At 62.4% G+C, this 54,825-nt stretch carries 60 protein-coding genes, 1 tRNA gene and 1 pseudogene (2 of these 62 running past the window's edge); 33 read left to right on the forward strand and 29 right to left on the reverse strand.

Features of this window, described 5'->3' with window-relative positions:
• The 4 genes from J7I86_RS05205 to J7I86_RS05220 form a co-directional block, all read left to right on the forward strand.
• Positions 1-1,711 carry the 3' portion of a pectinesterase family protein gene (locus tag J7I86_RS05205; RefSeq protein ID WP_214816428.1) on the forward strand. 278 nt of this gene lie to the left of the window's left edge, so 1,711 of the gene's 1,989 nt are visible here — the last part of the coding sequence; its start codon lies beyond the left edge, outside the window; it ends in the stop codon at positions 1,709-1,711.
• A 1-nt stretch (position 1,712) separates the two neighbouring features.
• Positions 1,713-3,176 carry a pectate lyase gene (locus J7I86_RS05210; protein WP_214816431.1) on the forward strand — a complete coding sequence of 488 codons (1,464 nt, stop codon included), beginning with the start codon at positions 1,713-1,715 and terminating at the stop codon, positions 3,174-3,176.
• A 98-nt stretch (positions 3,177-3,274) separates the two neighbouring features.
• On the forward strand, positions 3,275-4,420 hold the full coding sequence (locus J7I86_RS05215; protein ID WP_214816434.1) for a zinc-dependent alcohol dehydrogenase: 1,146 nt from the start codon (positions 3,275-3,277) through the stop codon (positions 4,418-4,420).
• Between the two features lie 32 nt (positions 4,421-4,452).
• Positions 4,453-5,034 (forward strand): hypothetical protein, encoded by a 582-nt coding sequence (locus tag J7I86_RS05220; protein ID WP_214816437.1) that lies wholly within the window; start codon positions 4,453-4,455, stop codon positions 5,032-5,034.
• A gap of 68 nt (positions 5,035-5,102) precedes the next feature.
• On the opposite strand, the gene J7I86_RS05225 is transcribed toward J7I86_RS05220, so the two are convergent.
• A complete protein-coding gene (locus J7I86_RS05225; RefSeq protein WP_214816440.1) occupies positions 5,103-5,534 on the reverse strand; it encodes a universal stress protein in 432 nt (143 codons plus the stop codon).
• A 161-nt stretch (positions 5,535-5,695) separates the two neighbouring features.
• On the opposite strand from J7I86_RS05225, the gene J7I86_RS05230 reads away from it, so the two are divergent.
• Positions 5,696-6,502 carry an SDR family oxidoreductase gene (locus tag J7I86_RS05230; protein WP_214816443.1) on the forward strand — a complete coding sequence of 269 codons (807 nt, stop codon included), beginning with the start codon at positions 5,696-5,698 and terminating at the stop codon, positions 6,500-6,502.
• Between the two features lie 112 nt (positions 6,503-6,614).
• Positions 6,615-6,824: a dodecin gene (locus J7I86_RS05235; protein ID WP_214816446.1), complete on the forward strand. Its 210-nt coding sequence runs from the start codon at positions 6,615-6,617 to the stop codon at positions 6,822-6,824.
• An 82-nt stretch (positions 6,825-6,906) separates the two neighbouring features.
• Here the strand turns inward: J7I86_RS05235 and J7I86_RS05240 are convergent, their stop codons facing one another.
• Complete coding sequence (locus tag J7I86_RS05240; RefSeq protein WP_214816476.1) at positions 6,907-7,788, reverse strand: helix-turn-helix transcriptional regulator; 882 nt, start codon at positions 7,786-7,788, stop codon at positions 6,907-6,909.
• A gap of 186 nt (positions 7,789-7,974) precedes the next feature.
• Between J7I86_RS05240 and J7I86_RS05245 the strand changes: the two genes are divergently transcribed.
• Genes J7I86_RS05245 through J7I86_RS05265 form a run of 5 tightly spaced genes read left to right on the forward strand, consistent with a single transcriptional unit; the run spans position 7,975 to position 12,732 of the window.
• Positions 7,975-8,796: an aldo/keto reductase gene (locus tag J7I86_RS05245; protein ID WP_214816492.1), complete on the forward strand. Its 822-nt coding sequence runs from the start codon at positions 7,975-7,977 to the stop codon at positions 8,794-8,796.
• A gap of 36 nt (positions 8,797-8,832) precedes the next feature.
• Positions 8,833-9,804, forward strand: a complete 972-nt coding sequence (locus J7I86_RS05250) for an aldo/keto reductase (RefSeq protein ID WP_214816495.1) — start codon at positions 8,833-8,835, stop codon at positions 9,802-9,804.
• Positions 9,801-10,853: an SDR family oxidoreductase gene (locus J7I86_RS05255; RefSeq protein WP_309476668.1), complete on the forward strand. Its 1,053-nt coding sequence runs from the start codon at positions 9,801-9,803 to the stop codon at positions 10,851-10,853. The genes J7I86_RS05250 and J7I86_RS05255 overlap by 4 nt, the downstream gene beginning before the upstream one ends.
• A complete protein-coding gene (locus tag J7I86_RS05260; protein ID WP_214816510.1) occupies positions 10,850-11,680 on the forward strand; it encodes an aldo/keto reductase in 831 nt (276 codons plus the stop codon). The genes J7I86_RS05255 and J7I86_RS05260 overlap by 4 nt, the downstream gene beginning before the upstream one ends.
• Positions 11,681-11,709: 29 nt before the next feature.
• Positions 11,710-12,732, forward strand: coding sequence for a beta-propeller fold lactonase family protein (locus J7I86_RS05265; RefSeq protein WP_214817017.1), 1,023 nt, complete (start codon positions 11,710-11,712; stop codon positions 12,730-12,732).
• A gap of 74 nt (positions 12,733-12,806) precedes the next feature.
• On the opposite strand, the gene J7I86_RS05270 is transcribed toward J7I86_RS05265, so the two are convergent.
• From J7I86_RS05270 to J7I86_RS05285, 4 genes are all read right to left on the reverse strand, one after another.
• A complete protein-coding gene (locus J7I86_RS05270) occupies positions 12,807-13,037 on the reverse strand; it encodes a hypothetical protein (protein WP_214816513.1) in 231 nt (76 codons plus the stop codon).
• Positions 13,034-13,231: a hypothetical protein gene (locus J7I86_RS05275; RefSeq protein WP_024819058.1), complete on the reverse strand. Its 198-nt coding sequence runs from the start codon at positions 13,229-13,231 to the stop codon at positions 13,034-13,036. Before J7I86_RS05275 ends, J7I86_RS05270 begins: the two co-directional genes overlap by 4 nt.
• 218 nt (positions 13,232-13,449) lie before the next feature.
• Complete coding sequence (locus J7I86_RS05280) at positions 13,450-14,496, reverse strand: hypothetical protein (RefSeq protein WP_214816516.1); 1,047 nt, start codon at positions 14,494-14,496, stop codon at positions 13,450-13,452.
• Between the two features lie 4 nt (positions 14,497-14,500).
• On the reverse strand, positions 14,501-15,010 hold the full coding sequence (locus J7I86_RS05285; protein WP_214816519.1) for an RNA polymerase sigma factor: 510 nt from the start codon (positions 15,008-15,010) through the stop codon (positions 14,501-14,503).
• Between the two features lie 149 nt (positions 15,011-15,159).
• Between J7I86_RS05285 and J7I86_RS05290 the strand changes: the two genes are divergently transcribed.
• Entirely contained in the window at positions 15,160-16,137 is a 978-nt protein-coding gene (locus J7I86_RS05290; protein WP_214816522.1) for a serine hydrolase, read from the forward strand.
• A gap of 46 nt (positions 16,138-16,183) precedes the next feature.
• Here the strand turns inward: J7I86_RS05290 and J7I86_RS05295 are convergent, their stop codons facing one another.
• The 8 genes from J7I86_RS05295 to J7I86_RS05330 all read right to left on the reverse strand — a co-directional run bounded on the left by J7I86_RS05295 (position 16,184) and on the right by J7I86_RS05330 (position 22,478).
• On the reverse strand, positions 16,184-17,233 hold the full coding sequence (locus J7I86_RS05295; RefSeq protein ID WP_214816525.1) for a HoxN/HupN/NixA family nickel/cobalt transporter: 1,050 nt from the start codon (positions 17,231-17,233) through the stop codon (positions 16,184-16,186).
• Positions 17,233-18,102 (reverse strand): urease accessory protein UreD, encoded by an 870-nt coding sequence (locus J7I86_RS05300; RefSeq protein WP_214816539.1) that lies wholly within the window; start codon positions 18,100-18,102, stop codon positions 17,233-17,235. Before J7I86_RS05300 ends, J7I86_RS05295 begins: the two co-directional genes overlap by 1 nt.
• A 50-nt stretch (positions 18,103-18,152) precedes the next feature.
• Positions 18,153-18,770 carry an urease accessory protein UreG gene (gene ureG, locus J7I86_RS05305; protein WP_214816553.1) on the reverse strand — a complete coding sequence of 206 codons (618 nt, stop codon included), beginning with the start codon at positions 18,768-18,770 and terminating at the stop codon, positions 18,153-18,155.
• 21 nt (positions 18,771-18,791) lie between these two features.
• Complete coding sequence (locus J7I86_RS05310; protein ID WP_214816556.1) at positions 18,792-19,463, reverse strand: urease accessory protein UreF; 672 nt, start codon at positions 19,461-19,463, stop codon at positions 18,792-18,794.
• Positions 19,464-19,604: 141 nt separating this feature from the next.
• Entirely contained in the window at positions 19,605-20,078 is a 474-nt protein-coding gene (gene ureE, locus J7I86_RS05315; protein WP_214816559.1) for an urease accessory protein UreE, read from the reverse strand.
• Positions 20,079-20,086: 8 nt separating this feature from the next.
• The gene (ureC, locus tag J7I86_RS05320) at positions 20,087-21,817 is read right to left on the reverse strand and encodes an urease subunit alpha (RefSeq protein ID WP_214816562.1); all 1,731 of its coding nucleotides are present in this window, start codon (positions 21,815-21,817) and stop codon (positions 20,087-20,089) included.
• Positions 21,814-22,167: an urease subunit beta gene (locus J7I86_RS05325; RefSeq protein ID WP_214816575.1), complete on the reverse strand. Its 354-nt coding sequence runs from the start codon at positions 22,165-22,167 to the stop codon at positions 21,814-21,816. The genes ureC and J7I86_RS05325 overlap by 4 nt, the downstream gene beginning before the upstream one ends.
• 8 nt (positions 22,168-22,175) lie before the next feature.
• On the reverse strand, positions 22,176-22,478 hold the full coding sequence (locus J7I86_RS05330; protein WP_211711008.1) for an urease subunit gamma: 303 nt from the start codon (positions 22,476-22,478) through the stop codon (positions 22,176-22,178).
• 197 nt (positions 22,479-22,675) lie between these two features.
• On the opposite strand from J7I86_RS05330, the gene J7I86_RS05335 reads away from it, so the two are divergent.
• Complete coding sequence (locus tag J7I86_RS05335; protein ID WP_214816578.1) at positions 22,676-23,203, forward strand: flavin reductase family protein; 528 nt, start codon at positions 22,676-22,678, stop codon at positions 23,201-23,203.
• Between the two features lie 52 nt (positions 23,204-23,255).
• On the opposite strand, the gene J7I86_RS05340 is transcribed toward J7I86_RS05335, so the two are convergent.
• On the reverse strand, positions 23,256-23,834 hold the full coding sequence (locus J7I86_RS05340; protein ID WP_214816581.1) for a TetR/AcrR family transcriptional regulator: 579 nt from the start codon (positions 23,832-23,834) through the stop codon (positions 23,256-23,258).
• Between the two features lie 55 nt (positions 23,835-23,889).
• Here J7I86_RS05340 and J7I86_RS05345 point away from each other — a divergent pair, with 55 nt between their 5' ends.
• Positions 23,890-25,068: an MFS transporter gene (locus J7I86_RS05345; protein WP_214816584.1), complete on the forward strand. Its 1,179-nt coding sequence runs from the start codon at positions 23,890-23,892 to the stop codon at positions 25,066-25,068.
• Here J7I86_RS05345 and J7I86_RS05350 read toward each other — a convergent pair.
• From J7I86_RS05350 to J7I86_RS05360, 3 genes and pseudogenes are all read right to left on the reverse strand, one after another.
• A complete protein-coding gene (locus tag J7I86_RS05350; RefSeq protein WP_214816586.1) occupies positions 25,001-26,101 on the reverse strand; it encodes a D-TA family PLP-dependent enzyme in 1,101 nt (366 codons plus the stop codon). The two genes, J7I86_RS05345 and J7I86_RS05350, sit on opposite strands and share 68 nt — an antisense overlap.
• 33 nt (positions 26,102-26,134) lie before the next feature.
• A complete protein-coding gene (locus J7I86_RS05355; protein ID WP_214816589.1) occupies positions 26,135-27,139 on the reverse strand; it encodes a LacI family DNA-binding transcriptional regulator in 1,005 nt (334 codons plus the stop codon).
• 60 nt (positions 27,140-27,199) lie between these two features.
• A pseudogene (locus J7I86_RS05360) lies at positions 27,200-27,316 on the reverse strand (RidA family protein); the annotation flags it as partial.
• Positions 27,317-27,520: 204 nt separating this feature from the next.
• Here J7I86_RS05360 and J7I86_RS05365 point away from each other — a divergent pair.
• Complete coding sequence (locus J7I86_RS05365) at positions 27,521-28,291, forward strand: ANTAR domain-containing response regulator (protein ID WP_214816592.1); 771 nt, start codon at positions 27,521-27,523, stop codon at positions 28,289-28,291.
• A 115-nt stretch (positions 28,292-28,406) separates the two neighbouring features.
• A complete protein-coding gene (locus J7I86_RS05370) occupies positions 28,407-28,781 on the forward strand; it encodes a hypothetical protein (RefSeq protein ID WP_214816595.1) in 375 nt (124 codons plus the stop codon).
• Here J7I86_RS05370 and J7I86_RS05375 read toward each other — a convergent pair.
• On the reverse strand, positions 28,778-30,304 hold the full coding sequence (locus tag J7I86_RS05375; protein WP_214816598.1) for an alpha-N-arabinofuranosidase: 1,527 nt from the start codon (positions 30,302-30,304) through the stop codon (positions 28,778-28,780). The genes J7I86_RS05370 and J7I86_RS05375 overlap by 4 nt on opposite strands.
• A 199-nt stretch (positions 30,305-30,503) precedes the next feature.
• Between J7I86_RS05375 and J7I86_RS05380 the strand changes: the two genes are divergently transcribed.
• On the forward strand, positions 30,504-31,109 hold the full coding sequence (locus J7I86_RS05380; protein WP_214816601.1) for a class I SAM-dependent methyltransferase: 606 nt from the start codon (positions 30,504-30,506) through the stop codon (positions 31,107-31,109).
• Positions 31,110-31,238: 129 nt separating this feature from the next.
• Here the strand turns inward: J7I86_RS05380 and J7I86_RS05385 are convergent.
• Positions 31,239-31,311 (reverse strand) — tRNA-Lys (locus J7I86_RS05385).
• A gap of 241 nt (positions 31,312-31,552) precedes the next feature.
• Between J7I86_RS05385 and J7I86_RS05390 the strand changes: the two genes are divergently transcribed.
• Positions 31,553-32,212, forward strand: coding sequence for a hypothetical protein (locus J7I86_RS05390; RefSeq protein WP_214816604.1), 660 nt, complete (start codon positions 31,553-31,555; stop codon positions 32,210-32,212).
• Positions 32,213-32,445: 233 nt separating this feature from the next.
• Here the strand turns inward: J7I86_RS05390 and J7I86_RS05395 are convergent, their stop codons facing one another.
• Positions 32,446-33,183, reverse strand: a complete 738-nt coding sequence (locus J7I86_RS05395; protein ID WP_214816607.1) for a hypothetical protein — start codon at positions 33,181-33,183, stop codon at positions 32,446-32,448.
• A gap of 193 nt (positions 33,184-33,376) precedes the next feature.
• Here J7I86_RS05395 and J7I86_RS05400 point away from each other — a divergent pair, with 193 nt between their 5' ends.
• Together J7I86_RS05400 and J7I86_RS05405 are read left to right on the forward strand one after the other, a co-directional pair.
• Positions 33,377-33,994, forward strand: coding sequence for a DUF47 domain-containing protein (locus J7I86_RS05400; protein ID WP_043469600.1), 618 nt, complete (start codon positions 33,377-33,379; stop codon positions 33,992-33,994).
• Between the two features lies 1 nt (position 33,995).
• Positions 33,996-35,012: an inorganic phosphate transporter gene (locus tag J7I86_RS05405; protein ID WP_214816610.1), complete on the forward strand. Its 1,017-nt coding sequence runs from the start codon at positions 33,996-33,998 to the stop codon at positions 35,010-35,012.
• A gap of 97 nt (positions 35,013-35,109) precedes the next feature.
• Here the strand turns inward: J7I86_RS05405 and pstB are convergent, their stop codons facing one another.
• The 4 genes from pstB to pstS all read right to left on the reverse strand — a co-directional run bounded on the left by pstB (position 35,110) and on the right by pstS (position 39,242).
• Positions 35,110-35,889 (reverse strand): phosphate ABC transporter ATP-binding protein PstB, encoded by a 780-nt coding sequence (gene pstB, locus J7I86_RS05410; protein ID WP_011772968.1) that lies wholly within the window; start codon positions 35,887-35,889, stop codon positions 35,110-35,112.
• Positions 35,890-35,958: 69 nt separating this feature from the next.
• Positions 35,959-37,062, reverse strand: coding sequence for a phosphate ABC transporter permease PstA (pstA, locus tag J7I86_RS05415; protein ID WP_214816613.1), 1,104 nt, complete (start codon positions 37,060-37,062; stop codon positions 35,959-35,961).
• Complete coding sequence (gene pstC / locus J7I86_RS05420; RefSeq protein WP_214816616.1) at positions 37,063-37,995, reverse strand: phosphate ABC transporter permease subunit PstC; 933 nt, start codon at positions 37,993-37,995, stop codon at positions 37,063-37,065.
• 125 nt (positions 37,996-38,120) lie between these two features.
• Complete coding sequence (gene pstS, locus J7I86_RS05425) at positions 38,121-39,242, reverse strand: phosphate ABC transporter substrate-binding protein PstS (protein WP_214816619.1); 1,122 nt, start codon at positions 39,240-39,242, stop codon at positions 38,121-38,123.
• Positions 39,243-39,479: 237 nt separating this feature from the next.
• Between pstS and J7I86_RS05430 the strand changes: the two genes are divergently transcribed.
• The 4 genes from J7I86_RS05430 (at position 39,480) to disA (ending at position 44,074) form a co-directional block, all read left to right on the forward strand.
• Positions 39,480-40,607 carry an aromatic acid exporter family protein gene (locus J7I86_RS05430; protein ID WP_214816622.1) on the forward strand — a complete coding sequence of 376 codons (1,128 nt, stop codon included), beginning with the start codon at positions 39,480-39,482 and terminating at the stop codon, positions 40,605-40,607.
• 39 nt (positions 40,608-40,646) lie between these two features.
• The gene (radA, locus tag J7I86_RS05435) at positions 40,647-42,023 is read left to right on the forward strand and encodes a DNA repair protein RadA (protein WP_214816636.1); all 1,377 of its coding nucleotides are present in this window, start codon (positions 40,647-40,649) and stop codon (positions 42,021-42,023) included.
• Positions 42,024-42,076: 53 nt separating this feature from the next.
• A complete protein-coding gene (locus tag J7I86_RS05440; protein WP_214816639.1) occupies positions 42,077-42,700 on the forward strand; it encodes a Pr6Pr family membrane protein in 624 nt (207 codons plus the stop codon).
• A gap of 297 nt (positions 42,701-42,997) precedes the next feature.
• Positions 42,998-44,074 carry a DNA integrity scanning diadenylate cyclase DisA gene (gene disA / locus J7I86_RS05445; protein ID WP_024819020.1) on the forward strand — a complete coding sequence of 359 codons (1,077 nt, stop codon included), beginning with the start codon at positions 42,998-43,000 and terminating at the stop codon, positions 44,072-44,074.
• Between the two features lie 37 nt (positions 44,075-44,111).
• On the opposite strand, the gene J7I86_RS05450 is transcribed toward disA, so the two are convergent.
• Positions 44,112-44,801 (reverse strand): hypothetical protein, encoded by a 690-nt coding sequence (locus tag J7I86_RS05450; RefSeq protein WP_214816642.1) that lies wholly within the window; start codon positions 44,799-44,801, stop codon positions 44,112-44,114.
• 150 nt (positions 44,802-44,951) lie between these two features.
• On the reverse strand, positions 44,952-45,728 hold the full coding sequence (locus J7I86_RS05455; RefSeq protein WP_214816646.1) for an SDR family NAD(P)-dependent oxidoreductase: 777 nt from the start codon (positions 45,726-45,728) through the stop codon (positions 44,952-44,954).
• 260 nt (positions 45,729-45,988) lie between these two features.
• Here J7I86_RS05455 and J7I86_RS05460 point away from each other — a divergent pair, with 260 nt between their 5' ends.
• From J7I86_RS05460 to J7I86_RS05495, 8 genes are all read left to right on the forward strand, one after another.
• Entirely contained in the window at positions 45,989-47,326 is a 1,338-nt protein-coding gene (locus J7I86_RS05460; protein WP_214816650.1) for an MFS transporter, read from the forward strand.
• A 73-nt stretch (positions 47,327-47,399) separates the two neighbouring features.
• Positions 47,400-48,317 (forward strand): transketolase, encoded by a 918-nt coding sequence (locus J7I86_RS05465; RefSeq protein ID WP_214816654.1) that lies wholly within the window; start codon positions 47,400-47,402, stop codon positions 48,315-48,317.
• Entirely contained in the window at positions 48,314-49,342 is a 1,029-nt protein-coding gene (locus tag J7I86_RS05470; protein ID WP_214816657.1) for a transketolase family protein, read from the forward strand. Before J7I86_RS05465 ends, J7I86_RS05470 begins: the two co-directional genes overlap by 4 nt.
• Positions 49,343-49,458: 116 nt before the next feature.
• Entirely contained in the window at positions 49,459-50,121 is a 663-nt protein-coding gene (locus J7I86_RS05475; protein WP_214816660.1) for a GntR family transcriptional regulator, read from the forward strand.
• A gap of 141 nt (positions 50,122-50,262) precedes the next feature.
• Positions 50,263-51,213 (forward strand): A/G-specific adenine glycosylase, encoded by a 951-nt coding sequence (locus tag J7I86_RS05480; RefSeq protein WP_286179319.1) that lies wholly within the window; start codon positions 50,263-50,265, stop codon positions 51,211-51,213.
• 113 nt (positions 51,214-51,326) lie between these two features.
• Complete coding sequence (locus J7I86_RS05485) at positions 51,327-51,809, forward strand: hypothetical protein (protein ID WP_214816663.1); 483 nt, start codon at positions 51,327-51,329, stop codon at positions 51,807-51,809.
• A 46-nt stretch (positions 51,810-51,855) separates the two neighbouring features.
• A complete protein-coding gene (locus tag J7I86_RS05490; RefSeq protein WP_214816666.1) occupies positions 51,856-52,338 on the forward strand; it encodes a MepB family protein in 483 nt (160 codons plus the stop codon).
• Positions 52,339-52,372: 34 nt separating this feature from the next.
• Positions 52,373-53,170, forward strand: coding sequence for an SDR family oxidoreductase (locus J7I86_RS05495; protein ID WP_214816683.1), 798 nt, complete (start codon positions 52,373-52,375; stop codon positions 53,168-53,170).
• Here J7I86_RS05495 and J7I86_RS05500 read toward each other — a convergent pair.
• Complete coding sequence (locus J7I86_RS05500; RefSeq protein WP_214816686.1) at positions 53,167-53,979, reverse strand: helix-turn-helix domain-containing protein; 813 nt, start codon at positions 53,977-53,979, stop codon at positions 53,167-53,169. The two genes, J7I86_RS05495 and J7I86_RS05500, sit on opposite strands and share 4 nt — an antisense overlap.
• 80 nt (positions 53,980-54,059) lie before the next feature.
• On the opposite strand from J7I86_RS05500, the gene J7I86_RS05505 reads away from it, so the two are divergent.
• On the forward strand, positions 54,060-54,572 hold the full coding sequence (locus J7I86_RS05505) for a glyoxalase/bleomycin resistance/extradiol dioxygenase family protein (protein WP_214816689.1): 513 nt from the start codon (positions 54,060-54,062) through the stop codon (positions 54,570-54,572).
• A 41-nt stretch (positions 54,573-54,613) separates the two neighbouring features.
• On the opposite strand, the gene J7I86_RS05510 is transcribed toward J7I86_RS05505, so the two are convergent.
• Positions 54,614-54,825, reverse strand: the 3' portion of a protein-coding gene (locus J7I86_RS05510; RefSeq protein ID WP_214816692.1) for a VOC family protein. 148 nt of this gene lie beyond the right edge of the window; 212 of the gene's 360 nt are visible here — the last part of the coding sequence; the start codon falls outside the window, past its right edge; it ends in the stop codon at positions 54,614-54,616.

A 54,825-nucleotide genomic window follows, 5' to 3' on the forward strand; every position in this document is an offset into this window, starting at 1 on the left:
CACCATCACCGCCCAGGATTACGTCAAGATCCCCGTGACCTCGAACAAGAGTTTCATCGGTACCGGAGCCGGGGTGGAACTGGTCAATGCCGGCTTCAAACTCATCAACGTTTCCAACGTGATCTTCAGGAACTTCACTGTGCGCGATTCCTATATTCCGGGCGACTGGGACGGGAAGCGCCCGGACAACGACCGCGACGGCATCCAGCTTGATACCTCGCACCACGTCTGGGTGGACCACATGAAGTTTGAGCGCATGGGCGACGGCATGATCGATACCCGCAAGGACTCGGACTACTTGACGTACTCATGGAACGTCTTCGCGGACAACAACAAAGCACTGGGCGTCGGCTGGACCGCTAACGCCATAACCCGTATGACCATTCACCACAACTGGATCAGGAACACTACCCAGCGGAACTTCAGCCTGGACAACACCGCCGCCGCGCACGTTTACAACAACTACCTGCAGGACATCGGCCAGTACGGCATGATGGGCCGTAACGCAGCCAAGGTGGTTCTGGAGGATAACTACTTCACCGCTGTTGCCGATCCTGTGGTGGCCAAGGACCCCGCTACTGAAATCGTCAACCGTGGCAACATCTTCGATTCCACCCGTGGACGCAAGGATAACGTGGGCAGCGCCTTCGACCCCACGCAGTTCTACGCCTACTCCAAGGACAACGCCGCCACCGTGCCCGGCTTGGTCTCTTCCAGCGCCGGGCCGCGTGGCAGCCATGGAAACACAGCACCGAACACGACGGCGGAGGTCACGGTCGCGCTGGACGGCACCGGCGACTTCGCCAGCGTGCAGGCCGCCCTCGGCTCGATTCCGGTGGGCAACACCAAGCCCCGAACCATCACCATCAAACCCGGCTTCTACAGGGAAGCGGTGAACATCTGGGCTGATCGGCCCAACGTGACGCTGCGGGGAGCGACAGGTAACCCGGCCGACGTCGTGATTTCCTATGACACCCCGGCAAATGGCGCCAAATTTTTTGGCGGCACATGGGGCGCAGCCGGCAGTGCCACGCTCAACGTCCTGGCCGAACAAACCACCATCCGTAACCTCACAGTGGAGAATGCCTACGACGAAGCTGCGAATGGCGGGAGCCAGGCCCTCGCAGTACGCACCGTGGCGGACAAGGTACTTTTCGAGAACACCAGATTCCTGGGAAACCAGGACACCTACCTCGCAGACACCACGGGCCGCGACGCGACTGCCCGCACCTTTCTGAAGAACTGCTACATCGAGGGTGACGTGGACTTCCTCTACGGCCGTGGCACCGCGGTTTTTGACGGCTGCACCATCCACTCCCTGGACCGCGGCAGCGATACCAACAACGGTTACATCGTGGCGCCCAGCACCAAAAACTCCAACCCGTACGGCTTGCTGATCGTGAACAGCAACCTCACCTCCGACGCCGCCCCCGGAACGGTCAGCTTGGGACGCCCTTGGTTTGCCAGCAGCGACCCTGACGCTCACCCCATGGCTGTCATCCGCGATTCGAACCTGGGCAGTCACATCGCCGTGCAGGGCTGGTCGGACATGAGCGGACATGCGTGGACTGAAGGACGCTTCGCTGAGTACAACAACACTGGGCCCGGCGCGCACATCAACGAGTTCCACCCACAGCTCACTCCCCAGGAGGCCCCGAAGTTCACCAAGGAGACCTTCCTCGGTGACTGGACTCCGGCGGCGGGTGCTTGAGATGGCGGACGCACAAGAAATGAACATTCGACGCCGGACCCTCCTTTCCGCTGGACTCGCTGCCGGAACCTTGGCCTCCGCCGTCCTGCTCGGCCCTGCAAACCCAGCGGTTGCAGCAAAAGGTGCGCCATCCGGCGTCGACTCCAACGGATTCAGGGAAGCCGGGCTGCCAATTAGCCGCGGGCGCGCCGGCGCCTGGACGGAGACACCGGTGGGATTCGCCGGCGTCGCATCCCAGGGTCGCGCCGGCACCACAGGTGGGACCGGGGGCAGGCTGGTCCATGCCAGCACACCGGAGGAGCTCCGTGTGTTCGCGAAGAGCCCCGAACCGCTGGTAGTGATCCTGCACGGCGAGTTGGTGTTCGCGGAGTACGAGAAATTGACTGTGACCTCCAACAAGTCCTTACTCGGCGCAGGCGAAGGGGCCGCAGTAGTCAATGCGGGATTCAAACTGGTCAATGTCGCCAACGTCGTGTTCCGAAACTTCACGGTCCGGGACTCCTACATCCCCGGGGACTTCGTGGGGAAACGCCCTGACAATGACAGGGACGGAATCCAGATGGACACCAGCACTCACGTCTGGGTGGACCATTTGCACTTCACCCGGTTGGGCGACGGCCTGGTGGATATCCGGAAAGACTGCGACAACGTCACGCTGTCCTGGAACGTCTTTTCAGACCACAACAAGGCCCTCGGAGAGGGCTGGACCCAGAACGTAGTCACCCGGCTGACACTGCACCACAACTGGATCCGGAACACGCACCAGCGCAACGCCAGCCTGGACAACACGGCGGCATCGCATGTCTACAACAACTACCTGGAGAACATCTCCAGCTACGGCATGCTCGGGCGGAACGCTGCCCTGCTGCTGGTGGAAGGAAACTACTTCCGGGACGTTCGGAACCCGCTTCATCATCAAGGGCCCGGCGGTGCGCTGGTGGCCCGAAATAATTTATTCGAGAAGTGCACCGGGAACACCGGCCAGGAACGGGGCATAGCGTTCGACGTCCCCTACTCCTATGACCTGACGCCCACCAAGGCAGTTCCGGCGCTGGTGCGTGCTTTCGGTGGACCTTTGGGCGGGACGGAACCCGCGCTCCGGGAGGTCATCACCGTGGCACTCGACGGAACCGGTGATTTCGCCAGGAACCGCGCCGCCGTCGGTGCAATCCCTACGAATAATCCAACGGCTGTCACCGTGCTGCTGCAACCCGGCGTCTATCACGAGCCATCGGTCATTTGGGGTGACCGCCGGAACATCACCCTGGCCGGGGCAACGGGAAATGCAGGGGACGTGGTTCTGTCCAACAGCGAAGGTGTCACGCTTCTGGTGGCGGCGGACGGCTCGGTGCTGAGGGATCTCACCGTCACATCCGATGTCCCGCAGTCCGGCCATGTCCTCCTCATCACCGGAAGGGGCGTGACGCGCTCCAACGTAACAGTGCTCAACGGCACGGCAGGGTAAGGAGGAAGTCCGGATAAAAGGGAAGTCTGGACTTTAATACTAAGGAGACTTAGCATTTTTAGCGTGTAACGACAGCTAGCTGTTGGAGGCGGCGAGAAATGCGAGCGATGGTGTACCGCGGCCCTTACAAAATCAGGGTCGAAGAGAAAGATATCCCCCCGATTGAGCATCCCAATGACGCGATTGTCCGGGTGACCAGCGCGGCCATCTGCGGCTCAGACCTTCACCTGTATCACGGCATGATGCCGGACACCCGGGTGGGGATGACCTTCGGGCATGAATTCGTGGGAGAGGTCCACGAGGTCGGCTCATCGGTGGAAAACCTGAAAGTGGGCGACCGCGTCATGGTGCCCTTCAATATCTACTGCGGATCCTGCTACTTCTGCGCCCGCGGCCTGTATTCCAACTGCCACAACGTCAACCCGAACGCGACGGCGGTGGGCGGCATTTACGGTTACTCCCACACCGCCGGTGGTTACGACGGCGGCCAGGCGGAGTTTGTGCGCGTGCCGTTCGCCGACGTCGGACCCACCAAAATACCCGAGTGGATGGATCAGGAAGACGCGGTGATGCTCACCGATGCTCTCCCCACCGGCTACTTCGGGGCACAACTGGGCGACATAGAGCAGGGTGACACTGTGGTGGTTTTCGGGGCCGGGCCTGTGGGTCTCTACGCAGCGAAGTCGTCATGGTTGATGGGCGCGGGACGCGTGATCGTGATCGACCATCTTGAGTATCGGCTGAAGAAGGCCCGGGAGTTTGCCCATGCGGAAACGTACAACTTCACTGAATACGACGACATTGTGGTGGAGATGAAGAAGGCCACGGACCACCTCGGCGCGGACGTGGTGATTGACGCCGTCGGAGCTGAAGCCGACGGCAACCTGACCCAACACATCACGTCCTCCAAGTTCAAACTGCAGGGCGGCTCTCCTGTTGCCTTGAACTGGGGCATCGATTCCGTGCGCAAAGGCGGGACTGTATCGGTGGTGGGCGCTTACGGTCCGATGTTCAGCGCCGTGAAATTTGGCGACGCCATGAACAAGGGGTTGACGCTGCGGATGAACCAGTGCCCTGTGAAGCGACAATGGCCCCGGCTCTTTGAACACGTCCGGAACGGCTATCTGAAGCCCAGCGACATCATCACCCACCGGATTCCGCTGGAACACATCGCCGAGGGGTATCACATCTTCTCGGCCAAGCTGGATGACTGCATCAAGCCGATCGTGACCACCGCCGCCTAGACGGCCGGACCGGGCTTAAAGGGAGAAATATCATGCCGTACACAGCAGAAAGGCCGCAACCGCGGCCGACGCCCGAGGAGCTCCGGGCCAAGATCCCGGGCTGGGGCGTAGACCTGGACCCCAAGGACCGGCCGGCTTTCCCCCGCGAGCAGCGCGGAATTCCCACCGGAGCGCATTGGGACTTTCCGGAGCGCCAGGAGGAAAAGTGGCCCCGGGAACGCTCCATTGAGCACAAGTTCCTGACACCTGTTTTTGGAACGTCCACCCCACCAAAGGGTGTCTCAGGCGCCATACGGAAGTACGCCTACAAGTACAGCGAAGGTCGGGCCGCGCACTGGCTGCTCCTGATCGGAGCGGACCGAGTGGATGCGTGGGAGAACCACCTGCGATCGTTCGTCACGCTCCGCCCGGACAACCCGATCACCGAAAGCGGGGTGCTGAGTGAGTTCAAGAACCACGGCATGGCGTCGCGGTGGGGAAGGAAGCGGGCGGACACCAAGCACCAGTGGATGGACCCGATCATTGTTGCGGGTCCATGGCTCTTAACAGGTACCGGCGTGGTTCTGGCGCTCAAAGGCATCACCAAAGCAGTTCGAAAAGCCCGCCGCCGCTAACCCAACCAAGTAGCAGCAGAGGCCGGATTGAGCTTCCAACACGGCCTCTGCTGCTACCTAATGGTGGGTTACGCCTCGACGTCCGTGTTCACGATGTACACGTCGCAGGGAGCACCGTGCGCCACGCTGTTGGCGATGCTGCCCAGGACGCGGCCAAGGCCCTTCATGCGCTTGTTGCCTACAACGATCAGTGAGGCGCTGTTGGTCTCGGCGTAGTTGATGAGGGCGTTGGCCGGAGTTCCGCGGGCTGCGAAGTACTTGATGTTGCCGGCGGGGACGTCCAGCTCTTCGGAGACTTTGCGGGCCACGTATTCCGCGGAGTCGGCCGAGGAAACGGTGATGCGGTCGCTGCCGCTGCCGAATTCTTCGATGCGGTCATCGGAGAAGCCGCTGATCACGTGCAGTTCGGCGCCGAGTGCGGTGGCGAACTTCGCTGCTGCCACTGCTGCGCGTTTAGCCGTCTCGCTGCTGTCAACGCCGACCACAATAACTTCTGACATGAGTACTCCTGGTTGGTGGGGATTCACTAGGTGCTGCTGCAAGAAATCTACACTCGATCACCCTGCGCCGGGATGACCCTTTTGCACCGGGAGTGTTTACGTCCGGAATCGCTGGGTAGGGATAAATCATCGGAACGATTACCCGACCGAAAGGCAAGACCATGAGCGACGACCCATTTTCCCCGCAGACCGCCATCGTCACAGGATCGGATTCCGGCATCGGAAAGGCCACTGCGGTGGCGTTGGCCAAAGCGGGCATGGACGTAGGAATCACCTGGCACTCGGACCAGCAGGGCGCTGAGGAAACCGCGGAGGAAGTCCGCGGCCTGGGACGGAGAGCAGTGGTCCATCAACTGGACACTACGGATGTCCGGGGAACGGCTGCGGCCATCGACCAACTGGCTGAGGAACTTGGCGGTGTGGACGTCTTCGTCAATAACTCCGGAACCGGCGACGGCACCAAGTTCCTGGAGCTGGACTACGACACGTGGATGTCCACCTTGGATACCAACCTCAACGGCGCGTTTGTGGCAATGCAGACGGCGGCCAAGCGCATGGTCAAAGCCGGCCGCGGCGGGCGCATCATCGCGGTCACCAGCGTCCACGAGTTCCAGCCAAGGGTTGGGGCCTCCGCTTATGACGCGTCCAAGCATGGCCTGGGTGGCCTCATCAAAACCATGGCCCTGGAACTCGCTGAACACGGCATCACTGCCAACAACGTGGCGCCGGGTGAGATCGCCACCCCCATGACGGGCCAGGAAGACGAGGATCCCACGCAGAAGGAACGGCCGGGAGTTCCGCTGGGCCGACCCGGCGATGCCCGGGAAATCGCCGCCGTCATCGCTTTCCTGGCCTCCCCGGCTTCCAGCTATGTCAACGGCGCTTCGTGGCCGGTGGATGGCGGAATGCTGCAGATGGGACCGCAGGCAGGCTCGCACATTACCAGCAACGACTGGCGTGAAAGCTGAGCCACTGCAGCTCTGGCCGCACGGTGATCCGTGGGCTAGTCTGCATGGACGGCCTGCCTGACGGGCCTGATTTTCTTTTCCAGAGATTCGTAAGACGTTGATGAGGAGCACCATGTCTGGCCACACATATAGCGTTTCCGAAATTGTAGGAACTTCCACCGAAGGCGTTGACGACGCGATCAAGAACGGCATCGCAACGGCCTCCGAAACCCTGCGGAACCTGGACTGGTTTGAGGTCAAGGAAATCCGCGGCCACCTCGAGGACGGCGCAATTGCCGACTGGCAGGTCACCATCAAGCTCGGTTTCCGACTGGAGCGCTGAGATCACCCCAGTGCGCTGATCACCCCTTTGCCCACCCCGCGAGATGGCAGTTGATGACAGTTTCCGGAGCTTCGGATTGTCATTAAGTGCCATCTCGCCGGGCGGGTTCGGGTGCGTTGACGGGCTTGGCGCCCACGTCGCCAAAGTTCAGCAATGTCAAAGCGTCCGACGACGGCGAGCCGGCCTTCGCGGAATAGATCCGCAGCATCTGGTCGGGGTCGTCCGGGAGACTTAGAGTTTCAAAGTTCAGTTCCAGGTCGCCCACAATCGGGTGGTGCAGCCGGACCGTGCCCGCAGATCTGGACGCCACCCTATGGCCCGCCCACCACTGCCGGAAATGCTCGCTATGCACGGCGAGCTCTCCCACCAGTTGATTGGTTTGGGGATCATTGGGGTGCCGGCCCACGTCCATGCGCAGGGCACCCACAGCTTCAGCGGCCACGGTCTTCCAGTCCCTGAACAGCGCACCGGCCAAGGGGTCCAGGATGATCCAGCGTGTCAGGTTCCGCTCCGGGGCGGAAAGCGATGAGAAGTCGGTGAACAGTAAGTGGGCCATCCGGTTTCCGGCCAGCACGTCCGCACGCCGCCCCAACACCATGGCCGGAACATCACCTACGGCGTCCAGCAACTGCCGGAGTGCGGGCCTTACTTTTTGAACCGGGCCGGGGTTGCCGGCGGAACTTGCGCAGTGCTCCAACAGGTCCATCATGTGTGCCTGCTCCCCCGCGTCCAGGCGCAGCGCGCGGGCCACGGAGTCCAGGACCGCCTTGGACGGGTGGATGTTGCGGCCTTGCTCCAGGCGCGTGTAGTAGTCGGTGCTGACTCCGGAAAGCCGGGCAACCTCTTCGCGGCGGAGTCCGGGCACCCTGCGGGCACTGCTGGACTCTTGTGCTCCGGCGTCCTCGGGTGAGAGGCGGGCACGCATGACTTTGAGGAATTTACCGAACTCGGCGCTTTGACCCATTGGTCCATTCTGCCGTTCGCAGCGTGTGAAAGGCCACCATTGTGGGTAGGACTACCAGACCTAGGAAAAACAGGATCAGGTTGGATTGCTGACTCTGACGCCAAAAGTGAATAGGCTCGGTACAGAGCCTCCGAAAACGCTTTCTGGAGTGTCACCGCCATAACCACCCCGTCGAAGGAGACCGTCATGCCAGAGCTGACATTGAACAACGGCGTCACCATTCCCCAGCTTGGATTCGGTGTTTTCCAAGTACCTGCCGAGGAAACGCAGAAGGTAGTGGAAGACGCTTTGGAAGCCGGCTACCGCCACATCGACACCGCGGCTGCCTACCGTAACGAGGCTGGCGTCGGCGCAGCTGTGGCCGCCTCCGGTATTCCCCGGGAGGAACTTTTCATCACCACCAAGCTCCGCAACGGCGAGCAGGGCGAGGCTTACGACGCCTTCCAACGCAGCCGCGATGCCTTGGGCCTTGAGGTCATTGACCTGTACCTGATCCACTGGCCCGTCCCCTCACAGGGTCTCTACACGCAGGCATGGAAGGAGATGGAGAAGCTGTACCAGGACAAGCAGATACGGGCCATCGGCATTTCCAACTTCCTCTCCGAGCACGTGGACACACTACTCAAAGAGGCCGAGGTGGTTCCGGCCGTCAACCAGATCGAAGTCCACCCCACATACCAGCAGGGCGAGCTGGCCAACAAGTGCCGGGACCTCAGCATCGCCGTGGAGGCATACAGCCCGCTGGGCCAGGGCAAGGACCTGAACGCCGAGCAGGTGGCCCTGGTGGCCGCTGCCCACGGAACTTCTCCTGCACAGGTGATCCTGGCTTGGCACCTCGCCCAGGGGACCATCGTGATCCCCAAGTCCGCGGACTCCAAGAGGATGCGCGAGAACTTCGGCGCAGCGGACCTGACTCTCACCGAATCAGAGCTGGCAGCCATTACGGCACTGGAGGCGGGCGCCCGCATCGGCTCCGATCCCGCCGTCGCGGCTTTCACCCAGCTGTAGACCCCCGCGAACAAGACAAATAAAGGACCCAACACCATGCAGTACACCCATCTGGGCCGTTCCGGCCTGAAAGTTTCACGTCTCTGCCTGGGCACCATGAACTTCGGTCCGCAGACGGACGAAGCAACAGCCCACTCGATCATGGACTCAGCACTGGATTCGGGCATCAACTTCTTCGACACCGCCAATGTATACGGCGGTGTGGAACACCGCGGCTGGACGGAGGAAATCATCGGCCGCTGGTTCGCGAAGGGCGGCGAGCGCCGCGAACGCACTGTTCTTGCCACCAAGTTGTACGGCACCATGACGGACCGTCCCAACGAGTCCAAGTTATCGGCACTCAATATCCGCCGGGCACTGGATGCGAGCCTGAAGCGGCTGCAGACGGACTACATTGACATCTACCAGTTCCACCACATCGATCGGGATACGCCGTGGGATGAGATTTGGCAGGCAGTCGAGGTTGGCGTCCAGCAGGGGAAGATCCTCTACTCCGGCAGCAGCAACTTTGCCGGTTGGCACATTGCGCAAGCGCAGGAAGCCGCCCGGAGGCGGAACTACACGGGCCTTGTGAGCGAGCAGTCCATCTACAACCTGTTCCGGCGTGAAGTTGAGCTTGAAGTCATTCCGGCCGCGCAGAACTATGGCTTGGGCTTGATCCCTTGGTCTCCGCTTCAGGGTGGGTTGCTTGGCGGGGTGCTGAAGAAGGAAGAGCAGGGCGTTCGCCGCACTGAGGGCAGGGCGCTGGAGACCCTCAAAAAGCATGAGGAGCAGATCCGCCGGTACGAGGATTTTGCGGACGAACTGGGTCATGCACCGGGAGATGTAGCGCTGGCTTGGTTGCTTCATCAGCCGGCCGTGACGGCTCCGATCGTTGGTCCCCGAACCCAGGACCAGCTTGATGCGGCGATCCGCGCCCTGGACGTCGCGTTGGACGAGGACGCCCTCAAGCGGCTGGATGACATCTTCCCGGGCCACCGCACCGCGCCCGAGGATTACGCCTGGTGAGCACCCTCCCCCACAGCGTTCTCCCTGACCCCCTCGGGTTGGCGGCGGACACGGTCGCACCGCGAAACATCCTGTTCATCGGCGGGACGGGAGTCATCAGTTCGGCTGCGGCAGAACGCGCCGTCGCACTGGGCCACCGGCTGACCATTCTCAACAGGGGACGGTCAGCCGGCAGGCCGGTTCCCGCGGGTGCGGAGGTCCTCCACGCGGACGTCCGGGACGCTGCCGCCGTGCGTGAGGTACTTCAAGGAAGAGAGTTCGACGCCGTTGCGGACTTTATCTCTTACACCCCGGATCAGGCGCGGGCCGGCTTGGAATTGTTCCGCGGGCGGACGGGTCAGTACGTCTTCATCAGTTCAGCGTCGGCGTACCAGAAGCCGCCCACAACACTCCCTATCCGGGAATCGACACCGCTGAAGAACCCGTTCTGGCAGTACTCGCGGGACAAGATTGCCTGCGAGGAGTTGTTGTTCGAGGCTTACCGTGAGTTGGACTTCCCGTTGACCGTGATACGGCCTTCCCATACCTACGATCGGACCAAGATCGCGATGGTGGGCGGGTGGACGGACATTCACCGGATGCGGGCAGGAATGCCCATCATGGTGCATGGTGACGGGACCTCGTTGTGGACGCTGACTCACAGCCGGGACTTTGCCAAGGCCTTTGTCGCTCTTCTGGGCAGGCCTCAGGCTGTTGGTGAGAGCTACACCATCACCTCGGACGAGTTCCTGCCTTGGAACCAGATCTACCGGCTGTTCGCGCGGGCGGCCGGAGTGGACGAGCCGGAACTGTTCCACGTTTCTTCGAAGACCATCGCAGCCCACAGCCCTGAGCTCGGCCCCAACCTGCTGGGCGACCGCTCGCATTCCGTGGTGTTCGATAACTCCAAAATCAAGGCGCTCGTCCCTGATTACAGGGCCACGATTCCGTTCGCGGACGGTGCGCGGGAGATCGTGGCATGGCATGATCAGCATCCTGAGCTCCAGGTGGTTCACGAGGACTATATGGAGCTATGCGATCGGCTTTACGAAAGGAATGTGCGCGCATGACATTTGCCCCGCTCATTGAACTCAACGATGGCAACAAGATCCCACAACTGGGACTTGGTACCTGGCCGTTGAATGATGCCCAGGTTGCCGATGCCGTGGTGGAGGCGGTGTCGCATGGTTACCGGCACGTGGACACTGCAAAGAAGTACGGCAATGAGAAGGGCGTGGGCAACGGCATCCGTTCTTGCGGGGTGAATCGCGAGGAGCTCTTCATCACCACCAAACTGGACGGTGAATTCCAAGGCTCAGATAAGGCCGTTGCCGGACTGGAGGGCTGTTTGGAACGTTTGGGGCTGGAATACATTGACCTGCTGCTGATCCACTGGCCGCTCCCCCGCCGCGGTGAGTTTGTGTCCACGTGGAAGACCTTTGAGGAACTGCAGGCCTCGGGCAAGGCGCGCTCAATCGGGGTCTCCAATTTCAAACCTGCCCACCTGGACAAACTTTTCCGCGAAACGGACGTGGTGCCCGCGGTCAATCAGATCCAGGTCAGCCCGTCCATCCCGCGGCCTGCTGCCCGGGCTTTCAACGAGTCGCACGGCATCATCACTGAGTCCTACAGTCCGTTGGGTGCCAGCAGCGACCTCTTGAATGCTCCTGTACTGGAAGCTGTTGGCGGGAAGTACGGGAAAACGCCGGGGCAGATCGTGCTGCGTTGGCACGTTCAGCAGGGCTTGGTGGCCATACCCAAAACCGCGAATCCGCAACGCATGAAGGAGAATCTGGATATTTTCGATTTCGAACTGGACCACGACGACCTCACCAGACTGCAAACGCTCGACGCCGGTCCGGACGCCGGTGTGGACTCGGACGTACAGGGGCACTGACCATGGGAACACAGGAAACGGCAACACTGATGTGGGTTGGTTCTTACACGGCAGACAGGAACGGGAAGGGCGAGGGCATCGCGGCCCTCTCAGCCGGCGACGACGGCCAGCTGGCGTCCCGCGGCTTGGCGATCACCGCCAACTCACCGTCGTTCCTTGCACTGCACCCGACGCTCCCGGTGGTCTACGCCGTCGCCGAGGAAGGCAAAACCGTGCGGGCGTATCGCCGGACGGGCGACGCTGAGTTGGAGACCTTCGGTGATCCCTGGCCGGCCGGCGAAGCGACTTGCCACGTGGCGGCCGATCCTCAGGGACTCTTCATAGTGGCCACTTGTTGGGGCGACGGTCAGGTCATCCTTTACGAACTGGACGACGACGGCGCCATCACCTCGCGCACCAGTGCGGCAGCCGCCGTCGACCCCCACACTGCAACGTCCACGGACGAGCAGCGGCCCAGCCGCGCGCACTCCAGCCTCCTGCTGCCGGACGGCCGCGTCATGACCACGGACCTGGGGCACGACCTGGTGCGGGTGTGGCAGTACACGCCGGGTGAAGGCCTGCAGCCCGCTCATCAGGTGATCCTGCCGAAGGGTTCCGGGCCGCGGCACATGGCCCGCCATCACAGCGGAACTGTCTTTGTAGACACCGAATACTCGGTGGAAGTAGCAGCGGTTCGGATGGAACCGGACGGCACCTATGAGCTGGCAACCGTGGTTCCGGCGAGTGCCACCGGCGCTAACGACGGCGACGCCGGAGCGGAAATTGCGTTGTCGCCGGACGGCCGTTTCGCGTATGTGGGCGTACGCGGTTCCAACCGCATTTGTGTGCTGAAGGTGACCAACGGCGGGGCTGGGCTGGAGCCCGTGGCCGAGGTGCCGTGCGGCGGCGAGTGGCCGCGCCATCACCTGGTCCGCGAAGGCTGGCTGTACGTCGCCAACGAAGGCTCGGACGACGTCGTGAGCTTCAAACTGGACCCGGCAACCGGGCTTCCGGACGGTCCTGTGAGCCGGGTGGAGACAGGCTCACCCAGCATGCTGGTTTCCGCCGTCTAACTACCGCCGAGGTGGCATTTAATACGTATGATCCGCTCAGACATTGGTATCAGATGCCACCTCGGCGAGTCTTTTTAGGCGGTCCAGACCTCGACGTCGTCCGTTCCGCAGATCAGTCGGCGGCCCGTAGGTTCCAGGATTACCCAGAGCAGTTCCTGGTGCTTGGAAACGTCATCAACGCGGCCAGTGCCAGCGCCCCATGCGACGTCGTAGATCCACACCGGATCTCCTGCGCTCAGTTCGGTCCACTCCGCGGCCGGTACATGGCGGTAGTCGGCGGGCCGGTTCAGGATGGTGCTGGTCATGCCGACACTTCAGCGGCAGTGCGGCGCCGCCAGACGGTGGGCACACCCTCGTGGGCCGGCAGGACATGGCCTTCGGCGAAAACCTGGACGGCATCAGGATCGGTGTCCGGGCTCCACAGGCCCGACGCCGGGCAGTGGGAACCCGTAGGCATGACGCGGGTGGCTCGTTCGCGCAGGAGGGCGATGCTCTTCATCGTTGAAACTCATCCTTGGGTAGATCGGACTTGATGGATCAGGGCGCTGTGTGAAGCAGATCTCTTCAACCCTATTCAAGTCCTACCCGATTGGTTATGGACAGTTGCATAGCGTTCAACGATGTGGCTATGCAAGACAACAGTGGGCAAACCCAGGTAGGTAACAGCAAACGTCGTTCTGAAGTGTCAGAGCGACGTTTGCTGTTACTCAGAGGGGACTACTTGTAGCTCAGGCTCAGGAGCATGGACTTCAGCTGGGCGTACTGCGTGCTGCCCATCCAGGCCTTGGCTGCTTCCGGGGTAGCAAATGCAGGGTTTTTGTTGATATCAAACATCACGTAGGCGCTCATGATTCCGTTGGGAACGCGGACCTGGTTGGTCCCGGAGGAGCTGACTCCCGCCTGGAGCTGCGAGGTGGTTCGCACATCCATGATGTACGTCGGAGGACCTTCGACAGGTCCCGATCGGGGTGAGGGCATTCCCTCATAGGGGGGCCCGTCGTAGGGAATGTACTGCGCCTGGTCGGAAGAGAAACCGAATTCCACCAACTCACCCGAATTATCCCGAACACCGGGAACCACAGCCCTGTCGAGGATGGTTCGGTCTACAGTACCTGCCGTACCATCCGCGTAGTATCCATTGAACACGCGGGCTACCTCTGCCCCAGTCGCGTCGAAGACAGTCACAATGCGCGAGGCTTCTGCAGTCCCGGGCGGATCGAATGGCCCTTGTTCCGCCCGGATACTCCAGCCCACCGGATAGGTGAAGGACAAATGCCCGTCCGGGAAGGTGAACGTCTGTGACGTCGCCACCGGAACCGGCGGCTGCGTTGGAGCAAGTGTTGGCGCCACCGCCGGCACTGTAGGAACCACGGGCGGGGTGGTAACCGGTGCGGCCACTGTGGGCGTTGCCGTCGGGGTGACCGACGGCGTCGGAGTGGGCGTTGGAGTGACAGAAACGGTTGGCGTGGGAGTGGAGGTTGGGATTGTCACCGCGGGCATTGGATTGGAGCTGATCGTCTCGAAGCTCGAGGCAACGAGGATGCCTGCCGTGACAGCCGCAGCTCCCAACAACAATCCTCCGGCGACTTGTGCTTTGCGGCGCCTCCGCTGTTCCAGGGACGTCACTGCCGCGAGCGGGCGACTGTCGCTGAACACCGTGGTGCCGGACAGGATTTTGTGGAGCGCTTCTTCGCCGTTGGGTTCCGCCACTGGATCGATAGTGAGCGGGTCAATCGCTGATATCTGGTTCTTGATCGGATCCATGTCTTCAGACCCCCATCTTGTGTGTAGTCGATTCGGCCCCTGAAGGCAGATGTTTCCGGAATGCCGCACGGGCCCGGTGAAGGCGGACTTTGGCCGCCGATTCGCTGCATTGCAGCACCTTGGCAATATCAGCGGTCCCTAAACCGTCCCAGTACGCCATTTGAAGGATGTCGCGGTCCTTCTCCCGCAGACGTTCCATCGCATCCTGTACCGCCACGTTCTCGGAGTCGTCACCAAACCGCTGGACCGCCGTCGTCCGCAGCTTTTCCTGCAGCGCCAGGCGCCTGTCGCGGCTTCGGTACGCATTTCCCACCAGATTCCTTGCAACCGTCAGGAGGTACGGAAGGTCCGGGCGGGAATCGTCGGTCCATTTTTGCCAGACGATGCGGTAGACGTCGGCCGCGATCTCCTCAGCTACGTCCGCTGATTCAACACGTCTGCAGACGAACTTGAAAACGGATGGGTAGCTGTCTTTGTGAATGGCGATGAACGCCAATTCGCGCTCTGAAAGCACGATTGTTCCCCCTGATAATTAGAGCCCTGAACTGCAGGATACTTGTATAGTTTCCGGCCGGGCGGCCAGGGTTACACAGGGTGGGGAAGTTTCTTTACGGCACGCGATAGATTCGACGTAAAGACCCCGAGCGAAGGCGTGAAACAAACATGGTGGAAACAGGACCCGCTGCAGACTGGGCCCGCAAGCAGGTAGAGCTCAACCGGGTGCCGGTTGCGGTGCTGGGCATCGCGACGAGCCACGGCATTGAGGACATTGTGGCGTTCGGGTCCGACGCCGGCAGGCAGGCAGCCACGGATGACCACTTTGCGCTGTTCTCAGTTACCAAACCGATCAGCGCCCTCACGGTGATGCGGCAGGTTGAACGGGGGAAACTCTCCTTGGGAGCCTCGCTCGCTGACGCACTCCCGGGCTTTGGTGCCGGCCGCACAGACACCGTGACCCTTGAGCAGCTGCTCAGCCACCGCTCAGGGATCGCCGATCCAGCGCTCGACGACGGCACTCCCCTCCGTGAGGCCCTGACCTCGGCGGGGCAAGCCTTCTACGCCGGCTCCCTGGTCCAGTACTGCAACATTGCTTTTGAAGGTGCGGCGGCAATGGCCGAGTGGTCCGGCGGGGCTCCCTTCGAAGACCAGCTACTTGCCCTGGCAGCCGACACCGGGGCTCACGGCCTCACGTTCAACACGGAGTCCAACCCGCACACCGTCCACGGCACCGACGTCGCAGGCCTTGATGTCCAAGCCATGTATAAGAACAGGCACCCGGGTGCGGGGCTGTTCGGCACGGCCACGGACCTCCTCAACCTGGGTTCCGAGCTCCTGCGGAATTCCGGAAAAGCCGTCCGGCCCGCGACGCTTGCCGCCATGCGCCGCCCCCGGACCAACGGAGTTTCGCACATCACTACCCGACCCGAGCCGATCCGCCACACCGGGCTGGGATTCCAGATGCCGGCCAACGAGTCAGAGCTGTTCGCGCAGGGTATCTACGGGCACCCGGGCTGGTCCGGAACGGAGTGGTGGATGCTCCCGGAGCAGGACCGCTGCGTCGTGTTCCTCACCAACGTGCTGGATGCCCCGGAGTATGGCGTGGACACGAACCAACTCTTCAACGCAGTGGCGGTTTCCTAACCCAAGTAGGTAGCAGTTGAGCGCGTTTTGAGGCTTCTAAACGCGCTCAACTGCGACTCAGATGGGCTGAGCGGCCACGCCACGCTGATACGGCCCAGACGATCACGAACAGAGCCACCAGGATCAGGCCGGCGTCGCCGAGGTCGATGCTGCCCAGCCACAGGGTCAGTGGGTCCTCGAGTTCAAATGCGGAATTCACGAAGCTCCCCAGCGTGATCACGGCGATGAACAACGCCGAGACCGCCGAGATTCCGGTGATGACGGCGTTGAAGCCGAGTTTGCGCTTGGGGTTTTGGATGGCCGATCTGTACATCTTCATCATGGCCACGCCATTAACGGAATCGCACAGGGTCATGGCGGCGGTGAACGCAAGTGGCAACGCCATTAAGGCGAGCGGGGAAACACCGGCGAGTGACGCCGTCGTGGTGATGACCAGCAGCCCAATGGTGGTGGCGGTATCGAATCCAAGCCCGAACAGGAAACCGATCACGTAGATGTTCCGCGGCCGGTCCACCTTCCTTAGCGGTTTGGCGAGCAGCCGGGCAACAAAGCCTTTCGCTTCAAGGTCTTCCGGACGCACTTCCCCGCCGGCCCGCACGTTCCGGTAGGCGTGTGTGGCACGAACGAACGCCGAGCCGTTGAACAAGCCCATGGCCAGCAGGAACAGCCCGGACACTCCGCTGCCGATCAGGCCCAGGACCTTGTTGCCGGTGGTCCCATCCTCCATGAACTGCCCAATCAGCGTGGCACCCGCCACCACCAGCAGCCCGGCCAGAATCACCACGGAGCTGTGGCCCAAACTGAAGGCAAAGCCGACGCTCACAGGATCCTTGTGCTGTGCCACGAATTTGCGGGTGGAGTTATCGATCGCGGCGATGTGATCCCAGTCGTAACTGTGCTTAATTCCGGCCATGTAGGCGGTGATCACCAGCCCCAAGGCCAGCGGCTGCGCCCCACCGCTTGTCCCAACAAGCAACAGTACGACGGCGGCAAGGTGCAAAGCGGTCACGGCACCGAACGTGAACAGCAGCCGGGTCCGCAGGGACAACGATTCCCGGTCCCGGTACATGGTGGCGAACTCGGTCAGCGCAGTCATCAGTACTTCCTCAGGTTCAAGGGCGCCTGCCCATACCAACGTTCCCGCAGGACGCCGGTGCAGGCACCCAGCAAATTGTTGAGCTCCTCAGTGCTGTTGGACAACGATCGCAGCACAAGCCCCGGGCTCCCGGCAAGAGTCCCCGTTAAAGACACTCCGGTATAGGCGTTAAAGTCCTTGGCTATCTGGTCCAGCTCGTCAGCAAGACTCTGATCCACTCGCGGGTCCACCACCACCACCGATCCCAGGTGACTGAAGCCCTCCATGAACCCCATCCCGGTCACGTTGTTGGCAGGCGGTCGGATCAGAAGGTTGTCCAGCGCCAACAGTTTTGCGCCGTTGGTACCCTCTATCCAGATCTCGTTCCGCAGCCGCACCTCTAGGTACTTGAACACCGCGCCGTCCGGGGACCACCCCGGTGTGATCACCTCAGCCATGACGAGGCTCGACGTCGGGTGGAGCCTTATTCGGGAATTCTGCTGGTAGCTCGCCTCGCGGTACGCAATCAATTGGTCGGGCATCAGCTCCAACCGCGAGCCCTCCCCCAGTTTGATGGTCATCCGCTGCTCAGCAAACGACCCCGGAGTCCGATACACCTTGGTGGCCGACTGCGTGGTCAACAACAGATCCGCCCCCGCCTCAACCTCAACGTCTATAACAAACAGGTCAGCCCCGAGATACGCCCCGCCCGGATTTACCATGACATAACAAACCTGCCCGCTCGCATCCAAGTAGTGCGGCCTGAGCACCCTCAACGCGCCCTCGTGAAACTGCCGCGAACCAACAGACCGCCCCCCGCGCACACTAATGCCCAGCTCAAGCCGCCCCCGCACCTCCCCTTCCGAGGAAGCCAACGTGGAGTTGGGCATTGGCCCCGCTCCAGGGCCCCTTATCCCCGTCGAAGCGGTGACGGCCGTCCTCATTGCGCCAAGTCGAGCATTAGGACGTCGCGCCGGATCCAGTTGAGGACGGCATCCAAACCTTCGTCGGTTTTGAGGTTCGTGAAGCAGAACGGTTTGTTGCCGCGGAACTCCCTGGAATCCCTCTCCATGATGGCGAGGTCCGCTCCGACGTGAGGTGCGAGGTCGGTTTTGTTGATGATGAAGAGGTCGGATTTGATCATGCCTTGGCCGGCTTTGCGGGGGATTTTTTCGCCTTGGGCGACATCGATGATGTAGATGGAGAAGTCGACGAGTTCGGGGCTGAAGGTGGCAGAGAGGTTGTCTCCTCCGGATTCGACAAAGATGACTTGGAGGTCGGGGTGCCTGGTTTTGAGTTCTTCAATGGCCGCGGTGTTCATGGAGGTGTCTTCGCGGATGGCGGTGTGGGGGCAGCCGCCGGTTTCGACGCCGATGATGCGGTTTTCGGGGAGGATGCCGTTGGCGGCGAGGATTTTTGCGTCTTCGATCGTGTAGATGTCGTTGGTGATGGCGGCCATGGAGATGCTTCCGCTCATGTGCCGGGTGATGCGTTCCACGAGTTGGGTTTTGCCTGCTCCGACGGGTCCGCCGATGCCGATTTTGATGGGTTCTGTCATGTTTTCTGTCCTTTGCACTAGCTAGCTCATGAACATGCGGGCGCGTTGCCGTTCGTGCCGCATTTGTGAAATCTCGAGGCCTGGGCTGACGGCCCCGAAGTCGTCCCAGCACAGCTGTGCTACATCGTCGACGGCGGCAGCAACGGCGTCGTGTGCTTGCCGAAGTACCCGCTGCCCGGCATTCTGCCCGAGCGGAATGGCCCGCACGGCGTTCTGGGTCAGCGAAGTCAGGGTGGCGAATAGATACGCAGAGAGCGCCGCCTCAAAAGGAACGCCTAATGACCGCGCGATCACCCCAAAAGCCAAAGGCTGATGCCCCCCAGCCAACCCCGCACGAACAAGCCCCCGATAGGCCTCCAACTCCGCCGACGGAAACACTTCCCCGCCGATCTCCAACAACCGCCCACCCATTTTGAGTGAAGCCTCCCGAACCTCCCGAGCCAACAACTGCGCAGAAAGAACAGAGTCCAAAAACCCCAATTCCACCCCCTCGTAAAGAAAGCGAACGGCCAACCCATCCGAATAGGTCAGTTGCTGGGCAATGAAGGCATGAAGCCAACTGCCGAAAGACCCCTCATCACCCACAAGCTCACGCTCGATGTAGCTCTCAAACCCCAAAGAATGAGCAAACGCCCCCGTAGGCAACGCAGAGTCGGTCAACTGTTGAAGAGCAAGCTGATATTCGGCGCTCAAAGCGCACTGCCGGAGGTGAGGACTGCGCGTTGGTGCGGAGCTGGGAAGGGGGCCGCGGCGTGGCGGGCATCGCGGAGCGGGCACGGCCCCCTTCCCAGCGGAGCGCGAGCGCGCGCACCCAACCTGACGCGCAGCACAGCTTCAGTGCGAATGCCCGGCATGGCGGAATGGCACCGGCATGACCCGCTCTTGCCTGTCGTAGGGGACGCCGACGCTCTTCAGATAATCTTCGACCGTGTGGTCATACTGACAAACCATGACGTCGGCCCCGTATTCAGATGATGCGTCAAAGAATTGTGCCTGCAAATGCCGGTTGCCGAGCGAATGTGCCACGACCCCCATTTCGTGGATGGTTCGCGGCCCTATCACCAGGACGTCGGTGGGGAGCACGGAGATGATGATGACGTTGTGGTCGTCAACGGCCAGGATGTCGCCGTCGCGGAGGTCGCCGGTTCCGGTGGGGAGGCGGATGCCGAGTTCTTTGCCGTGGTCGGTGGTGACGCGTTGGATGCGTTTGACGAGCATTGCGCTGGGCAGGACTACTTTTTCCTTGTGGCGGCCGGCATAGTCGTTGGGTTGTTCGTGGAGGTTGCCCAGGATTTTTTCGATGATCACAGTGGCTCCTAGAAGAGGAAGTAGCGCTGGGCCATGGGCAGCACGTCGGAGGGCTGGGAGGTGACTTCAACGCCGTCGACCGTAACCTTGTAGCTTTCGGGGTCGACGGCGATGTCCGGGGTTTCGCCGTTGTATTTGAGGTCCGCTTTGGTGAGGTTGCGGATGCCGCTGACGGGTTTGATGATGCGTTCGAGGCCGAGTTCGGCGGGCACTCCGGCGTCGATGGCTGCTTTGGACAGGAACGTGATGGACGTTTGCTGCAGTGCTTTGCCGTACGTGGCGAACATGGGCCGCATGGTGCGTGGTTGCGGTGTGGGGATGGAAGCGTTGGCGTCTCCCATGAGGGCGTAGGCGATCTGGCCGCCTTTGATGACGAGCTCGGGTTTTACGCCGAAGAACGCGGGGTCCCAGAGCACGAGGTCCGCGAATTTGCCTTCCTCCACGGAGCCGATGACGTTGGCCATGCCTTGGGCTATGGCGGCGTTGATGGTGTATTTGGCGACGTAGCGTTTGAGCCGGAAATTGTCGGATTCTGCGGATCCGTGCGTGGCGCCGGAGGGATCGTGGAGGACACCGCGTTGCCGTTTCATGGCGTCGGCAACCTGCCAGGTGCGGGTGACTACTTCGCCCACGCGGCCCATGGCTTGGGAGTCGGAGGAGGTGATGGCGAAGATGCCGAGGTCGTGCAGGACGTCTTCGGCTGCGATGGTTTCGGCACGGATGCGCGAGTCTGCGAAGGCCACGTCTTCCGGGATGTCCGGGTTGAGATGGTGGCAGACCATGAGCATGTCCAGGTGCTCTTCGATGGTGTTCTTGGTGTAGGGCAGCGTGGGGTTGGTGGAGGCCGGAAGCACGTTGGGCAGCCCCGCGATCTTGATGATGTCCGGGGCGTGGCCACCGCCTGCGCCTTCGGTGTGGAAGGTGTGAATCACGCGCCCGTCGATCGCCCGAATGGTGTCTTCAACAAAGCCGCACTCGTTGAGGGTGTCGGTGTGAATGGCCACTTGGACGTCGTATTCGTCGGCAACCCGCAGGGACATGTCGATGGACGAGGTTGTGGAGCCCCAGTCCTCATGGACTTTGAGTCCGACGGCACCGGCGCGGATCTGCTCGGCGAGGGGCTCGACGGCGGATGCGTGGCCTTTCCCGAACAGGCCGATGTTAACGGGGAGCCCTTCGGCAGCCTGCAGCATCCGGGAGATGTGCCAGGCGCCGGGTGTGACGGTGGTGGCTTTGGTTCCTTCGGCCGGGCCCGTGCCGCCGCCCACCATGGTGGTGATGCCGTTGCACAGGGCCGCGGGGACCTGTTCCGGGGAGATGAAGTGGATGTGGGTATCGACGCCACCGGCGGTGAGAATTTTGCGTTCACCGGCAATGATTTCCGTGCTGGCGCCGATCACGATGTCCACGCCGTCGGTGATCTGCGGGTTGCCTGCCCTGCCGATCTTGAAGATGTGGCCATCCTTTAAGGCAATGTCAGCCTTGTAGATGCCACTGTAGTCGAGCACAATCGCGTTGGTGATCACGGTGTCCGGGATGTCTTCCGAACGAGTAAGTTGGCCGTTCTGGCCCATGCCGTCGCGGATCACTTTGCCGCCGCCGAACACCACTTCTTCGCCGTAGACCGTGTAGTCCTTCTCGATTTCGAGGAACAGCTCGGTGTCTGCCAGGCGGATGGCGTCACCGGTGGTGGGGCCGTACAGTTCGGAGTACTGCTTGCGGGGAATTTCGAAGCTCACTTGACGTCTCCTTCCGAAGCAGACCCGCTGAGGTGAGTGCCGCCGTCGAGCGTTCCATTGACAGCGTTACTGAGCCCGAAAACTTCACGCGCGCCGGCAATTTCGATCAACTGGACGGTTCTCCGGTCGCCTGGCTCGAAGCGCGCGGCCGTGCCGGCGGGGATGTCCAGGCGTCGGCCGTAGGCGGCTTCCCGGTCGAATTCCAAGGCACTGTTGGCCTCGGCAAAATGATAGTGCGAACCGATCTGCACGGGCCGGTCGCCGCGGTTCACCACCTCGACGGCGGTTGCCTCACGGCCGCTGTTGCACGCGATGGATCCGGGCTGGAGCCTGTATTCACCGGGGATCATGGGAGCTCCTAGCGGATGGGGTTGTGGACGGTGACGAGCTTGGTGCCGTCAGGGAAAGTGGCTTCGATCTGGACGTCGTGGATCATCTCCGGCACGCCTTCCATCACGTCTTCGCGGCGGAGCAGGGTGGTTCCGTAGCTCATGAGTTGGGCCACTGTCCTACCGTCGCGGGCACCTTCAATGAGCTCGTAACTGATGATCGCCACGGCTTCGGGGTAGTTCAGTTTGAGCCCCCGCCCTTGACGGCGCCGTGCGAGGTCGGCGGCCACCACGATCATGAGTTTCTCCTGCTCACGGGGCAAAAGATGCATGGTTACTCCTTGGACGCCGTGCACTTGGATAGATTGTGTTCAGCGTAAGGAGCGGAAGTTTCGGCTACGTTTCCAAATCGTCTCAGTCGGGGGTCGGTTTCTCAGGAATTGACCTCAACCATTGTTGAGGTTCTAGCATCAGTGAGGTGTGCGCCCGCAAAGCCGCCGTCCCTGACCAGCCCCATGAAAGTGCATTAATGACCCACCCCAAGCCCGTGCCATCCGAACCAGTCGGTGAACTTTTCAGGGCCGCATTTCGCGCTCATCCGGCAGGAGTCTCGATTATCACCGCAGTGGGGCCGGACGGAGCAGTAGGACTGACGGCGTCCTCGGTGGCATCGGTGGCAGTGGATCCACCCACGCTCGCGTTTTCTGTCACCAGCGGCCGCTCGGCTTCACACATCGCTGCCGCGCAAACAATCGTGGTCCACCTGGTCGGCGCTGACCAGCTGGATCTTGCGCGGACCTTCGCGGACCCATCAGCCCCGCGCTTCACGGACTCCATGGAGTGGGAGGTACTGCCCACGGGAGAGCCCCTGCTCAGGGATGCCGTCTGGGCGTTGCGGTGCGAAGTCGTCCACCGGGCACCGCTGGGCGGCTCTGTGTTGCTGGCAGCAAGGGTTCTGGAGGTCAGGTCTAATCCGGCCGGTTCGGCTCCGCTGGTCTACCACGATCGGGAGTTCCACACGCTGCTTGAAGGCGTGCCGGCGCTGAGCGGCCGGTAGAAGACTGCCGCTGCATGACCGCGGGCCTGTGTGCAGACGTCCCGCGCCTGTACTAGCTCGTTTGGGCCCGGACTGTCGATCGGGCCACTTCCCGGCCGAGGGGTATGGGATCCACGGGGCTGCCACGTAACAGGCTGGCAAGGGTTCCGTTGTAGATGAGCAAAATCGCAGCAGCCAGTTTGCCCGCTCCCGCGCCGACTATCTGACCGGAGAGGTGCAGGAGCCGATCGTTGAGCAGGGCAGTGTCTGCCTTGATGAGGTCGGCCGCGGAGTGACTTGGACTGTTGATTTCGACGGCGGCGGACAGGAAAGCACACCAACGGGCACTGTGCTGATTGTCGCGGTAGAGCGTCAGCGCGTCAAAAAGCGCCAACAACCGGTCCTCATCCGATTCCGCGGCGGCAATCGCCGCATCCCAATACACCTGCCATGTCTCCAGACGTCGTTCAAGACTTGCCCGAAGCAGCCCATCCTTGCTTCCAAACTTGGCGTAGAGGGTAGCAACGGAGACTTCGGCTCGGACCAGGACGTCATCAACCCCGGTATGAGTAATGCCGTTCAGGGAGAAAAGCTCGTCCGCTGCGTCCAGGAGCCGATCCCTTGCCGATCGTTTTCCGGATTGCGTTTCCATAGCCACAACTATAACGTCTGTTCTACTATAACAGTCGTTCTACATTGGAGGAGAGATGCGCCCTCACGTTGGATTCGTTGTGGCAGCCACAGCTCTTATTGCAGCCACCTATGGCCTCAGCCGTTTTGGTTTTGGTCTATTCGTGCCCGCGATAGAGCGTTCAATCAGTCTGGGTCCCGCAATGACTGGTGCCATCTCCAGCGCAAGCTTCTTCTCATACTGCATCGCCGCGGCATGTGCGTACCGTTTGGCCAGGGCGCCACGCGTAACCGTCCTGCTCGCCGGAGTGCTGGCAACTCTCGGTAGTATCGGCGTGGCCTTATCGGGTTCCGCACTGGTTCTTGCCGTATGCATTCTTGTCGCAGGTGCAGGCGCGGGATTTGCTTCGCCCGGTTTGGTCGCCTTGATCCAACGGAATCTAGACCCTGCAGCCGAGTCTCGGGCGCAGGCAGTAGTTAACTCAGGGACCGGGTTTGGGGTTATATGTGCCGGCCCCCTAGCGCTGGTCCTCGCCGACCAGTGGCGCGTCGCATGGTGGATTATTGCTGGCCTCAACGCGGCGGCAACCATTGCGGTACTCGGCAAAAGCAAACGAAGCCAACCAGAGTCGGCCTCAATAGAGCCAGGCACATTTCGTTTGAGTAACCTGTTGCCGCTGCGTTGGGCTGCTGCCGCTGCCCTGCTCGCCGGCGTGGCCAGCGCAGCGGTGTGGACCTTCAGTAAATCGATCGTCACCGCCGAAGGCCGGATTAGCGATGCCGAAGCGACCATTTTCTGGGTCTGCCTTGGTTCGGCCGGGATAGCAGGAGCATTCTCGGGCGACTTGGTCACGAGGCTCGGGTTGCGGACCAGCGGGACTACCACCGCAGCACTCATGGGGCTTTCCACGCTGCTTGTAGGGCTATGGCCTTCCAGCCTTGTTGCCGTCTATGCCGGCGGCGCCCTGTTCGGTGCCAGCTACGTTGCCTTCAGCGGTATCCTCATCGCCTGGGTCATTTCCGTGCTCCCCGAACATGCCGCAGCCGGTACCGCCGCCCTTTTCATCACCCTGGCCCTTGGACAAGCCACCGGATCACTGCTCATGGGTGTTCTCTTGGGGGCTACAAGTCCGGCGGCTGCGTTCGCCATAGCCGCTGGCATTGCTTTCTCCAGTTTCATCCCGCTGGCTAGTTGTTCCGGCCCCGGGCCGCAACGGTCCACTGCTCCACCACTTTCCCGGCACGAACAACGGTGACCTCATCCACCAGGTTCATCGTCAGGCATACATGGTTGGGGATGACTCGGAGCCGCGTACCCAAGGGCGGCAGTTCCGAGGATTCCGGCCACACAACAGTGGCGTGGTGCTCGGACAGCGCAGTCACCTTGGCTTCGGGGTACTCAGGAAGCCGTCCGTATCCGGTGGCCCAGTCCGGGCGGTCGCTGCCCAGGATCTTGCTGCCGGCGTCCACCACAACCCGGCGCACGTTCCCGCCGCGGGATTCGTGCCTGCTGACCACGGTGGCCGCGACCGTCAGCGCGATGTCATCCCACGTGCACCGCTCGAGTTCCAGTTGCTGGGCATCACCGAACACGTATACGCCGGGGCGCAGTTCGGTTGCCAAAGACTTACCGGAGAGCAGGGCCGTGGGCGTTGATCCCCCGCTGATGGTCTTCACGTCAAAACCCGCCTCGGTCAGCGCTGTCGCGGCCAGTCCCAGTGCCTCGTTCTCGTTGCTCGCTGCTCCAGTGGGCATTCCGGGCCTGTAGCTGTGCCCCGGGAACGTAAAGACTCCCGCCACCGTCAACCCGGCAGAGGCGGCAGCTCGCGCAACCTTCACCACCTCGTCCGGGAGAACGCCGCTGCGGTGATGGCCGCTGTCCACTTCAATCAGTACCTCAACGCTTCCGGCATCCGCGCCGAGTTGGCCGCCCATCGCCGTCGCACTTTCCACCGAATCCACACCGACGGCAAGGCGACACTGTGCTGCCAAGGCGCGAAGCCGTTCCGCGTGCGGCGCTTCAACCCAGAGCGGGTAGGCGATGAAGATGTCCCTCACGCCGTCCGCCGCGAAAACCTCGGCCTCGCCGATCGTAGCCACAGTGATGCCAACGGCTCCCGCGGCGAGTTGCTTGCGGGCAATTTCCAGCGTCTTGTGCGTCTTCACGTGCGGACGGAGCCCCAGCCCACGCCCGCGCATGCTCGCCGCCATCCGTCCGACGTTCCGGTCCAGGACATCGACGTCGATCATGACGGCAGGTGTGATAACTGCAGATGGGATCACGTTCATTCCTCAAATCCTATCGGCCGGGGCACTGACGCCCTACGGAGCTGACTGCCGGACTTTCATTGCGAACGCCGCCTTGGGTTGCTGGACCGAATGCACGGCATCTTTGCTTTCAATCCTCTCGATCAGGAGTTCGACAGCACGCTCCGCAATTTCCGCCCGCCCGGGCGCCACGGTAGTCAACGACGGCGACGCGAACCGCGACTCGTCAAGGTCATCGAACCCAGCCACCGCTATCTCTTCCGGCACCTTCCGGCCGCGGAGCAGGAGCTCGTGCAGCGCCCCCAACGCCAGGGCATCGTTGAGCCCAAAAACAGCGTCGAATTCCACGCCGCTGTCCAGCAACCTCGCGGTGGCGTCAGCACCGCCGTCGCGCCTCCAGCCGCACGGGACCACCAGCTCCGGGTCATGCTCCACACCAGCGGCAGCGAGCGCAGCCCGGTATCCGCGGAGACGGAGGCCGTTGCTGCCGGCTTCGTCGCCGTCGTGCGCGCCCAAAACGGCTATACGACGGCGGCCACCGGCCAGCAGGTGAGCGGTAACGGCCGCGGCAGCCTCCTGGTTTTGGATCAGGACCATGTCCAGGCGGGGGTCCTGCACGAATTCCCCCAAGAGGACCAGCGGTTTCTTGCCGGCAGCAGTGATGATCTGTTCGGCGTCCAGTGCCAGCGGGATGAAGAGGAGACCGTCGGTCAGGCTCCGGAACTGGCCCTGGAGCGCAGCTTTTTCATGCTCTGCCTCGTTGCCGGACTGTTCCACCAAAACACGGTAACCGCGAGCCCATGCGGCCTTCATAATGTCCGAGGCCAACTCGGCGTAGTACGGGATGGAGAGATCCGCCAGGACCAACCCGAGCATGCTGGTCTTCCCGGACCGGAGGCTGCGGGCCGTCAGGTTGGTTTCGTAGCCGAGCTCACTGATCGCGTCAAGGACGCGCTGCTTGGTGGCCGGCCGGATGAACTCGTAATCGTTGATGACGTTGGAGACCGTCTTCAAGGACACTCCCGCGGCGCGTGCGACATCGTTCATGGTGACCCCCATGCGGCGGCTCCTTCTTTTGGTTCACTTCGGCTCGGTATACATCGTTGCAGATGTGCCGGCTTAGGCAGGGTCCATCACGGCGGCGACAGCCTCGATTTCCACCAGCTGATGGTCGTATCCGAGGACTGTGACGCCCATGAGGGTGCTGGGTACATCGTGATCGCCAAAGGCCCCGCGTTTGGAAACTGGACTGTGTTGTCCACATTCCATCACGTCTGGCGGCTGGCCCTGTCTTGTTGATTGGCAACGGGGTAGTGTCAGACGTAGGAGATTTCGGGTGCTGACGGGACCGGGGTTGACATTCGGGTTTTGCGCGAATACGAGCGCACTGCCGCCCAGCCGGAGATGCGTGGACTCCGGCATTGCTGGAATTGAGGCCGCATGGCCCAGCACAACCAAGCTCCGACAGCTCCAGAACAATCCGAAGTGGACCTGACAGACTTCCTGCTGCGACTTCAGGATCTTTTGGTGGACAACGCGGATATTCGCGCGTTTCTTGAAGACTTCGCTTGCATGACCGCAACCAAGCTGACCAAGACCGGAAATACCATCGCGTGCGGCGTGACGGTCATCCGGCAGAAGAAACCGGTGGCCGTGGCGGAAAGCGATACCCTCGCCCGGAGGCTCGACGGAATTCAGAACAGTTTCGGCGATGGACCGTGCCTCGCGACCCTCCGGACCCGAAGCATCTCCCACGTGCCTGACGTTCAGACGGAACAACGCTGGCCGGAGTACATGAAAGCCGCCGCTGCAACCAATGTCGGCTCAATTTTGGCCCTCCCAATGGAACTGAACAGCACCGCTGAGGCCGTGGTGAACCTCTACTCCACGCGCCCGCACGGCTTCTCGCAAGACGACATCATGGCAGCGAAGCGGCTTACAGCCACGGGAGCCAAGGCGCTTCACCTCGCCGTGAAGATGGCGCAACTGCGGGACACCCGGGATAATCTCACGGCAGCGTTGGAGTCCCGCGCGACGATCGATACCGCCGTCGGTATCATCATGGCTCAGAACAGGTGCTGCCGTGACGAGGCCTTCCAAATCCTCGCCAGGGCATCGAGCCACCGGAACATCAAGCTCAGGACCGTGGCGGCGGGCATAATTGCGAAAGTGGCGGGGGACCAAAGGATCTCAGCGAACTTCGAGGAATGACTTTTTAGCTTCTTTCGCGCCCGACACACACCGCTCATTTTCCTGCAACGCGCCCGCAACATACATGCGGAAAGCTGGGTCTCATGGATGACGCATCCAGCGGAGGGGAGCAGAAATGAGCATTGCTAACAGGGATCTTTTCCAGGCGCTGAAGACCCAGGCCAGCTTGGCGCAGGCGTTCGGCACTCTGCCGGGCAGCCAGGAAGAGCCACACGCACTGAAGCCAGGCGAGTCCATCGAGGCATGGCACAACGGCCGCCTCTACCACCGGGGCACCGTAGTCAAAACAGTGGCGGGGACAGACCTCTTCTGGCTTCAGGACGAAACCGGCAGCCGACGTCTACTGGACATGGACTCCATGGAAATCGTTACCAGCGACGAGCCGGCTCCGGCACCCGCAACGCAGGCACCGGAGCCCACCCGGACAGCAACGGTCACACCAATCTCAGCGTATCCGCTCTTCACTGACGGCTCACAGGCGATCGCCTAGGAGTTCAGTTCCAGGCGGATCATGCTCCAGCTCACGGCCGGAAGTTCGGCGGTGAGGCGGCCGCCGTCGAGCTTCACGCTGACATTTTCGGACGGCAGGACCGACGTCGAATCGTCAGCCGTTGCCTGCCAGTACGGGTCTTTGTTCGTGTAGGTAACAGCTTCAATGACTTTGCTTGCGTTGAGGCTTCCGACGGCGGCATCCAGCGTCAGCGCGTCCGTCGCCGAGCGGTTCACGGCAAAGACCACGGCCTGGTTTGCTTCGGCGTCGAACGTTGCCACCGTTGAGAGCGAGGTGAAGCCCGACGTCGTCTTGGTCTCCAGCAGCGGGGACTCGACGGCGAGATTCAGCACGGTGCCTGAGGCGTGCTGTGAGGTGAGCGCGAAGGGGTGGAAAGTAGTCTGCTTCCAAGCCCGGCCGCCCGGTTCCGTCATGATCGGCGCAATGACGTTGACCAGCTGCGCGAGGCTCGCGGAGTGGACGCGGTCCGTGTTCCGCAGCAGCGTGATGAGGAGATCGCCCACCACCACGGCGTCCGCAACCGTGTAGCGGTCCTCAAGCAGCACGGGGGCCACGGGCCAATCGTCGCCGGTTGGTGCCTTGGATTCGTCGCGGGACATGTGCCACACGTTCCACTCGTCGAACGAGATATTGACCTGTTTTTCGGACTTATTGGCTGACTTCACGTGATCGATGTGTGACACCAGGTCCTTGATGAACGCTTCCATGCGGTGCCCCGCGGACAGGTGCTCCTGCAAGTCCCCGAAGTCCTCAAAGTACTGGTGCGCAGAAATCAGATCCACCAGCTCGTACGTCTCGTTGAGGACCACGCGCTCCCATTCGCCGAACGTGGGCATGGTAGGTCCGGAACTTCCACAAGCCACCAGTTCCAGGTCCGGATTGACCATGCGCATTGCCCGCGCGGTTTCGGCAGCGACCCGCGCGTACTCGTCGGCCTTCTTGTGGCCGATCTGCCAGAAGCCGTCCATCTCGTTCCCGAGGCACCACATCTTGATGTTATGAGGCTTGACGGCGCCATTCGCCTTGCGCTGTTCGGACAGAGCCGTTCCACCCTTGATGTTGGAGTACTCCAGCAGATCCAGAGCTTCCTGCGTGCCCCTGGTGCCCAGATTCACGGCCATCATTGGTTCAACACCGGCTTTCTCCGACCATTTGGCGAACTCGTCCACACCCACCAGGTTGGGATCGCTGGAGTGCCATGCGAGGTCGAGGCGGGTGGGGCGGCCTTCCTTTGGCCCGACTCCGTCTTCCCAGCGGTAGCCCGAAACGAAGTTGCCGCCCGGATACCGGACCGTGGAGACGCCCAATTCCTTGGTGAGTTCCAGGACGTCGGTGCGGAATCCGTCCTCATCGGCTTTGGGGTGCTCAGGCTCGAAGATGCCCGTGTACACACACCGGCCCAAGTGCTCAACGAACGCGCCGAAGGTCTTCCTCCGGACAGGGCCGATCACAAATGCGGGGTCAACGGTGATTTTGGCAGTGCGGTTCTCTGGGTTTCCCAAGGGGTGGGTCCTTTTCTGGTTTGCTTGGCTTTTGCGGGTTTCTACAACGTTATAGAAACCATGCTGACGGCGCTGAGGGGTGTGAGTCAAGAGATTTCTTGCGGTAGCCGGCAAGTCCCGCACGTGTTCGCTGGCCACGCCGTTGTGCGGCGGGAGATTCGAACGAGTGCAAGTTTCGGCGCCACGTAGGCTGAGTCCCATGTCATTGGGAGTTGTGAGAGCGGCCTACTCTGCACGTGCCGAGGAATACACCGCGCTCTTCGGGACCATCAGCAGCACCCACCCCGCCGACCAGCGGCTCGTTCTGTCATGGGCCCAGGGGCTGTCAGGGAAAGTCATCGACGCCGGCTGCGGACCCGGGCAGTGGACTGAGTTCCTGTGCTCCGCCGGGGTGGACGTCCAAGGCGTGGATCTGGTGCCGGAGTTCATTGAAACGGCAAGGCAGAACTACCCGGACATTGACTTCGCCGTCGGATCGCTTGGACGGTTGCCTACGCCGGATCAATCCCTGGCGGGGATCCTCGCCTGGTACTCACTGATTCATACTCCCCCGGCTGGGATCAGCCGGGTTTTGGGCGAGTTTGCGCGGTGCCTCCCACCCGGCGGCGGGCTCCTGCTCGGTTTCTTCGAAGGTCCCATCCTGGAAGCTTTCCCCCACGCAGTGACTCCCGCCTACTTCTGGCCTGTGGAGGAAATGTCGGCCCGGCTTCTGAAGGCAGGCTTCACGGTGGTAGGCACGTACGCTCGGGTCGACCCCGGAGCCCGCCCTCACGCAGCAATCGTTGCCCGCCGGGCGCAACTCTGACGCTCATACCCGCCCTTGTTCCTTGCCCTCAACGTAGTGCGGCGGGGGACGCGGATATGCCCGGGATCCAAGCGCGCAGGAACAAAAAAACAGGCCGGAGACGCAATGTCTCCGGCCTGTCTTGGAGGGTGGGCCCTGTGGGGATCGAACCCACGACCCACGGATTAAAAGTCCGATGCTCTACCAACTGAGCTAAAGGCCCCTCCAGCTGTTGAAACAGCCATGAATACTGTACCCCAAGGTCAAGGCCACTGTAGAACTCAAGGTGACGTGCGCCGTCGTCACCTTCTTTGGAAGAAAGTTCGACGGCGACGCGCGGCCGGCAGCGGCGTGTCGCGGCGAGTGCGGCGGCAAAGTGGGTGGTGGCCGTACGCCCCCAACAACGCCACCAGCCCGGGCAACCGTTACTCGACCCCACCAGAGCACAGGAGTACGGTGAACTCATGAGCGAACAGCCAGGATCACGTGCGTACGGCGGAGCAAACAGGCACCACAAGCCCAAGCCCTTCGCGCCCATCGATTTCGAACCGTTCGCAGGTGGCGCCGACCCCGCGCGGGTCTCGGAGGCAGCCCACCTCGCGGCCCAGGCGCTGGTAAGACGCGGCCGCGACAGCGATGACCCCACGGTCACCAGCCGCCTGGTGAAGCTGGCTGATGAACAGGGCCTCGAAGCCATCGCGGAGATGTGGGCAGAAAGTCCTGCACGTTCCCTGCCCGGCGCCCTCTGGAGGCTCTACGCACTCCGCGCCGCCACCATCCAGAATCCCGAACGGATCTCCGTCTACTTCAGGGCCGGTCGCGATACCGCGCAGGTTTCCAATGTGGTGGCAGGTGCAGCTGAGCCGCCGGGAGCCGACGAAATGAAGACCATGGCTGATGCCATCTTGTCCGGCGCTTTCGACGGCGAGTTCGACGTCGCGCTGGAACGTTCCGCCGCTTTCTGCCGCGTGGTGGCGCTCGGCCAGGTGACCCTTGCGGACGGCGCAGAGCACAGCAATGAAGGCCATGCCAGCAAGCTCACGCGCAATTCGCACCAGCTGGTTAAGACCGCGGAAGACCTTGAGCACGCAGCCAACGCGTGGCGCCTGGGAGAGCTCGACTAGCGGGCAAAAGGGCGAAACGTACCCACGTCGGGTCCGGCCTGTCAATGTTGACTTAGCCCGCCTGACGGTGAAAACTAAAACTGGTGTCGAACCGCGAAACCCCCGGGCTTCAACATATAGCCGCTTCGAGCGGCCTACCGCCGAGAGGCGTATCCGGTTCGGCACCATTTTTATGCCCAAACGCAGTTTGCCCGGGCCCGCACTGAAGCGGACCCGGGCAAACACGCTCACCACTACTTCAATGTGACCGTGGTGTCAGCTGTTTCCTTCTTGTCGTGATCGAGGTCGCCGTTGGCACCCTGAGGCGTCATGGTCACCTTGATTTCGGTTTCCTTCCCGGCGGTGTAGGCGAAGTTCTCCGCGATGTTGAAGGACTCACCGGGCTTCAGCACGAACGGGTCCTTCTCCTTCAGCTTGACGCCTGAGCTGGAAAGGCCGTGCTTCTTGTAGCCGTCGCTGCTGGAGTCCGACGGCATCCCGCCGAGGTACTTCCAGTCCGGGTACTTTGCGTTGGGAGTGATCAGCGAGTGGCTCAGGGGGATCTCGGCTGATGAGGTGTTGGTGACCACGTAGTTCAGGTACACCACGGGGTCACCCTTCTTGAGCAGGTTTTCCTTGGTCTCCTTGTCCACGAACATGCTGTCCTTGGACGCAACATCGGTTGCCACTTGGTAGATGTCCACGCTGAAGCTGTCGCCCATGATGGTGCCCAGCTTGTCCCCGGCCTCGGAGATCGGCAGAGCCCAGGCAGCGGCCTTGTACGAGCCGGACGAAGTGCCGGCGCCCTCTGACGAGGTGGTGGCCAAGGCGGACGCCGAGGCTGACGGTGAAGCGGGCGCTGACGCCGAGGAGGACGACGACGGCTCGGAACCACCCGGCGTCGGGCCCGCCGTTGCTCCGCCACAGGCGGTTAGGGCCAGCAGGCCGGCAGCGGCGATGCCGGAAATTTTCATGACATGGTTGAGTCGCATGGTTCCCCCATTGAGTGGATTTATTCGGTGCTTCTACAGTGTCGCACGGTTGCTGAGGCGCAGCGATGGGGAGAAGTGCCCGCCACACTCCCGGGCTTCGCGACCGCCACCACTGGACCGGTAAAGTTGGGACCGAAACGGGCTGCGTCAAGTCAAACTGCCCGTGCCCATCCGTCCCCGGCCCGGAAGCGAAATGAAGCTGCGCCTTTTTCCCCAGGAACCTGCCGGGCTCGTGCTGCTCGCGCAGATGGCCGGCGTCATTGTAGCCGCGACTGGAACGCTCTCCGAGATACTCGGAGCTCCGGCCAGTGAACACCAGCGCCTCGCTGAAGAGCTGCACGAGCACGAATCCAAATCCTTGGACCTGCATTTCGCGCTGCTGACGCATATGCGGACCAGCTTTGTGAACCCGCTCCCCCGCGAGGACATGTACACGCTTTCCCGCCACCTTAATGAGGCCATGGAGAAGCTCGACGCCGCCGGAGACCTCGTGGCGCTCTACAAACTGGATCGCCTCCCCAAACGCGCTGCAGACCAGTTGGAGATCATCAGCAGGCAGGCCGAGCTCACCGTGGACGCGATGCGGAAGCTCGAGGACCTGGACGAGCTCGAGGACTACTGGATCGAAATCCTTCGGCTGGCCAAGCGTGCAGAACGCTCACACCGGATTTGGGTTGCCGAGATGCTCAAGGACATGAAGTCCACGCAGTACGCAAGGCACCGGGACATCGCCAACCAGCTGGTTGAAGTTACCAAGGACATGCGGAAGGTCGCCACCCAGGTAGGCAGCATCATCGTCAAGGAATCATGACGTGACCATCGCCTTCCTGGTCCTCGTAGTTGCTTTGGCCTCCGGGTTCGCGTTCCTCAACGGTTTCCGCGATGTCTCCAACGCCGTCGCACTCTCAACGCGGACCCGCGCCCTCACGCCGTCCATTGCAGTGCTGCTCGCGGCCGTCTTCAACTTTGTCGGTGCCATGCTCAGTGGCACCTTCATCCTCGCCTTCACGCAGTCCTGGATCACCCTGCCCAGCGGGACCGGCGGCCTCACCATGCTGGCCTCCGCGCTCACCGCAGCCATCCTGTGGGGCATCTACGCGTGGTGGCGCGGCATCCCCTTGTCCTCCACAAACTCGCTGGTTGGCGGCCTGATCGGGGCCGGCACCGCGAGCGTCCTTGTGGGCGGAAATGCAGTGGACGGCATAGACAACGTCTTGCTCACCCAGGTGGCACTGCCGTTGGTGCTGTCCCCCGTGATCGCGTTAGTGGCTGCGTACCTGCTGGTGTGGCCGGTGACGTGGGCAGCGCGATACTCGCAACCCAATGTGGTGAACCGCCGGTTCCGCCGGGCACAGGCCGTCTCCGCTGCCGCGGTGGCGTTCGGTCACGGGCTCCAGGATGGTCAGCGCACTGCCGCCGTGATGGTGTTGGCCATGGTTGCTGCCGGGTTATCCGGCGGCAGCGACGTGCCGCTCTGGATCCTGCTGCTCACTGCCATCATGCTCACTGCCGGCACCATGTTCGGCGGCTGGCGGATCTCCCACACCCTTGGTTACAAACTCATTCGGGTGGATCCGCTGCGCGGTTTCGTGGCGCAAACCTTGACGTCCGTGATGTTGTTCATCGGCGCAATCGGTTTTCACCTGCCGCTCTCAACCACCCATACGCTGACAGCGTCGGTGCTGGGTGCGGGCGTGAACCAGCGGTTCCACACTGTTAACAGGCGCCTGGTCCGGAGAATTCTGTTGTTCTGGGTGGCCACTCCGCTGATCACGGCCGCGGTGGCGTTCGTTCTGGAGCTGGCGTTCTCGCCGCTCGCGGATTTGTAGACCCAAGTATGAAAAAACGACGGCGGCCGTACCCCCAAGGCGACGGCCGCCGTCGTTCTGTGCCGACTCCCCCTAGAAGCCGGAACCTGCAGAACCCTTATCCGAAGCGGCCGGAGACGTAGTCTTCCGTTGCCTTCTGGCCGGGGTTGTTGAAGATGCTGGTGGTGTCGGCGAACTCAATCAGCTTGCCGGGCTTGCCGGTGCCGGCGATGTTGAAGAACGCGGTCTTGTCGGACACACGCGCGGCCTGCTGCATGTTGTGGGTCACGATCACCACGGTGTACTGGTCCTTGAGCTCGTTGATGAGGTCCTCAACGGCCAGCGTGGAGATGGGGTCCAGGGCGGAGCAAGGCTCGTCCATGAGGATCACCTGGGGCTCCACGGCGATGGCGCGGGCGATGCAGAGGCGTTGCTGCTGGCCACCGGAAAGGCCGGAGCCGGGCTTGTCCAGGCGGTCCTTGACCTCGTTCCAGAGGTTTGCGCCCACCAGGGATTTCTCCACAAGAGCATCGGCTGCGCCCTTGGAGATCTTCTTGTTGTTCAGCTTCACGCCGGCCAGCACGTTGTCGCGGATGGACATGGTGGGGAACGGGTTGGGCCGCTGGAAGACCATGCCCACCTGGGTGCGGACGGTTACGGGGTCCACGCCGGGGCCGTACAAGTTGTCGCCGTCCAGGAGGACCTCGCCTTCAACGCGGGCGCCGGGAAGGACCTCGTGCATCCTGTTCAGTGTGCGCAGGAAGGTGGACTTGCCGCAGCCGGACGGGCCGATGAAGGCCGTGACGGACTTGGCCTGGATGTTGATGTTGACGTCCTCGACGGCCAGGAAGTTGCCGTAGTAGACATTCAGGTCTTTGACGTCGATGCGCTTGGACATGGTGTTCCTTTGTTCCTTGGGGTGTGGAAGTTTGAAGGTGTCGCCGCAATTAACCGGCGGCCGGCCCGGCTAGCGTCCCGTTTTGGGTGCGAACAGCCGGGCTATGAGGCGGGCTCCAAGGTTCAGGAGCATCACCAGGATGATCAGCACCAGCGCCGCGCCCCATGCACGCTGATCCGAAGGTTCAGGATTGGACGGCGAGGTGGGGTTGAGGATCTGCGTATAAATGAACGTGGGCAGCGAGGCCATCCAGCCGCCGAAAACGTTGTTGTTGATGGTGGTGGCGAAGCCTGCGGTCACCAGGATCGGCGCGGTTTCGCCGATGACCCGGGCGATCGCCAAGGTGACGCCGGACGCGATGCCGGAGATCGCCGTCGGAATAACCACCTTGGTGATGGTGCGCCATTTACGGACGCCCAGCGCGTAAGAGGCCTCGCGGAGCTCGTTGGGGACGATCTTGAGCATTTCCTCGCTGGAGCGAACAACAACAGGGATCATCAGGACTGAAAGCGCGACGGCGGCTACCGCACCGGTCTTGGTGCCGGGGCCCACAATGGCGAAGAAGAACGCTGCCGCGAAGAGGCCGGCCACGATCGACGGGATGCCGGTCATGACATCCACAAAGAACGTGATGGCGCGGGCCAGCGGGCGGTCGTTGCCGTATTCCACCAGGTAGATGGAGGTGAGGAGGCCAACGGGTACGGAGATGACCGTGGCGAGGAGCGTGATCTGAATGGTGCCCAGCAGTGCGTGGTAGATGCCGCCGAGGACCGGAGCGCCTTCCTCCACTGCCTTGTTGTCGAACGCGCCGGTGACGCCGTTCATGGAGGTGCCCAGGAAGCCGGGAGTGATGAGACCGGGGATGCCGTTGACCAGCACCGTGAAGATCACGGAGATCAGGGGTAGGAGTGCAATCAGGAACGAGCCCACCACCAAGCATGTGGCGAGCTTGTCCTTGGCCCTCCGCGAGCCTTCAACAGCCGCACTCCAGGACACCAGGCCCACAGCAAACAGGACGGCGAACACGATGCCCCACCCGAAGGCGTTGAAGCCGATGAGCGCCATGATGGCCGCGCCTACAATGAGCGCGATGGCCAGGACAATGTAGGGCGCGAACTTGGGCAGCTGGCCCTTGGTGAGCGCTGAGCGCTTGCGGACTACTGTGGCGGACATTTAGTTGGCTCCCGAGAATTCTTTGTGCCGGGTGATGATCCAGCGGGCGATCATGTTCACGCCCAAAGTGATGACGAACAACACCAGGCCGGCGGCGATCAACGTGTTGACCTTAATACCGCTGGCTTCGGGGAAGTTCAAGGCAATTTCCGCCGCGATCGTCTGGTTGCCGGACTGGATGAGGCTCGCAGTGAGAATGCCGGAGGAGAGGACCAGAGCAACGGCCATGGTCTCGCCGAGTGCCCGGCCGAGGCCCAGCATGATGGCACTGATAATGCCCGGGCGGCCGAAGGGCAGCACGGCCATTTTGATCATTTCCCAGCGGGTGGCTCCGAGTGCGAGCGCTGCTTCCTCGTGCAGCTTGGGGGTCTGCAGGAAGATTTCGCGGGACAGGGAGGTAATGATGGGCAGGACCATGACGGACAGGACGATGCCGGCGGTCAGGATGGTCTTGCCGGTGGCGGATGCCGGTCCTTCGAAGATGGGGATCCAGCCGAGGTAGGTGGCCAGCCAGTCGTAGGCAGGCGAGATTTCCTTGGCCAGGAAAGCCGCACCCCAGGCGCCGTAAACAACGGAGGGGATGGCTGCGAGAAGGTCCACCACATAACCCAGGCCGGCAGCGAGGCGGCGGGGAGCGTAGTGCGAGATGAACAGTGCAACGCCGATTGCCACGGGGGTGGCGATGACGAGGGCGATCACGGCGGCAATCAGGGTGCCCACCACGATGGGAGCGATGTAGGCGAAGAAGCCGTTGCCGCCCTGGATGTCCTCAGCCGGGGCGGTGAGTGCAGGGATCGCCTGCACCACAAGGAACAGCGCGACTCCGAAGAGGACTGCGAGAATCAGGCACCCTGCGGCCATGGCGGCCCCGGAGAAAACCTTGTCCCCGGCGCGTCCTGCGCCTTGAGAGGTGGTCAGGGAGTTGGTGGTCACTTCACGATCCTTCAGTCTGGAGTGAACTGGTCTTACATGGCTAAGTTCCCTGCCCCGCTCCAGCGGCACTGTGGCCACCGGGCGCGGGACAGGGAACTTCAGTGTTCAGCCGGGTTCAGGAAACCTTAGGCCTTGGCCTTGATGGTTTCTATAGCGGCCTTGGCCTTGTCCTGCAGCGTCTTGGAGAGCGGTGCGGACTTCGCGGCGTCGGCTGCGGTCTTCTGCCCATCGTCGGAAACGACGTAGGTTTCGAAGCCCTTGACCAGGTCAGCAACTTCCTTGGTCTCGTAGGTGGTGCAGACAACGTGGTACGAGACGAGGACTACGGGGTAGGCGCCCGATGCGGTGGTCTTGCGGTCCAGCTTGATGGCTACATCGTTGGCGGCGCGTCCGTCAACGGGCTTGCCGGCTTCAACGGCCTTGGCTGCGGCTTCTGCGGAGATCTTGACGAACTCGTCGCCCACCTTGATGGAGGCGGTGCCCAGCTTGCCGGAAACGGCGGAGTCATCAGCGTAGGTCACGGCGCCGGGGGTGTCGGTGACGGTCTTGACCACACCGGAGGTGCCCTTGGCGTTCTCGCCGGCCAGGGTTGCGGGCCAGATGCCGGCAGACTTGTCCGTCCACACCTCGGGTGCAGCAGCTGCGAGGTAGTCGGTGAAGTTGGTGGTGGTGCCGGAGTCGTCGGAGCGGTTCACCGGGGTGACCTTGAGGTCCGGGAGGGTGACGCCTTCGTTGAGGGCGGCGATTGCGGGATCGTTCCAGTTGGCGATTTCACCGCGGAAGATCTTGGCGACGGTCACGGCGTCGAGCTTCAGGTCGGTGACGCCGGGAACGTTGAAGGCTACTGCGATCGGGGAGATGTACACCGGGATGTTGATGGCGCCGTCGGGGCCGCACTTGGCCTTGGAGCTCTCGAGCTCTTCGTCCTTCAGGTAGGCGTCGGAGCCGGCGAACTGTGCCGAGCCGTCGATGATGGCCTTGCGGCCTGCGCCGGAACCGTCCGGGGAGTACTGGACGGTTGCGCCGGAGTTCGCAGCGGAGAAGCCGGCCTTCCAGGCGTCCATGGCTGCGCCGGTAGAAGAGGCGCCGATTCCGGTCAGCGTACCGGTGACCTTGGGGCCGGAGGCTGCCGACTGGGTGCCGCCAGTGGTGCCCGTTGCGTTGTCTGAACCGCAAGCAGTGAGCGCGAGAGCGCCGGCTGCGATGACCGCGATTGCCGCGTTGCGGCCGAAGTGAGTTGCCTTCACTTGGATGTGCCCCTTCCAGGGATTCTTCGATGCGGGCCGAACGGAGATTTCGGCGTGCGCGAGCTGTGGACCAATTTGTTCCTTTACTGAAGGTAAGGAGTGCAGGTAACGGGATCTGCGGTGCAAGGTGAACGGAAGATGAACGACGGCGGACCATTGGGTTATGTGGCGCGTGCCACCTTGAGGGGTAGCTGGCTTGAGGTAGTTGGGAGGTGTTGGGCAAATAGACTGGAAGGCATGGCTGCCGTAAAGGGATTTTCTGCAAGCAAGAGGTTCCTGCGCGCCAGAGTCCGGACGGGCCTGGTCCGCAGCCGGAATTCGTTGACCCCGGCTATTCAGATGACCGTGTGCGCCGTGGGTGCCTACGCGTTCGCTGAATATGTGCTGGGCCATCAGGGGCCGCTGTTCGCGGCTACTTCGTCCTTGATTGCCCTGGGCTTCTCCCGTGATCCGCGCCTGCGTCGCGTTATAGAGGTGGGACTTGGCTGCACCTTGGGAATCGTTGTTGGTGACCTGCTGCTCCATTGGCTGGGGGCGGGAATTTGGCAGGCCGCCGTCGTGCTTCTTTTCTCCATCCTGCTGGCCAGGTTCCTGGACAGCGGCACGATCTTCACCACTCAACTGGGGTTGCAGTCGTTGCTGGTGGTGCTGCTTCCGGCTCCGGCCGGCGGGCCGTTCACACGCAGCCTTGATGCCGTGGTTGGTGGTGTGTTCGCACTGCTGGTGACCATTTTGGTGCCGAAGGATCCGCGGCGTGAACCGCGGAAGGATGTGCAGAAGATCCTTCATGAGCTCGCGGAAGTGCTGCGTGAGTGCGCCAAAGCCATGATTGACAGCGACTCCACCACGGCTTGGCACGCTCTGATCCGTGGCCGCAATTGCCAGCCTTTGGTGGATCGGATGCGGCAGACTTTGCGGGCTTCCGGTGAAGTTGCCACCCTGGCGCCGGCACATCGCAGGCATCGGGACGAGCTCGCCGGCTTGGAGCATTCGCTGGAATACATCGATCTTGCGCTCCGTAACAGCCGGGTGTTTGCGCGGCGGCTCACCAGCGCGATCAACCATGCTGCGTTGTCCGACGAAGCGATCGACAGCATCTCCGAAGTCCTGCAGGAAACCGCCGATGCAATCGACGAGATGACCATTGGATTGTCCGAGCAGAGCGAAGGAACTCGACGGGTTCACTTGCGGCGTGCCCGTAACGAACTTTCCGACATCGCTGCGCGCCTGCACCCCAAGATGCTGGACGTGCAACGGCTCGAGGGCGAAACCGTGGTCATGCTGTTCCGGCCGCTCATGGTGGACCTGCTGGAAGCGAGCGGAATGGAACCGGAGGAGGCCCGCGCGGTGCTCCCGGCGCTGTAGCGGCTAATACTGTCGGTCCCCGCCACTACGCTTGAACCCATGGCTTCCAAGACGTCCCGCGCATCCAAAACACCCGCCTACAAGTGTGCCGAATGCGGCTGGACCGCCATCAAGTGGGTGGGCCGGTGCGGTGAATGCCAGGCGTGGGGAACCGTTGAGGAGTATGGCGCCACGGTAGCGCGTACGACGGCGGCGGCGGCAACCGTTTTGGAGCCGGCCCGCCGTATCGCTGAGGTGGATGGGACCACGGCGGCATTCCTGCCCACTGGCGTGGACGAACTCGACCGCGTCCTCGGAGGAGGTCTCGTCCCAGGTGCCGTCATCCTGCTGGCTGGGGAACCCGGCGTCGGGAAGTCCACGCTCCTGTTGGATGTTGCCGCGAAGTTCGCGCGCACCGGGCAGGACGTCCTGTACATCACAGGCGAGGAGTCTGCGGCACAGGTGAAGCTGCGCGCCGAGCGAATCGACGCCGTCGCCCATACTCTTTATCTGTCCGCCGAAACCGACTTGGGGCAGGCCCTGGGCCAAGTGGAGAAGCTTGAGCCCAAACTGCTGATTGTGGACTCCGTGCAGACCCTGAGCAGTGCCGACGTCGAAGGCAGTGCCGGCGGGGTGTCCCAAGTGCGTGAGGTTGCCGCCTCCATCATCTCTGCGGCCAAGCGGCGCAACATGACCACGCTGCTGGTGGGCCACGTGACCAAGGAAGGCACCATCGCAGGGCCTCGCCTGCTGGAACACCTGGTGGATGTTGTGTGCCAGTTCGAAGGCGAGCGCCACTCCCGTCTGCGCCTGCTAAGGGCTGTGAAAAACCGCTATGGTGCCACGGACGACGTCGGGTGCTTTGACCTCAATGAGACCGGCATCGAGGGGTTGGCTGATCCTAGCGGGTTGTTCGTTTCACGGACCCGTGAGCCTGTTTCGGGCACCTGCATCACGGTGACCATGGAGGGTCGCAGGCCGCTGCTGGCCGAGGTTCAGTCCCTTCTCGCTGAGAGCGCTAATTCCCAGCCCCGCCGTGCCACCAGCGGGTTGGAAAGCTCGAGGGTTGCCATGCTGCTGGCAGTGCTGCAGCAGCGTGCCGGCTGCATGCTTCACAAGGACGACTCCTACGTGGCAACCGTGGGCGGCGTGAAGCTGACGGAACCGGCCACGGACCTGGCAGTGGCGCTGGCCGTAGCGTCGGCGAAGTCCCGGAAGGCACTCCCCCAACGGCTCATCGCGTTCGGCGAGGTGGGCCTGGCTGGCGAAGTACGTCCGGTCCCGGGGATCAACCAGCGCATCCAGGAAGCCCACCGTCTCGGCTTCACGCACGCCATTGTTCCGGCAAGTCCGGCAGGCGCGGGCGTCATCCCGGACGGCTTCTCGGTCCGCGAAGTAGGCCACCTGGCAGAGGCACTGGAACTGCTGATCACTTAACCCTTACGGGGTGTCGAAGGCCTGCTCAGGTGCAGGTTGGGCAAGATTGGCCCATGACCAAACGGAATGTGCTTATCGGGGGACGCTTTTTCTTTGGCCTCTTGACCTTGGTGGCGGTGGGAACGCAGCTGACAGTTCATCTGGGCCTGGGCTATGACCTGTGGAACTTCTTTAGCTACTTCACCAACCTGTCCAATATCTTCGCCGCGTTGGTGCTTCTTATCAGCGGCTACAGGGTGCTGATCCGGAAGCGTCCCAGCGAGATCGATGACGTCACTCGAGGCACTGCCACCATTGCCATGGCCGTGGTGGGGCTGGTGTTTGGCGCGCTGCTGGCCGGCGAGGACCTTGGTTCGCTGCTCCCGTGGGTCAACTTTGTGGTTCACTACTTGATCCCCGTGGCGATGGTGGCTGACTGGCTGTTCCAACCGCCCAGGGCCGCCCTGCGTTCCAAGCACATTTGGTATTGGTTGCTCTACCCCGTTGGCTACCTGGTCTACAGCCTCATCCGGGGTGCATTCGTCAACTGGTACCCGTACTGGTTCATTGACCCCGCCCGGGCAGGTGGCTGGGGCGGTGTGGTGGTGTTTGCCGTGGCCATTTCCGTGGGCTTCCTGCTGGTGAGCCTGGCCATGCTTTGGCTGGGGAACAAGTTGAAGCGGCAGGTGGATTACTAGGCACTTGTCCTTGACGCCTCCCTGGCGCGGGTGAATTAACTACAGCAACTGGCCATATCCCCCGCGTTAGCTGACATGCTTCCGCAAAGTGCACTTGTGGGCCACGCCGGGAAATGCACCTTCAAGGCAGCACCGAACATAACGAAATGACCCACTTTGGGGCTTGCTGGTGCGGTTAACGGTGTCCGGAAGCCCTATCATTGTGCTTGTCGTCATGTGGGCATTTTCCGTAGTGCGCACTGACGCCGGATTCAGCTTGTCTGTGAGCCATGGCTTGCACCTTCGAAGGGAAACCCTATGGCCCGGAGCCCGGAAGAGTCGCTCAAGGCGACCCTTGCCAGAGTCGCACCCGGAACTCCTTTGCGTGACGGCCTGGAACGCATTCTCCGTGGCCGCACCGGTGCCTTGATTGTGCTGGGGTACGACCGCACCATCGACTCCATCTGTTCCGGTGGGTTCGACATCGGTATCGACTTCTCGCCAACGCGTCTCCGTGAACTGGCCAAGATGGACGGCGCCATCATCTGTGACAAGGATGCCAGCAACATCGTGCGTGCTGCCGTCCAGCTTGTGCCCGATTCAAGCATTGAGACCCAGGAATCAGGCACGAGGCACCGCACCGCAGAGCGCGTGGCTATCCAGACAGGCGTCCCGGTTATTTCCGTCAGCCAGTCCATGCAGATCATCGCGCTTTATGTGAACGGCTTGCGCCACGTCCTGGAGGGCTCCGAGAAGGTTCTGGCCCGCGCCAACCAGGCCTTGGCAACTTTGGAACGGTACAGCGCCAGACTGGACCAGGTCACCAGTTCCCTTTCCGCCCTTGAGATCGAGGCTCTGGTGACGGTCAGGGATGTTGCCGTGACCCTGCAGCGCCAGGAAATGGTTCGCCGCATTTCCGAGGAGATCGCCCAGTATGTGCTGGAACTCGGTGAAGACGGCCGCCTGCTCTCACTCCAGGTGGAGGAACTCACCATGGGTCGCGGACCGGGCAGCGATGTCATCATCCGCGACTACTCCGATCCGGACGCGACGCCCGAGGAAATCGAGGAAGCCGTCCAAGCACTCCTCAACCTGGGCCCCACGGAACTGATTGACCTCAGCCGTATCGCCCACATCATCGGCTTCGCCGGCGGGGTGGAGCAGCTGGACGCTGTGGTGCAGCCGCGCGGATATCGCCTGCTTTCCGGCCTCAAGTCCGTTCCCAAGGCAGTGGCCGACCGCTTGGTGGACTACTTCGGTGGGCTTCAGAACCTCATGGCTGCCACTATTGATGACCTCATGACCGTGGACGGGATCGGCGATCAGCGAGCCCGCACAGTCCGCGAAGGCTTGAGCCGCATGGCCGAGGCAAGCCTGCTGGACCGTTTCCTCTAAAGCCGACCACCGTCGTCGGGCTCTAAATCAGACGAAACTAGTTCAGCTGGAAGGCAACCTTGGGGCTCGCCTTGTTCCCGAGGCGCGCTTCGAACGTGTAGTAGGCCCCACCCGCGCCTGGCATGGCGGCGATGCTCGCACAGCCTTCCAGCGTCCGGTTGCGCTGCCACGGAAAGTTTGCGGTCTCGCTCTTGCCGGGCTGGATGGTCTTGATGAGATCCTCGCCGCCTGTCTGGCAGTCCTTTGAGGAGAAGATGCGGTCCGAGCCGCTCATCAGCAGGTACTCCATTTGGGAGGTGCCCACGTTGACCTCACAGGGGGCTGTGCCGCCATTGGTGATGGTCATGGTCAGGAGCGGCTTTTCCTCCGGACCGTAGGCGGGCTTATCGGTCTTGGCGGCTACGGTCATCAGGTTGAAGTCGCACACGGGTGTAGGCGAGGCCGACGGCGATGCCTCGGCTGTCCCGCTGGGCGCACTCCCCTGCGACGGCGCCGATGAAGCCCCGGGCGTGCTGACGGCCTGAGGCTCCGGGCTTCCGGCCAATGCCCCGGTGAGGGCCACCACACCGCCGATCGCCAGTGCGATGACCAACAGCAGGGCACCAAAAACCACCTGCCGACGACGGCGGTACACGGCAGGGCTCGGCCGTCGCTTTTTGCTCGGGGCAGCACCCTTCGCCGGCGCTGATGTGCGCGCGGTCGAATCCTGCTTACCCTTGTTGGCCATGGTTCTAGGCTAGGCGCGCAGCCGCATGGGCACCTAACCTCCACGCCGCAGGGGCCCAATCCCGGCCTGTGTGACGTCGGCCATGGGTTCTACATATCGAGTGAGACCACGCTCAAGTAGAAGTGCCATGCCCGTCCGGACACACGGGGGCTAGTGGAGGTGGCTTCCACCGTTGATGTCGATGGTGGTGCCGGTGAGGTAGGCGGAGTCCTCGGACGACAGGAAGGTGATGACGGCGGCCACTTCTTCGGTGGTGGCGTTTCGGCCCAAGGGGATGCCGGCGTTGATGGCGGCTTCCTGCTCTTCGGTGCTGCCAACACGGATGTTGGTGTCCACGGCGCCGGGGGTGATGGCGTTGACGGTCACGCCGGTCTCGCCGATCTCCCGGGCAAGTGCCTTGGTAAAGCCGAGGATGGCAGCCTTCGCTGCGGAGTAAGGGACCTTGCCAAACACGCCGCCGCCGCGCTGTGCGGAAACGGAGGACATGTTCACGATCCGGCCCCAGCCGTTCTCGATCATGTCCGGTAGGAATGCCTTGGTGACCAGGTAGGTGCCGGTGGCGTTCACATCCATGACCTTGTGCCACAGCTCCAGGGTGGTCTCAAGGAACGGGAGCGGAGAAGTGATTCCGGCGATGTTGGCCAGAGCACCCACCGGCGGGAGGTTGCCTGCGGATACTTCCGCGGAAACGGCGGCCTGCGCTGTGGTCACGGACGCTTCGTTTGCAACGTCGATTTCGTGGCCGAAGGCGGGAACGCTGAACTCGCTTCCGATTTCCGCGGCGACTTTGGCGGACTTTTCGGCGTCGAGGTCCAGGATGACCACCGCCCAGCCTTGGCGGGCGTAGCGGCGGGCGGTCGTGATGCCGATACCTCGGTCCGACGTTGCCCCGGTCAGGACTGCGGTGCGCTGAATGGTGTTGCTCATGATGCTCCTCGGAAACATAGATAGATGTTGCTGCTGTGGTGCGGAGCCGGCGGCCGGCACGAGGTAAGTATCGGCATCGATCCCCTGAACCTCAGTGGTGATGAGAGTCACTGTAGAAGGATTCAGTGTCAACAGTCAACCCTCAACATTGACTGTTGACATTGGATCATGAGCTACGTCACTATAGTCGTGTCAGTTGTGTTAACAGTCGACAGCGCTGGAGCTCTTGCTTCGTCGCTCATCGAAAGGGACAAAATTCCATGAGCAATGAAGCTCTGAAAATGCGCGGCCATGTGCATGGCACTAAGGACGCCCGGCGGGTTGCGATTGGCTCCGGTGTGGGTGCAGTCATCGAGACGTATGACTTCATCGGTTTCGGCACCGCCGCTGCCCTGTACTTCGGAACTGCTTTCTTCCCGGGAACCGATCCCGTGACGGGTACCCTCGCTTCCTTCGCCACCCTGGGCGTCGGCTTTGCCGCCCGGCCGCTGGGCGGCATCATCGGCGGCCACCTTGGTGACAAGGTAGGGCGCAAGCCCGTCCTTGTGTCCTCCCTGATCCTGATGGGCCTGGCAACGTTCGCCATCGGCCTGCTCCCCACTTACGCCGCAGTCGGGCTGTTGGCTCCGGCGCTGCTGGTGTTTGTCCGCATCGTGCAGGGCCTGGCCTTCGGCGCCGAATGGGGCGGCGCGATCCTGATGAGTTACGAGCACGCGCCGTGGAAATCGAAGGGCAAGTACACAGGCATTGTCCAGGCCGGATTCCCCGTGGGACTGCTGCTGGCCAACCTGGTGTTCCTGGTCAGCGTAAACCTGGGTGGCGAACTGGCCTGGCGCATCCCCTTCCTGGCCAGCATCGTACTGGTGGCAGTGGGCCTGATCATCCGCTCCAAGGTTCCCGAGTCACCTGTCTTTGACGAGGTCAAGGACAGCGGCGACATCGTGAAGTCCCCCATCGTCGAGGTCATCAAGACCGACTGGCGCAACATAGTTAAGGGCATCGGCCTCCGCATCGCCGAAACTGCCGGTTATGCCGTGTCCATCACCTACATGATTTCCTACCTTCACACGGAGCAACTGGCGGACAAGACCCAGACCCTGGTGGCCCTCTGCATTGCCTCGGGCATCGGCATCTTTGCCACCCAGGCCTGGGCAGCGCTGACGGACCGCATCGGCCGCCGGCCCTTGTACATTTGGTCCACGGCCTTTGCCGCCCTGTTCGCGATTCCGATGTTCCTTCTGGTCAACACCGGCCTTTTCATCGCCATCAACATCACCATCGTGATCTCCTACGCGGTCTGCCAGAATTCGCTCGCCGGCGCCCAGGGCGCTTGGTTCCCTGAGCTCTTCCAGGCAAAGACCCGCGCGTCCGGCGCCAGCCTGGCCTACCAGATCTCAGCCATGGTCTCCGGTTTCACCCCGTTCATCACCACCTTGCTGTTCGTCAGCTTCGGCTGGATGGGCCCCGCCCTCCTCTTCGGCGCCTACGCCCTGATCGGTCTCTGGGCTGCGGTGGCCACCCGGGAAACATGGGGCCAGCGGGAGCGGCAACTGGCCGACGAGATCACCAAAAGCACGCCCGCACGCATAGACGCCTAACGCGCCGCCGCTCACCTACCCGGGCCTCGCTGCCCGCCATGCGGCACCGCCACCACCTCCGAAAGGGAGAATCATGGTTCTCAGCCAAAAAACAGAGACAGACACCACGGAACAGGCCCCCGCCAACGCCGGTGAGACACCAACCGAACGACTTCAGTGGGTGTCCGCGGCCGCCTATCGGATCCGCCATCACGCCCTGAATATGGGCGAGGTCCAGGGCCAGGGCTACGTAGGACAGGCCCTGGGCGCAGCCGACATGCTCGCCACCGTCTACGGTGACCAACTGCGTTTCAAGGCGGAAGATCCGCACTGGGAATTGCGCGATCGGTTCCTGCTCTCCACCGGCCACTACGCAATCGGCCACTACGCGGCCCTGGCCGGGGCCGGAATCGTCCCCGTCGAGGAGCTCCAGACCTACGGCTCCGATGATTCCCGGCTACCGATGTCCGGGATGTCCACCTACACGCCCGGCATGGAGATCTCCGGCGGTTCGCTGGGGCATGGCCTGACCATCGCCGTCGGCATGGCCCTGGGCCTGCGCTACCAGGGCTCAAGCGCCCGGGTGTTCAACTTCCTCTCCGACGGAGAGCTTGACGAAGGTTCCACCTGGGAAGCCGCCATGGGGGCCCACCATCACCAGCTGGGGAACCTTACCGCAATGGTGGACATCAACGCCCTGCAGGCGGACGGCAAAACCGACACCGTGCTCCGCACCGAGCCGGTCACGGAGAAGTGGAAATCATTCGGCTGGTACACCCAGCGCGTGGACGGGAACGACGTCGGCGCTCTGCTTGCGGCATTCGACAACGCAGCCGCCCAGGCCGCCGCAGTCGGACGCCCCTCAATAATCCTGTGTGACACCAAGGTGGGCCGCGGCGTCCCGCTGCTGGAGAACCGCGAAAAGGCGCACTTCATGCGCATCGAAGAACACGAATGGCAGACCTGCCGAGAGCAGCTCACCGCCGGATACGAAGGAAAGACTGCCCGATGAGCGACACAACCACCACCACGGAGGCTCCCGACACCACAACGGCGGCCAAGCCCAAGCTGAAGACTTCGGCCATGATCGCCTCTTTTGCCGATCCCGGGCAGAAAACCAGCTCCGCGCCATTTGGCCACGCCCTGGTCAAGGCCGCGCAGGAGAACCACAAAATCGTGGGCCTGACAGCCGACTTGGGCAAGTACACGGATATGCACATCTTCGCCAAGGCCTTCCCGGAGAGGTTCTTCCAGATGGGCATGGCCGAGCAGTTGCTCTTCGGCGCCGCTGCCGGGCTGGCTGAAACGGGGCTGGTGCCGTTCGCGTCCACCTATTCAGTGTTCGCCGCCCGCCGGGCCTACGATTTCCTCTGCCTGGACGCGGCTGAGCCCAACTTGAATGTGAACATCGTGGGCGGCCTCCCGGGCCTGACAACCGGGTACGGGCCCAGCCACCAAGCCACCGAGGACATGGCGATTTTCCGCGGAATGCCCAACCTGACCATCGTGGACCCCTGCGACTCCATCGACATTGAACAAGCCGTTCCCCAGCTCGCAGCCTCGGAGGGTCCCACCTACCTGCGCCTGCTGCGCGGCAACGTTCCCACCGTCCTGGACGAGTACGACTACGCTTTCGAACTCGGCAAAGCCAAAGTGCTGCGCGGCGGCAACGACGTCGTGTTCATCTCTTCGGGCCTGATGACCATGCGCGCCCTCCAGGCAGCCAAGGCGCTGGCGGCACACCGCGTGGATGTCGCCGTCGTTCACACGCCCACCATCAAGCCCTTCGACGCCGAAACCGTCCTCGCTGAGATCAACACCGACCGGCTCGCCGTCACCCTGGAAAACCACTCCGTGGTTGGCGGCCTGTTCGAAACGGTTGCCTCCGCCGTCGTCAGTGCCGGGGTTGGCAAGCGCGTTGTCCCTGTGGCCCTGCCGGACCAGTTCCTCGACGCCGGGGCATTGCCAACGCTCCACGACCGCTACGGCCTGGCTGTGGACCGCATCGTGGCCAAGGTACTCGCCGAACTCGGCTAGAGGTACAGGCAAATGGAGGAAGCACGGCACTGGTCCCGGCCTGGTGCCGTGCTTTCTGCCGTACTATCGAAACTACGACTGTAAACAGTCGACTTACAACACTGAGGATTGAAGCCATGGCCGGAGTGACAGCACCACTGCTGGGACTGGAGAAGCAAAGCCTGCGCGAGCAGGCACTCTCCGCTCTGAGGACCGCCATCACCAGCGGGGAACTGGCACCAGGCCGGCACTTGGTGGAAACCGAGCTGTCCGACATGCTTCAAATCAGCCGCGGCACCCTTCGCGAAGCGTTGCGACAGCTCGCCCAGGAAGGTCTGCTGTCCGCAGGGCCACGCGGCCGGCTTTCCGTCCGGCACCTGGATGAAAAGGAAATCCGGGATATCTTCGCCGTCCGGGCCGCCCTTGAGTCCTTGGCTGCGCGCACTCTGTGCGAACTCCCGGACAGGGCACAGGTCATCGCCGCCTTGCACCGGAAGCTTGAGGACATGGAAGCAGCGCAGGACGCGCCTCTAGCGGAGCGGGTCGAAGCCGACATGGAATTCCACCGCGCACTATGCCTGCTCACCGGCAACGAGACCCTGCTTCATTCCTGGACTTCACTTGAAGGGTCCATCCGGATGTCCATCATGTTCGCCGGACTGGAAAAAGGCGTCAAAAACATGAGCGTGGACCGCCACCGCGACATTATTGCGGCCATCGAAACCGGCGACGCAGCTGTGGTGCGCAAGACCATCCTGGAACACATGGACACCGCCGCCGACAACCTTGTGGCCCAATAGGTTCACGCTGCGCGTCACTGTCCGCCGAAGGAACCCGGGGCATTCTGATGACAGGTCAGGGCCCCTCCCGGCTCCGCAGCACGCTAAACAACGATCCATTTCGTCAGGCCACGTCCGGATTCCACTACAGTGGATGGCAGCATGACACTTCCCGATTCAGGCCGGTTGGCAGGCCTCCACCAAGCCCTCGATCAGTGGTTCGCCGAGACTGCCCGCGACCTTCCGTGGCGCGCGCCCGATTGCAGCCCGTGGGGCATTCTGGTCAGCGAAGTGATGCTTCAGCAAACACCCGTTGTCCGGGTGCTCCCGGTGTGGCTCGACTGGATGGAACGCTGGCCCACACCCGCTCACCTCGCCGACGAGCCGTCGGGCGCAGCCGTCCGCCATTGGGGCCGCCTCGGCTACCCGCGCCGGGCTCTGCGGCTCCACGCGGCCGCCGTCGCAATCCGTGAGCAGCACGGCGGCAACGTTCCTAACACTTATGTTGAGCTGTTGGGATTGCCGGGCGTCGGCAACTACACAGCGGCCGCCGTCGCAGCTTTCGCTTTCGGCCGCCGCGAAACCGTGGTGGACACCAACATCCGGCGCGTCCACGCGCGGCTCATCTCCGGCAGCGCGCTGCCGGCTCCTGCCTTGACCGCCGCGGAAATGCGACTGGCCGACGCTCTCCTGCCCGAGGCCCAAGAACTGTCCGTTCGCTGGAATGCGTCCGTCATGGAACTCGGCGCCATGGTGTGCACCGCCCGCAGCCCCAAGTGCGCTGACTGCCCTGTGCGCTCCAGTTGCGCTTGGCTCGCGGCCGGTGAGCCGCCGCCGTCGTACACCCCCAAGGGGCAGTCCTGGCACGGCACGGACCGCCAGGTGCGCGGCGCCGTGATGGCCGTCCTCCGCGAAGCTGCCACGCCGGTCCCCCGCGAGATGTTCGAGCAAGCGCCGGCGGATCTCGGGTTCGCACCGTCCGGCGTCGGAATCCCGCTCGCCGCTCTGCACCGGCTGAACTCGGCGCCCGAACAACTCGAGAGGGCCCTGGAGGGTCTCTTGATGGACGGCCTGGCTGAAATGCACGACGGCGGATTGCGGCTTCCGGCGTAGCTCACCTCAGGTGCGGTGTCGGTTCGGCAACGGGACCAGGCAAGCAGTAACGATGCGGCTGCCTCTTTTGCACACACCGGAGACACCGGCGGCGCCCGCTTCTACTCTGAAGCATGGGCAGAATCGGGTTGGCCTTAACCCTTGCAGGGACCGCAGCGCTTCTCCCTGGCTGCCTCGCCGAACCAGTGGGTTGCCCGGCGATCGGACACGTGGCAGGCGTTTCCCTGACCGTGGCTGCCGATTATGCCCCGGACGTTGCTTCGCTTCGGTTGAAGGCATGCCAGGATAGCCTCTGCACTGGGAAGGAACTGACGCTGAACCCCGGGGCCACAGCCGTGGACCAAGGGTGCACACCGGACGGCGTATGCTCAGCCACCTCGTCGCCGGACGGGACCCTCCAAGGTTTCCTTGAACTTCCGGCACTCAGCGAAAGTCCCCTTGAGGCGATCGTTAGTGGCGTGTCCCCGGCTGGTATCGCACTGCCTGTGCGCACACTGACCTTCACACCCACAGGCGAGTATCCCTACGGCGAACAGTGTGGCCGGGTGGTTTCTGCCGGGTTGGTGCTGGACGGCGGGGGTTTGCAGCAGCGGTAGGTTTTGCGGCGGGGCCGGGGGCTGAGCTGCGCCGTAGGATGAAAGCGTGCCTGACCACGATGTCCATCCCGATGTAGCCGAGGCACTGCTGACCCTGAGCCAGTCCTCCCTATCCCCTTCAGTACCGGTGCCCGAGGCCGACAACCATGAGTACGGCGCCGCCGTCGCCACCCTCGGGCAGGAACGGATCCGGTTTCGGGTGGGAAAGCTCACCCCAACGAAGGTGGGCTTGTTCGTTGCCGTCTGGCGGCGCGCTCAGGACGGGTCCACTGAGCCCTTCCCGGCAGAAGACGGCGCCGATCTGCTGGTGATAACAGTCCGGGAAGGCACCAAGGCAGGGCGCTTCGCCTTCCCGAAATCCGCGCTGGTCAGGCACGGGATCGTGTCCGTGAACGGCGCCGGTGGTAAGCGCGGCTTCCGGGTGTATCCGCCATGGTCGCAGGTGGCCAACCGCCAGGCCGTCCGGACCCAGCAATGGCAGTGCGGTTACTTCACTGAAGGTAGTGCCACGTCGGATAATAATAAGTAACCTGCCTGTCACTGAGATCCGAAAGGTACCCACCATGACCACAACTGATCGGCCGCTGGCTCTGGTCACCGGCGCTTCAAGCGGAATTGGATTCGAGCTGGCGAGGCAATTCCTCAGCAACGGATACGACACCGTGATCGTCGCGGAGAACCAAAAAATCCATACCGCCGCAGATGAACTCAAAGGCCTCGGCGGAGAAGTCTACGCAGAGCAGATCGACCTCACGGACAGGCAAGGCATGAGTCGTTTGCACACTGCAGTGGCTTCGCTGGGCCGGCCCTTGGAAGCAGCCGCCATCAACGCGGGCATCGGAGTAGGCGGACCGTTTGTGGAGACTGACCTTGAAGAGGAACTCAAAACCATCGACCTGAACGTCACCTCTACAGTGGTCATCGCCAAGTGGGTCGCTTCAGACATGGTTCAACGCAACAAGGGCAGAATCCTGTTCACGTCCTCAGTCATCGCCCGGGCCCCGGCACCCTTTCAAGCCATCTACGGCGCGACCAAGGCCTTCGTGCAGTCCTTCGGGCAGGCTCTGCGTAACGAGCTGAAGGACACCGGGGTAACTATCACAACCCTCCTGCCAGGACCCACGGACACGGACTTCTTCGAACGGGCCGATCTTCTGGACACCAAGGTGGGCGCAGACGAGAAAGACGATCCGGCATTGGTTGCCAAACAGGGATTCAAGGCCCTCATGGACGGTGACGGCAACGTGCTGGGCGGCTCACTCAAATCCCGCGCCATGGGCTTGGGCAGCAATATTGTGCCGGACGCGGCGGGAGCCGAATTCAACCGCAAACTGAGCGAACCCGGCTCCGGCGAAGGCTAGTCCTGGTTTTCATCAACCGATCGACGGTACGAACTCGGCGTGAAGCCGAGGTACCTCCGGAAGTCATTCGTCAGGTGCGCATGATCTGAATAGCCAAGTTCGACGGCGATCGCAGCAAGGTCCGCTGTTGAATCGGACCGGGCACGCTCGGCGGCATCCTGCAACCTCCGACGCCGGATGAGGGCGGAAGGACTCAACCCGACGTACCTATTGGCGATCCTTTGCAGGGTCCTCGGTGACACGGCAAGACGGGATGCCACGTCCTCAATCAAGAGCACGTCGGGCTCGGAAAGGACTACATCCATCATGCGATTCGCCAGCAAGGCTTCCTCGGTAGCAACGCCTTCCAGGGAAACGAGCCACGCAACGAACGCATCCACGCCCCGCTCGCGGCGAGCACCGTCGTCGTGCGTGTTGTCATCTGAAGCCGCCGTCATGGCTGCCGCGACGGCACGCTGAAGCTCCGCCAACTGCAGCACCACTTCCTGATCGCGTAGAGCGCCCGGATTGTCGGTGAATAATGGCACTGCGGCGGGGCGGAGTAGTGCGCCCACAGCCCAGCCCTGGCCCGTCAGGTCCCGGTAAGCGGCGCGGGTTGTTGGCCCGGAGAACTCCACCACATCGCCCTGCACCACAAGGTTGGACGCCGGGTAGGCGATCACGTGTTGCCTTGATGACCGGCCGGGTTCGATGTTCCACTCCGGAATCCAAAACCACTGAACCAGGTGCGCGACCGAAGTCGGGGCGGGAAATCGGTGGAAGGTGGGCAGCCGCGTCGGATACAGGATGCCCTTGAACGAACCATCCACTGGGGCCCTTTCCTTTGGAGGATCAAAGCTGTCGCAAATCTCCAAGCGCTGCGGGGCAATGTGCACGTAGCGTCGTAACCATGACAGATACTACAAGCACAGAGTCCACCACAGCAGCCAACGGCAAACACACCACCCATGGCATCCCGAACGGCCTGACAAGCCTCACGCCGTTCCTCTCAGTACCCAACGCCAAGGAAGCCATCGCGTTCTATCGCGATGTTTTCGGCGCCCGGGTTGTGGGCGAGACCGAGATGGGAGGGGTTGTGGTCCACGCCGAACTCGACTTCGGTAACGGCCATCTGCAGCTTGGCGAGCCCAACCCGGAATACCACCTGGTTCCGTCGCCCAGTGGCGAGGACGATTGCTACTCCCTCGGCCTGTACTGCAAGGATGCGGACGGGCTGGTCAAGAAGGCGGAGAAAGCCGGAGCCACCATCCGCGAGCCGCTGTCCACGTTCGTCTCGGGTGACCGCTACGCGAGCATTCGTGATCCGTTCGGTGTCCGCTGGTCCATCATGACGCGAGTGGAGGACCTCTCAGAAGAAGAGAGCAACCGCCGCGTTGAAGAATGGGCCGCCCAGCAGGGCTAGGCCCGGCTCGGCTAGGCCGGCGGGCTAGCCCCGGTTAGGCCTTAGCTGAGGCAGAGGCAGAAGGGGTGCCCGGCCGGGTCAAGGAACACCCTGAACGTGTCGCCTGGCTGGTGGTCAGCTTTGGTTGCGCCAAGGGAAAGTGCAACTTCCTCACCCTTGTCCAAGTCCTCCACCACCATGTCCAGGTGCATTTGCTGAGGGATGGTCTGGCCTGGCCATTTGGGCTCTTGGTACACCTCCACTTGCTGGAAGG

It is taken from the genome of Arthrobacter sp. ISL-95, assembly GCF_018613695.1.
In the GTDB taxonomy this organism is placed as follows: Bacteria; Actinomycetota; Actinomycetes; order Actinomycetales; family Micrococcaceae; genus Arthrobacter.

Bases quoted from the DNA above. Each gene is read 5' to 3' on its own strand.
- J7I86_RS05210 (WP_214816431.1), top strand. From the start codon at position 1,713: ATGGCGGACGCACAAGAAATGAACATTCGACGCCGGACCCTCCTTTCC.
- J7I86_RS05215 (WP_214816434.1), top strand. From the start codon at position 3,275: ATGCGAGCGATGGTGTACCGCGGCCCTTACAAAATCAGGGTCGAAGAG.
- J7I86_RS05220 (WP_214816437.1), top strand. From the start codon at position 4,453: ATGCCGTACACAGCAGAAAGGCCGCAACCGCGGCCGACGCCCGAGGAG.
- J7I86_RS05225 (WP_214816440.1), bottom strand. From the start codon at position 5,534: ATGTCAGAAGTTATTGTGGTCGGCGTTGACAGCAGCGAGACGGCTAAA.
- J7I86_RS05230 (WP_214816443.1), top strand. From the start codon at position 5,696: ATGAGCGACGACCCATTTTCCCCGCAGACCGCCATCGTCACAGGATCG.
- J7I86_RS05235 (WP_214816446.1), top strand. From the start codon at position 6,615: ATGTCTGGCCACACATATAGCGTTTCCGAAATTGTAGGAACTTCCACC.
- J7I86_RS05240 (WP_214816476.1), bottom strand. From the start codon at position 7,788: ATGGGTCAAAGCGCCGAGTTCGGTAAATTCCTCAAAGTCATGCGTGCC.
- J7I86_RS05245 (WP_214816492.1), top strand. From the start codon at position 7,975: ATGCCAGAGCTGACATTGAACAACGGCGTCACCATTCCCCAGCTTGGA.
- J7I86_RS05250 (WP_214816495.1), top strand. From the start codon at position 8,833: ATGCAGTACACCCATCTGGGCCGTTCCGGCCTGAAAGTTTCACGTCTC.
- J7I86_RS05260 (WP_214816510.1), top strand. From the start codon at position 10,850: ATGACATTTGCCCCGCTCATTGAACTCAACGATGGCAACAAGATCCCA.
- J7I86_RS05265 (WP_214817017.1), top strand. From the start codon at position 11,710: ATGTGGGTTGGTTCTTACACGGCAGACAGGAACGGGAAGGGCGAGGGC.
- J7I86_RS05270 (WP_214816513.1), bottom strand. From the start codon at position 13,037: ATGACCAGCACCATCCTGAACCGGCCCGCCGACTACCGCCATGTACCG.
- J7I86_RS05275 (WP_024819058.1), bottom strand. From the start codon at position 13,231: ATGAAGAGCATCGCCCTCCTGCGCGAACGAGCCACCCGCGTCATGCCT.
- J7I86_RS05280 (WP_214816516.1), bottom strand. From the start codon at position 14,496: ATGGATCCGATCAAGAACCAGATATCAGCGATTGACCCGCTCACTATC.
- J7I86_RS05290 (WP_214816522.1), top strand. From the start codon at position 15,160: ATGGTGGAAACAGGACCCGCTGCAGACTGGGCCCGCAAGCAGGTAGAG.
- J7I86_RS05295 (WP_214816525.1), bottom strand. From the start codon at position 17,233: ATGACTGCGCTGACCGAGTTCGCCACCATGTACCGGGACCGGGAATCG.
- J7I86_RS05300 (WP_214816539.1), bottom strand. From the start codon at position 18,102: ATGCCCAACTCCACGTTGGCTTCCTCGGAAGGGGAGGTGCGGGGGCGG.
- ureG (WP_214816553.1), bottom strand. From the start codon at position 18,770: ATGACAGAACCCATCAAAATCGGCATCGGCGGACCCGTCGGAGCAGGC.
- J7I86_RS05325 (WP_214816575.1), bottom strand. From the start codon at position 22,167: ATGATCCCCGGTGAATACAGGCTCCAGCCCGGATCCATCGCGTGCAAC.
- J7I86_RS05330 (WP_211711008.1), bottom strand. From the start codon at position 22,478: ATGCATCTTTTGCCCCGTGAGCAGGAGAAACTCATGATCGTGGTGGCC.
- J7I86_RS05335 (WP_214816578.1), top strand. From the start codon at position 22,676: ATGACCCACCCCAAGCCCGTGCCATCCGAACCAGTCGGTGAACTTTTC.
- J7I86_RS05340 (WP_214816581.1), bottom strand. From the start codon at position 23,834: ATGGAAACGCAATCCGGAAAACGATCGGCAAGGGATCGGCTCCTGGAC.
- J7I86_RS05345 (WP_214816584.1), top strand. From the start codon at position 23,890: ATGCGCCCTCACGTTGGATTCGTTGTGGCAGCCACAGCTCTTATTGCA.
- J7I86_RS05350 (WP_214816586.1), bottom strand. From the start codon at position 26,101: ATGAACGTGATCCCATCTGCAGTTATCACACCTGCCGTCATGATCGAC.
- J7I86_RS05355 (WP_214816589.1), bottom strand. From the start codon at position 27,139: ATGGGGGTCACCATGAACGATGTCGCACGCGCCGCGGGAGTGTCCTTG.
- J7I86_RS05365 (WP_214816592.1), top strand. From the start codon at position 27,521: ATGGCCCAGCACAACCAAGCTCCGACAGCTCCAGAACAATCCGAAGTG.
- J7I86_RS05370 (WP_214816595.1), top strand. From the start codon at position 28,407: ATGAGCATTGCTAACAGGGATCTTTTCCAGGCGCTGAAGACCCAGGCC.
- J7I86_RS05380 (WP_214816601.1), top strand. From the start codon at position 30,504: ATGTCATTGGGAGTTGTGAGAGCGGCCTACTCTGCACGTGCCGAGGAA.
- J7I86_RS05390 (WP_214816604.1), top strand. From the start codon at position 31,553: ATGAGCGAACAGCCAGGATCACGTGCGTACGGCGGAGCAAACAGGCAC.
- J7I86_RS05395 (WP_214816607.1), bottom strand. From the start codon at position 33,183: ATGCGACTCAACCATGTCATGAAAATTTCCGGCATCGCCGCTGCCGGC.
- J7I86_RS05400 (WP_043469600.1), top strand. From the start codon at position 33,377: ATGAAGCTGCGCCTTTTTCCCCAGGAACCTGCCGGGCTCGTGCTGCTC.
- pstB (WP_011772968.1), bottom strand. From the start codon at position 35,889: ATGTCCAAGCGCATCGACGTCAAAGACCTGAATGTCTACTACGGCAAC.
- pstA (WP_214816613.1), bottom strand. From the start codon at position 37,062: ATGTCCGCCACAGTAGTCCGCAAGCGCTCAGCGCTCACCAAGGGCCAG.
- J7I86_RS05430 (WP_214816622.1), top strand. From the start codon at position 39,480: ATGGCTGCCGTAAAGGGATTTTCTGCAAGCAAGAGGTTCCTGCGCGCC.
- radA (WP_214816636.1), top strand. From the start codon at position 40,647: ATGGCTTCCAAGACGTCCCGCGCATCCAAAACACCCGCCTACAAGTGT.
- J7I86_RS05440 (WP_214816639.1), top strand. From the start codon at position 42,077: ATGACCAAACGGAATGTGCTTATCGGGGGACGCTTTTTCTTTGGCCTC.
- disA (WP_024819020.1), top strand. From the start codon at position 42,998: ATGGCCCGGAGCCCGGAAGAGTCGCTCAAGGCGACCCTTGCCAGAGTC.
- J7I86_RS05450 (WP_214816642.1), bottom strand. From the start codon at position 44,801: ATGGCCAACAAGGGTAAGCAGGATTCGACCGCGCGCACATCAGCGCCG.
- J7I86_RS05455 (WP_214816646.1), bottom strand. From the start codon at position 45,728: ATGAGCAACACCATTCAGCGCACCGCAGTCCTGACCGGGGCAACGTCG.
- J7I86_RS05460 (WP_214816650.1), top strand. From the start codon at position 45,989: ATGAGCAATGAAGCTCTGAAAATGCGCGGCCATGTGCATGGCACTAAG.
- J7I86_RS05465 (WP_214816654.1), top strand. From the start codon at position 47,400: ATGGTTCTCAGCCAAAAAACAGAGACAGACACCACGGAACAGGCCCCC.
- J7I86_RS05470 (WP_214816657.1), top strand. From the start codon at position 48,314: ATGAGCGACACAACCACCACCACGGAGGCTCCCGACACCACAACGGCG.
- J7I86_RS05475 (WP_214816660.1), top strand. From the start codon at position 49,459: ATGGCCGGAGTGACAGCACCACTGCTGGGACTGGAGAAGCAAAGCCTG.
- J7I86_RS05480 (WP_286179319.1), top strand. From the start codon at position 50,263: ATGACACTTCCCGATTCAGGCCGGTTGGCAGGCCTCCACCAAGCCCTC.
- J7I86_RS05485 (WP_214816663.1), top strand. From the start codon at position 51,327: ATGGGCAGAATCGGGTTGGCCTTAACCCTTGCAGGGACCGCAGCGCTT.
- J7I86_RS05495 (WP_214816683.1), top strand. From the start codon at position 52,373: ATGACCACAACTGATCGGCCGCTGGCTCTGGTCACCGGCGCTTCAAGC.
- J7I86_RS05505 (WP_214816689.1), top strand. From the start codon at position 54,060: ATGACAGATACTACAAGCACAGAGTCCACCACAGCAGCCAACGGCAAA.